General features: G+C 46.0%; 41 protein-coding genes, 1 tRNA gene and 1 pseudogene. 18 read left to right on the forward strand and 25 right to left on the reverse strand.

What is annotated here, in order from left to right; genetic code table 11:
* Positions 1-117: 117 nt before the first annotated feature.
* Genes AABW11_RS18200 through pyrF form a run of 3 tightly spaced genes read right to left on the reverse strand, consistent with a single transcriptional unit; the run spans position 118 to position 2,674 of the window.
* Positions 118-1,359, reverse strand: a complete 1,242-nt coding sequence (locus AABW11_RS18200) for a Gfo/Idh/MocA family protein (protein WP_340106735.1) — start codon at positions 1,357-1,359, stop codon at positions 118-120.
* A 29-nt stretch (positions 1,360-1,388) separates the two neighbouring features.
* Positions 1,389-1,826, reverse strand: a complete 438-nt coding sequence (gene rnhA, locus AABW11_RS18205; RefSeq protein WP_340106737.1) for a ribonuclease HI — start codon at positions 1,824-1,826, stop codon at positions 1,389-1,391.
* Positions 1,823-2,674 (reverse strand): orotidine-5'-phosphate decarboxylase, encoded by an 852-nt coding sequence (gene pyrF / locus AABW11_RS18210; RefSeq protein WP_340106739.1) that lies wholly within the window; start codon positions 2,672-2,674, stop codon positions 1,823-1,825. Before pyrF ends, rnhA begins: the two co-directional genes overlap by 4 nt.
* Positions 2,675-2,849: 175 nt before the next feature.
* On the opposite strand from pyrF, the gene AABW11_RS18215 reads away from it, so the two are divergent.
* Entirely contained in the window at positions 2,850-3,611 is a 762-nt protein-coding gene (locus AABW11_RS18215) for a class I SAM-dependent methyltransferase (protein WP_340106741.1), read from the forward strand.
* Positions 3,612-4,027: 416 nt separating this feature from the next.
* Here AABW11_RS18215 and AABW11_RS18220 read toward each other — a convergent pair whose 3' ends face one another.
* The 11 genes from AABW11_RS18220 to AABW11_RS18265 all read right to left on the reverse strand — a co-directional run bounded on the left by AABW11_RS18220 (position 4,028) and on the right by AABW11_RS18265 (position 11,458).
* Positions 4,028-4,618 carry a hypothetical protein gene (locus tag AABW11_RS18220; protein ID WP_340106743.1) on the reverse strand — a complete coding sequence of 197 codons (591 nt, stop codon included), beginning with the start codon at positions 4,616-4,618 and terminating at the stop codon, positions 4,028-4,030.
* Complete coding sequence (locus AABW11_RS18225; protein WP_340106745.1) at positions 4,611-5,102, reverse strand: RNA polymerase sigma factor; 492 nt, start codon at positions 5,100-5,102, stop codon at positions 4,611-4,613. The genes AABW11_RS18220 and AABW11_RS18225 overlap by 8 nt, the downstream gene beginning before the upstream one ends.
* Positions 5,099-5,989: an alpha/beta fold hydrolase gene (locus tag AABW11_RS18230; RefSeq protein ID WP_340106747.1), complete on the reverse strand. Its 891-nt coding sequence runs from the start codon at positions 5,987-5,989 to the stop codon at positions 5,099-5,101. The genes AABW11_RS18225 and AABW11_RS18230 overlap by 4 nt, the downstream gene beginning before the upstream one ends.
* 401 nt (positions 5,990-6,390) lie before the next feature.
* On the reverse strand, positions 6,391-6,684 hold the full coding sequence (locus AABW11_RS20220; RefSeq protein WP_445263802.1) for a CPBP family glutamic-type intramembrane protease: 294 nt from the start codon (positions 6,682-6,684) through the stop codon (positions 6,391-6,393).
* 243 nt (positions 6,685-6,927) lie between these two features.
* Complete coding sequence (locus AABW11_RS18235) at positions 6,928-7,587, reverse strand: hypothetical protein (protein ID WP_340106749.1); 660 nt, start codon at positions 7,585-7,587, stop codon at positions 6,928-6,930.
* 57 nt (positions 7,588-7,644) lie between these two features.
* On the reverse strand, positions 7,645-8,202 hold the full coding sequence (gene pth, locus AABW11_RS18240) for an aminoacyl-tRNA hydrolase (protein ID WP_340106751.1): 558 nt from the start codon (positions 8,200-8,202) through the stop codon (positions 7,645-7,647).
* A gap of 24 nt (positions 8,203-8,226) precedes the next feature.
* The gene (locus AABW11_RS18245) at positions 8,227-8,919 is read right to left on the reverse strand and encodes a 50S ribosomal protein L25 (RefSeq protein ID WP_340106753.1); all 693 of its coding nucleotides are present in this window, start codon (positions 8,917-8,919) and stop codon (positions 8,227-8,229) included.
* A gap of 18 nt (positions 8,920-8,937) precedes the next feature.
* The gene (locus AABW11_RS18250; protein ID WP_340106755.1) at positions 8,938-9,873 is read right to left on the reverse strand and encodes a ribose-phosphate diphosphokinase; all 936 of its coding nucleotides are present in this window, start codon (positions 9,871-9,873) and stop codon (positions 8,938-8,940) included.
* Between the two features lie 63 nt (positions 9,874-9,936).
* Positions 9,937-10,007 (reverse strand) — tRNA-Gln (locus tag AABW11_RS18255).
* Positions 10,008-10,056: 49 nt separating this feature from the next.
* Positions 10,057-11,238 (reverse strand): DUF2851 family protein, encoded by a 1,182-nt coding sequence (locus tag AABW11_RS18260; protein WP_340106757.1) that lies wholly within the window; start codon positions 11,236-11,238, stop codon positions 10,057-10,059.
* Positions 11,231-11,458 carry a hypothetical protein gene (locus AABW11_RS18265; protein WP_340106759.1) on the reverse strand — a complete coding sequence of 76 codons (228 nt, stop codon included), beginning with the start codon at positions 11,456-11,458 and terminating at the stop codon, positions 11,231-11,233. The genes AABW11_RS18260 and AABW11_RS18265 overlap by 8 nt, the downstream gene beginning before the upstream one ends.
* Positions 11,459-12,048: 590 nt before the next feature.
* On the opposite strand from AABW11_RS18265, the gene AABW11_RS18270 reads away from it, so the two are divergent.
* From AABW11_RS18270 to AABW11_RS18280, 3 genes are read left to right on the forward strand one after another with little or no spacing between them, the layout of a single operon-like run.
* Positions 12,049-12,528, forward strand: coding sequence for a phosphoribosyltransferase family protein (locus AABW11_RS18270; RefSeq protein WP_340106761.1), 480 nt, complete (start codon positions 12,049-12,051; stop codon positions 12,526-12,528).
* 8 nt (positions 12,529-12,536) lie between these two features.
* Positions 12,537-13,415, forward strand: coding sequence for a DUF3078 domain-containing protein (locus AABW11_RS18275; RefSeq protein ID WP_340106763.1), 879 nt, complete (start codon positions 12,537-12,539; stop codon positions 13,413-13,415).
* Positions 13,416-13,424: 9 nt separating this feature from the next.
* Entirely contained in the window at positions 13,425-14,786 is a 1,362-nt protein-coding gene (locus tag AABW11_RS18280) for a pyridoxal phosphate-dependent decarboxylase family protein (RefSeq protein WP_340106765.1), read from the forward strand.
* Here the strand turns inward: AABW11_RS18280 and AABW11_RS18285 are convergent.
* Together AABW11_RS18285 and asd are read right to left on the reverse strand one after the other, a co-directional pair.
* Complete coding sequence (locus AABW11_RS18285; protein ID WP_340106767.1) at positions 14,783-17,680, reverse strand: lamin tail domain-containing protein; 2,898 nt, start codon at positions 17,678-17,680, stop codon at positions 14,783-14,785. The two genes, AABW11_RS18280 and AABW11_RS18285, sit on opposite strands and share 4 nt — an antisense overlap.
* Before the next feature lie 510 nt (positions 17,681-18,190).
* A complete protein-coding gene (gene asd, locus AABW11_RS18290; protein WP_340106769.1) occupies positions 18,191-19,246 on the reverse strand; it encodes an aspartate-semialdehyde dehydrogenase in 1,056 nt (351 codons plus the stop codon).
* Positions 19,247-19,449: 203 nt separating this feature from the next.
* On the opposite strand from asd, the gene AABW11_RS18295 reads away from it, so the two are divergent.
* A complete protein-coding gene (locus tag AABW11_RS18295; RefSeq protein WP_340106771.1) occupies positions 19,450-20,907 on the forward strand; it encodes a glycine--tRNA ligase in 1,458 nt (485 codons plus the stop codon).
* Positions 20,908-21,307: 400 nt separating this feature from the next.
* Here the strand turns inward: AABW11_RS18295 and AABW11_RS18300 are convergent, their stop codons facing one another.
* The 3 genes from AABW11_RS18300 to AABW11_RS18310 all read right to left on the reverse strand — a co-directional run bounded on the left by AABW11_RS18300 (position 21,308) and on the right by AABW11_RS18310 (position 24,162).
* Positions 21,308-22,690 carry an alpha/beta hydrolase gene (locus AABW11_RS18300; protein ID WP_340106773.1) on the reverse strand — a complete coding sequence of 461 codons (1,383 nt, stop codon included), beginning with the start codon at positions 22,688-22,690 and terminating at the stop codon, positions 21,308-21,310.
* A 97-nt stretch (positions 22,691-22,787) separates the two neighbouring features.
* Complete coding sequence (locus tag AABW11_RS18305; protein WP_340106775.1) at positions 22,788-23,369, reverse strand: superoxide dismutase family protein; 582 nt, start codon at positions 23,367-23,369, stop codon at positions 22,788-22,790.
* A gap of 37 nt (positions 23,370-23,406) precedes the next feature.
* Positions 23,407-24,162: an alpha/beta hydrolase family protein gene (locus tag AABW11_RS18310; RefSeq protein ID WP_340106777.1), complete on the reverse strand. Its 756-nt coding sequence runs from the start codon at positions 24,160-24,162 to the stop codon at positions 23,407-23,409.
* Between the two features lie 231 nt (positions 24,163-24,393).
* Here AABW11_RS18310 and AABW11_RS18315 point away from each other — a divergent pair, with 231 nt between their 5' ends.
* A complete protein-coding gene (locus AABW11_RS18315; RefSeq protein WP_340106779.1) occupies positions 24,394-26,880 on the forward strand; it encodes a zinc-dependent metalloprotease in 2,487 nt (828 codons plus the stop codon).
* 563 nt (positions 26,881-27,443) lie between these two features.
* Here the strand turns inward: AABW11_RS18315 and AABW11_RS18320 are convergent.
* Positions 27,444-27,917 carry a fasciclin domain-containing protein gene (locus AABW11_RS18320; protein ID WP_445263803.1) on the reverse strand — a complete coding sequence of 158 codons (474 nt, stop codon included), beginning with the start codon at positions 27,915-27,917 and terminating at the stop codon, positions 27,444-27,446.
* A gap of 359 nt (positions 27,918-28,276) precedes the next feature.
* On the opposite strand from AABW11_RS18320, the gene AABW11_RS18325 reads away from it, so the two are divergent.
* The 5 genes from AABW11_RS18325 (at position 28,277) to AABW11_RS18345 (ending at position 34,065) form a co-directional block, all read left to right on the forward strand.
* Positions 28,277-28,849, forward strand: a complete 573-nt coding sequence (locus AABW11_RS18325; RefSeq protein WP_340106784.1) for an RNA polymerase sigma-70 factor — start codon at positions 28,277-28,279, stop codon at positions 28,847-28,849.
* 5 nt (positions 28,850-28,854) lie between these two features.
* Positions 28,855-29,796 (forward strand): FecR family protein, encoded by a 942-nt coding sequence (locus AABW11_RS18330; protein WP_340106786.1) that lies wholly within the window; start codon positions 28,855-28,857, stop codon positions 29,794-29,796.
* A gap of 52 nt (positions 29,797-29,848) precedes the next feature.
* Positions 29,849-32,557: a TonB-dependent receptor gene (locus tag AABW11_RS18335; RefSeq protein WP_340106788.1), complete on the forward strand. Its 2,709-nt coding sequence runs from the start codon at positions 29,849-29,851 to the stop codon at positions 32,555-32,557.
* 390 nt (positions 32,558-32,947) lie between these two features.
* Complete coding sequence (locus AABW11_RS18340) at positions 32,948-33,757, forward strand: hypothetical protein (RefSeq protein ID WP_340106790.1); 810 nt, start codon at positions 32,948-32,950, stop codon at positions 33,755-33,757.
* Between the two features lie 62 nt (positions 33,758-33,819).
* Positions 33,820-34,065 (forward strand): hypothetical protein, encoded by a 246-nt coding sequence (locus AABW11_RS18345; RefSeq protein WP_340106792.1) that lies wholly within the window; start codon positions 33,820-33,822, stop codon positions 34,063-34,065.
* 5 nt (positions 34,066-34,070) lie between these two features.
* On the opposite strand, the gene AABW11_RS18350 is transcribed toward AABW11_RS18345, so the two are convergent.
* A complete protein-coding gene (locus AABW11_RS18350) occupies positions 34,071-34,727 on the reverse strand; it encodes a protein-L-isoaspartate(D-aspartate) O-methyltransferase (protein ID WP_340106794.1) in 657 nt (218 codons plus the stop codon).
* Between the two features lie 387 nt (positions 34,728-35,114).
* Here AABW11_RS18350 and AABW11_RS18355 point away from each other — a divergent pair, with 387 nt between their 5' ends.
* The 6 genes from AABW11_RS18355 to AABW11_RS18380 all read left to right on the forward strand — a co-directional run bounded on the left by AABW11_RS18355 (position 35,115) and on the right by AABW11_RS18380 (position 41,948).
* Positions 35,115-36,854: a Na+/H+ antiporter NhaC family protein gene (locus AABW11_RS18355; protein ID WP_340106795.1), complete on the forward strand. Its 1,740-nt coding sequence runs from the start codon at positions 35,115-35,117 to the stop codon at positions 36,852-36,854.
* Between the two features lie 128 nt (positions 36,855-36,982).
* Positions 36,983-37,654, forward strand: coding sequence for a WbqC family protein (locus AABW11_RS18360; protein WP_340106796.1), 672 nt, complete (start codon positions 36,983-36,985; stop codon positions 37,652-37,654).
* Positions 37,655-38,017: 363 nt separating this feature from the next.
* Positions 38,018-39,565 carry a 7TM domain-containing protein gene (locus AABW11_RS18365; protein ID WP_340106797.1) on the forward strand — a complete coding sequence of 516 codons (1,548 nt, stop codon included), beginning with the start codon at positions 38,018-38,020 and terminating at the stop codon, positions 39,563-39,565.
* Positions 39,555-40,439 (forward strand): sugar-transfer associated ATP-grasp domain-containing protein, encoded by an 885-nt coding sequence (locus AABW11_RS18370; protein ID WP_340106798.1) that lies wholly within the window; start codon positions 39,555-39,557, stop codon positions 40,437-40,439. Before AABW11_RS18365 ends, AABW11_RS18370 begins: the two co-directional genes overlap by 11 nt.
* A gap of 161 nt (positions 40,440-40,600) precedes the next feature.
* Positions 40,601-40,819, forward strand: a complete 219-nt coding sequence (locus AABW11_RS18375) for a hypothetical protein (protein WP_340106799.1) — start codon at positions 40,601-40,603, stop codon at positions 40,817-40,819.
* 1 nt (position 40,820) lies between these two features.
* Positions 40,821-41,948 (forward strand): hypothetical protein, encoded by a 1,128-nt coding sequence (locus tag AABW11_RS18380; protein WP_340106800.1) that lies wholly within the window; start codon positions 40,821-40,823, stop codon positions 41,946-41,948.
* 36 nt (positions 41,949-41,984) lie between these two features.
* On the opposite strand, the gene AABW11_RS18385 is transcribed toward AABW11_RS18380, so the two are convergent.
* The 3 genes and pseudogenes from AABW11_RS18385 to AABW11_RS18395 all read right to left on the reverse strand — a co-directional run bounded on the left by AABW11_RS18385 (position 41,985) and on the right by AABW11_RS18395 (position 45,626).
* Complete coding sequence (locus tag AABW11_RS18385; RefSeq protein WP_340106801.1) at positions 41,985-42,374, reverse strand: hypothetical protein; 390 nt, start codon at positions 42,372-42,374, stop codon at positions 41,985-41,987.
* Positions 42,375-42,681: 307 nt separating this feature from the next.
* A pseudogene (locus AABW11_RS18390) lies at positions 42,682-43,404 on the reverse strand (serine hydrolase domain-containing protein).
* 224 nt (positions 43,405-43,628) lie between these two features.
* Entirely contained in the window at positions 43,629-45,626 is a 1,998-nt protein-coding gene (locus AABW11_RS18395; RefSeq protein WP_340106802.1) for a TonB-dependent receptor plug domain-containing protein, read from the reverse strand.
* A 314-nt stretch (positions 45,627-45,940) separates the two neighbouring features.
* Between AABW11_RS18395 and AABW11_RS18400 the strand changes: the two genes are divergently transcribed.
* Positions 45,941-47,098: a hypothetical protein gene (locus AABW11_RS18400; RefSeq protein ID WP_340106803.1), complete on the forward strand. Its 1,158-nt coding sequence runs from the start codon at positions 45,941-45,943 to the stop codon at positions 47,096-47,098.
* 327 nt (positions 47,099-47,425) lie between these two features.
* Here AABW11_RS18400 and AABW11_RS18405 read toward each other — a convergent pair whose 3' ends face one another.
* On the reverse strand, positions 47,426-47,620 hold the full coding sequence (locus tag AABW11_RS18405; protein WP_340106804.1) for a hypothetical protein: 195 nt from the start codon (positions 47,618-47,620) through the stop codon (positions 47,426-47,428).
* Between the last annotated feature and the right edge of the window lie 262 nt (positions 47,621-47,882).

Raw genomic sequence — 47,882 nt, forward strand, 5'->3', positions numbered from 1 at the left:
TCGAAGGGGGACACTCCAGAATAAACTCATTATTGGACCTAAAGTTATAGGTTCTAAGTTGATACCTCGTGGGCTCTGCCCCGAGGTAGTTTATTTCTTCTCTCAATCGTACTGAGTTTACAAAAGTATTTCAGCCCCTTCTCCCATTGAAATTTTTGATTTAAAACCGTCAAGACGCTCAATCGTTTCTGCATCGTCCAGGTATACCGTTCGCTGTTCTTCGTGCGAGAGATAAGCAGCCTGCACGAGGCTGGAAATTTCAAGCCCGTAATCCCAGGTCAACGTACCGTTTTTATTGTTGAGGAAGGCCTGAACGGCATCCCTCATCTCTCCGGCATACCCATACAAATCTGCCTCATTAGGCTGAATAGCAAGCAATCCTTTGGTTGACGTCGATTTTTCCAAGGCGGCTTCGGAGTCGGCAACTGCTTCCGCAGCTTCATCACCGATGAATATTTCAGAAGGGGAAATCAGCGTATTTACTTCCATGGCATACCCCGGGCCAAGGCCATCCATTGAGAGGCGAAGCCCCTGTTTGTCGAACATCCAGGAATCCGTGAATTGTCCTTTCAGGATCTGGCCGGTCTCGGGGTTCCTGAACGTCACAATTCCCGTTGCAAAATCTTCGGCCGGTGTTTTTGAATAGTCCACACCGTAAGTATCCAGTAACTGTTGACGGTATTTGGGCTGTCCCCATTTCAGCAGGCTCATATCGCACTGCATGGACAGTGGTTCAAGAAACGAGGGATCTTTTCCGGGGGGCGTGAGCATGTGCCGGCAAACGGCAACGCTGTGGCAGCCCATGTCGGACATGGCACCACCACCCTGCTGGGTAGGGTCCCAGAACCAGGAGCTGTGGGGCCCGGCGTGTTCCTCAGTACTGCGGGCAAGCATCAACCCGCCCATTGATACCATCTGGGGGCGAAGCTGCTCTAGGCCGTTATTAATCGCATTCATGAAGAGCATGTTTTCGAAATAGGCAGTCTTCAGTTCGGCTCTCTTGGCCAGTTCCACCATTTGTCGAGATTCTTCCATGTTTCTGCCTAAGGGCTTTTCACAGATCACGCCGGTGAGGTCTGAACCTGAGGTAACAGCATCGGCTATTTGCTCCATTGTAGTTACACGGGCAAAATTTGGCGTAAGAATGGCAATGGCGTCACTCGCATCTACTACCTCTTTGATGGATGCTGAGATGATTGGATCGCCGAGGTGATTATCTCTGGCATAAGAAGCCAGTTTCTTAGCATCAGACCGCTCATAAATAGCAGAAATTTCACAATTTCGAACCTGGATCATTGCTTTGGCGATAAATTGCGCAATGAATCCCGATCCAATAAACCCGATTTTTAATGACTTCATAAGATTTTGTTTTGGTTGTAGTTATAAACTCAAAAATGCTGTTTGGATGCTGCAACGGCAATCCGGTCGACACGGTTGTTTAGCTCGTTTGTGGAATGGCCTTTTACCTTAATCCAGTCAACTTTGTGAGGAGCCATAACCTTCAGCATCTCTTTCCACAAATCCTGGTTTTCCACCGGTTTTTTGTTCGATTTTTTCCAGCCTCTTTTCTGCCAGTTTTTAATCCAGTTCTGGTTAAACGCGTTAATGATCAGCGCACTGTCGCTATGGATTTTTACGTGGCATTTTTCTTTCAGCGCCCGGAGGCCTTCAATGATAGCTTTCATCTCCATCCGGTTATTGGTTGTATTGGGTTCTCCGCCCGAAAGCTCTCTTTCTTTCCCATTCCAGATAAGCAGAGCGCCCCATCCTCCGGGACCGGGATTGCCGCTGCATGCGCCATCAGTGTATAAAATAACTTCTTTCATTCTGTGGTAATATAATTTTGTGTGATGGGATCCAGCTGTAGCCTTGTTTCTGAGGCTTTAACGGCTACCAGTTCTTCCCAGTTTTCGTTGTCGCCCCCGGCGTAAAGAATAGCCCTTGAGGAATTGATGAGGGGCAGTCCCGTATGATTCCTTAACATTTCGTTTAACTGCACCGGGTCACCACCTTGCGCGCCAATACCGGGAATAAGCAGATGCGCATCGGAGTTTACCTTTAAAATTTGTTGTGATGCCTCGGTTTGTGTAGCGCCGATCACCATACCAATACTGGCTTTAGAATGGACTTGCTTTTTCTTGAGTTGTTCAGAAATATATTCACCAAGCGTAGCTCTGTTTTTAGCCGGAATCTGTAAAAAGTCGGCAGCGCCCCGGTTCGATGTCATCGTCAGAACATAAACGGCTTTGGAACTGTCATTCAGATACGGATCCAGTGTTTCAAGCCCCATTAGCGGGTTAAGCGTAATGGCATCAACCATCAGACTGTCAAAGAATGCGTTTTTATATTTCTCGGCTGTGGTTCCAATATCCCCGCGTTTGGCATCGGCAATTATAATTTTGCCGTGCGGTATCACCTCTAAAAGGGACTCCATCACGCGCCAGCCACCGCTGCCCAGCGCCTCAAAAAACGCAAGATTGGGCTTGTATGCGGCAGCCTCAGATTTAGTTGATTCAATAACCCTGCGACAAAATTCAAACACAAGATCGTGTGTGTCATCAAACTGTTGCCGCAAGGGCAGCGGAATTTTACCGGGGTCGGGGTCAAGCCCAACGCTTAACACGGAATTGGAATACCGTATTGAGCGGGTCAATTTTTCTGTAAAGGTCATCATCTGTTTTAGCTATCGGTTGTGCCAAATATAGAAAAACATGACCACTTATCGGAAGGGAAATAACCGGCAACCGGCTGTACAAGAGATTCTATATCAAAGATGATATTATTCACCGCTCGTGCTATCTTATTTCCGCAGTTACGATGAATGAAATGGATCAAAAAAAGCAGGTTGGATGAGTTGGTTTGAGGAGTGGTTCGATAGTCCGCTGTATGAGTTTTTGTACGCGTACAGAAATGAAAAAGAGGCAAAAAAACTGGCGGATCATATTCAGCGTGAAATTCCTGCCGACCAGTACAAAAATATCGTTGATGTTGGATGTGGCAGGGGGCGGCATTCAATTGAGCTTGCCGAACGCGGGTACAATGTCACCGGGTTTGATCTGTCTCCCCAGGCTATCGAAAGGGCAGATCGGATCGCATCTGACAGGGGTCTGCAAAACGTGACATTTCTCGTAAATGACATGCGCCAGCCACTTGCCGGCCGGTTTGACGCAGCCATCAACCTGTTTACAACCTTTGGGTATTTTCTTGAAAACAAAGAAAATGAGCGGGTTTTGAAAAGTGTCAACAGTATGCTTAAAAAGAATGGGCTGTTTTTGATCGATTATTTTAATTCAGAAAAAGTAAAAAGCGAACTCGTTCCTAAAGAAGAGGGAAGCCACAAAGGAATTAACTATACAATTAGCCGGTATATCGAAAACAGGTGCGTTTATAAGAATATCCGGTTCAGCGGTAAAGGTTTTGAAAAGCCCAAAGAGTATACCGAGAGGGTAAAACTTTATGGGAAAGAATGGTTTGAGGAGAATTTAAACCGAGCAAGTTTTTCAATTCAAAATATATGGGGTAACTACAGCGGCAATTTATTTGTGGAATCGTCGTCGCCACGACTGATTATTTTAGCCCAGAAAAGAGAAGATATATCCAAAGAATATTAACAGGGTACTATGCGTAATTCATTCACAAAAATCCGATGCTTTCAGATCAAAAATAAATTTGAAAATTCAAAATAGAAGTCTTCCGCTAGCTGGCTGAGAGAGTTCTCCAACGGTATGGTATTATGAAAAAGGACACCATGCTAAGTTATTTTCGTACTGATGCATTATTTTTATTTTTTAGGGATATTTCCGGTCATTCTAAAAAAAATCAGTCCCGTCAAGCCCACATTTTTTGATGGATCACTTTTATTACACAACTGCTGCCTGAGATAGGCAAGGCTTTTGCCGGGAAATACAACTGTGAGCCGACCGAAGTCTGCCATCGCAGCGTAATTTTCCATTGGAGTATTATCTTGGGATGGGAGCAATCTCCAAAGACAGCCGTAATAAGCTGCAGGCCTGGATATCGGGCGGGACTACTCCTTTAAATCACGTCTTATGGATTTCAGCTCATCAATGACGCCGGACATAAATTTGATATCCTTTTTCCTCTTCTTATTCATGATGATCACAACCAGCAGCGAATAGCCGATAGTGGCCAAAGTAGCCCAGATCAGAGTTTTCAAATTTTCCGGGTAATATGAATCTGCGTAAAAAACAATCAGTAGAAGGTTCAGAACAGTTAAATAGATCCACAGGTACTGACGCTGCATCTTCAGCCGTAGCGAATAGGAAGCAATCAGTTTGTTGAGGTGTTCTGTTTCCGGTTTTCCGGGATCGGGTGCGGTGGTAATCGCCTTTATCCTCAGGAAGCCGGTCAGGAGCATGAGAGCCACCATGCCTGCTACCGTTGTCCAGGATGTAAGACTGCTGAAATTGTTGCTTACTGCAACCCATAGTATAATACCGATCGCAATAATAAATGCCAGCGACATCCAGATTGTGGAAAGCCGGTCTTTCTTCTGATCCTCTTTAATCACCTCCCGGAGTTTCCTTAACCGCTCGTCTATATTTTCCACATGAACGGATTGCCAAGCTTTCTGATATTGTTTTAGCCAGTCACTCATTGTCTTGTATACACTGTTTTAAAGTCGCTTTGATTCGGTTAATCTTTACGCCAACATAGTTTACGCTGATGCCGGCAATATCGGCGATCTCTTTATAGCTCAGCTCCTCGAGATGGAGAGTGATTATGAGCCTGTCCTGATCTTCCAGTCTGCGAATGCACGATCTCAACAACTCAAGTTCCTCTTTATTTGTGATTTCGTCAGCAGGTGAATCATACACCACCGGAGAATGCTCAAGCCGGTTCTCCCAGTGATGTTTCTTTAGCTTCCTGTTGAAAGAGATGGCGGTGTTTACAGTGACCCTGTAAATAAATGTAGAAAGCCTGGCTTCTCCGCGAAATGTCGAAAGAGACTTCCAGAGTGCAATCAACACCTCCTGGAAAAGGTCCTCTACCAGGTCTGCCTCGTAGATATATCCAAGGCAGACCCTGTAGATGGTATCTTTATGCATACGAATGATATCTTCGTAGCGCCTCTGGTTCATGATGATCGATCAATAAAAGCCATAATCTCTTTCTTTACCCACTCGGGATCATCATACATAATGAAATGTTTTGCCTTTTCAGCTACTTTCAGGGTTAAATTCCGCAGTTCCCGGTATTGTTCCGAATAGGTATCCCATACGGATTCCCTGGTAATCGACGGCATCGCCGGATTCTTTCCGCCGTAAGCTGCCAGAACCAATACCGGGGCCTCAATGGATGAGATATCATCCCGAAGATCGGTTCCCATCATCTCCATAGCGGTCCATGCCTCTGTTTTAAGATCAGAGTTTATAGCCCATTTTACAATTTCTTCCCGATGCTCATCTGAATCGATCATAGACTGAAGGCTCATGAGGCGCATTTCTCTCATCGACTCTTCATCCTGACCCTTCGTGGAGTTCAAGTACATCTTTGCCCTGGCCTCATTAAATCCCTCCGGAGCATTTGGGTTCATCGTGCCGGCCAGAAAGGGCAGGGCGTCCAGCACGATAACTTCCCGGACGCCCACATTTTTTTCCGATGCAATTTTAAGGCTCAGAAATCCACCCAGCGAGTGACCCAGTAACGTAACGTCACCCAGGTTTTTTTCATCGATATATTCCTCAACCGCTTTTTGAAACTCAGGAAGATAGCGGTCTGCTGTAATCGCGGGTTTTCCCGCATACCCGGCGAACGTTACAACGTGACATTCATAATATTCTGAGAGATATGAAAGCATCCCGTCAAAGAGGTCCCCGCTGCTCATCAGTCCGGGAAGTAATATGGCAGCAGGGCCCTGGCCATATTTTTCCACGTAGATGGTTTTGTTTTCCTGTGCCTGTACGGTTACGATACCAAAAATTAATAAAATGATCCATAGGGTGATCTTTCTAATAGATGTAAGCATAGTCATTTGATTTAGTTTAGGGTTCAATCTATTAGTCGCAGCAAATCTGGTTTTCTTACAGTCATTTTTAAATTTTTTTTTCAAAAAGCATTAAAACTGAAAGAACCCTCTTTTTTTAAAGAGGTCTTTTGAGTCGTAGCTGCTTTAAAAAGCAATGCTGATGGTTTCTTGAGAATATAGCCTCCCGAATATGATGCCTTTGTTTGAGATCAAATACTCAGGAGACGGAAGGTATGACCAATAGGACAGACAGGAAAAGAAAGGCTAAACTTGCGTTTGCAACAGACTTCAAATCAGTCTGCTCAGTGCGAGCAGCGCCAGTCATCGTAAAAGAGGTTTCGGGCCGCCTAAGTACACTCCCATGCGCCAGCACCGAAGGACACAGAGGCTCTTTGTTCTTGTTATGAGCCAGGCCGGAAAAAAGAAGCCAGCACCGCTGTGGCTGGAAACAGCAGGAACGCCCCGAGAATGAGAGAATCCGGATAATTATATCCGACTGGCAGAATCAGCGGAAAATGCCAGGAACCCCACAACGGACCTAGGAGTCTAATACCAAGCGTCCGTCCATAGCTACACACAAACTTATCTTGTAGATAGCCGTGCCAGCCTAACTCCTCCCCGAATGCTGCAATGCTGTTGATAATAGAGAAAGGAATTGCAGGCAATGTTAACATCCCTTCGGGAATCTGCTCCATTAACTACAAAGGCTGCCTGACCCTTTGATTGGTAAAATGGTGTTTGTGTTTTGTGCAGTGAGAGAAATACCCCAGGGAAATAATCTAAAATCAGGCAGCATGTTTAATCCTATCAAGTGTCATAGATGACCGATGTTACCTGCTGAATGGCTAAACTGGCTTGATGAGCACTTAGGAGAAGCTATACCGGTATTATATCATATGCCAGAATACTTTCCTGTTGAGCCGTTGCAGATAAACAACCTAAAGAACAGTTTCTTCAAACACTTCTTCTGCGCCGTGCGGCGGGTTATCAAGAGTCCAGGTTTCAAAGTAAAATTTTCGTTCAGAGCGAATACGCTTTCCGTTAATACTGAAAAATCGAAACTGATCTCCCACAAGTGATTTTAGCGGGTAAAACAGATCACGGTATATATTGTCTTTAGAGAACAGATGCAGATCGAAGCCATGATGCGCTTGTTCTTTGTAGATCAGAAGGTCGTCTGTTTTTAAAAGGGCGGCAATAAATTCTTTTTTGTGGCCGGCATTACTGCTGGAATCAATCGTGAGCTGCGGAAGATCCCAGGTTATGGAATCGTACTTCGACAGTATGATTGGTTCCCCGATGTTGCTGTTATCAATGGCCGACTCCAGGTTTTTATATCCCTCTCCGGTAAACACACGATAATCAGCCAGGGTGCTGCTGAGGTGGCGGATTATATCGTCATACGCTGAAAGCGTGTTGAGGCCAAAGCGCTCTTCGTCAAGTCGTGTACCGGTAATATAAAATTTTGAATAGGTAAGGTCCGGTTTGAGGAAATCTTCGAGTGAAGATGATACATCCTGGGTGTTGCGATCCGTATGTCGCTCTTTGAGCTGATCGAGCCGAAGATCGTGTTCAAAAATCAGTTTGAAGATATCCATGAGAGATACTATTGAGTTACAGAGAGATGGCAGAAAATTGTTAGCAAAAACAACCGCTCAGTTGTGGTCGTTCATAGCCTGTTCAATGCCGGCGCGCAAAAATGTAAACAGTGCTTCTAAGGAGTCATCAAGTGCTTCATCAATAAGGGGACGCTGCTCTTTTGAGAAGGGACTCAGTACATAATCAGCCTGCCGCCCGCGGCTAAAATCGTTTCCAACCCCGATTCGTAAGCGAGGAAATATCCGTGTTTGCATCCGGTCAATAATATCCTGGATCCCGTTATGGCCGCCTGCACTACCCGATGGCCGGAGCCGTATTTTTCCAGGTGGCAAGTTAATATCGTCGTAACAGACGAGGCAGTCAGACAAGGAGCTGCCGGTGATGGCAAGGGCGCTCGAGACAGCCCTGCCACTTCGATTCATCAACGTGGTTGGTTTAATCAAGTGAACCGGCCGGCCTTTAAATGAGCCTTCCGCAATCAAAAAAGGCCCGCCTGCCGTGGAAAATTCCACTGACAATTCGCGAGCCATTTTATCTACAAGTTCAAACCCAACGTTATGGCGGGTACCGTTGTACTCCGCACCGATGTTACCTAAACCAACGATTAACGCCATGGGTATCGGGACTGTACCCGGTTATTATTTTTCAGCCTCTTCTTCGGCACCCTCTTCAGGTTCTTCGCCCTCTTCGAGCTCTTCACCTTCTTCAAGTTCAACCTCTTCCTCAGCAATCGCTTCTTCTTCAACAGGAATAGAGGATGTAAACAGAGCTTCGGATTTTGGAGGTGCGATGGTGACTATTGTTCTGGAATCGTCATCGAGTGCCACTGCATCTTCCATATCGAGATCACCGACATGAATGGAATCTCCAATTTCAAGCGACGTAATATCCACTTCGAAAGACGATGGGATACTGTCGGGTAACACTTTAATGGTAACAATTCGCATGGGCTGGAACACACGTCCGCCACCGTCACGAACACCAATAGCCGTCCCCGTAATGCGAATAGGCACTTTCAGAGTCACGGGAATATCGGATTCGAGTACATAAAAATCGGCGTGCAGCGCACGATCTGTTACCGGGTGAAAATCCACATCTTTCAGTAGTGTACGGTAATCTTTGCCGTCTACTGTAAGCGTCTGGAGTTTCGTTGCACTGCGAGATAAGATTTTTTCAAGATCACTTTCCAGAATGGAAAAATGAACATTCTCTTTCTGCTTCGGTCCGTATAAAACGGCGGGAATGCGAAGTTCGTCACGCAGCCTGTCGGACTCTTTTCTGCCTGATTCTCTTTTGGTTCCCTCTAATGGGTATATTTCTGGTTGCGTCATGGTGTGTTCAGTTATTAATTAATCATCAAAAAGTGCGCTGATCGTATCATTCGTGTGAATACGCTCAATTGCTTCAGCAAAAATATCGGCAACACTCAGTACTTTAATTTTATTTGATGGCTTTCGCAGCGGAACAGTGTCCGTCACGAGTAATTCATCAATTGGCGAATCTTCAATTCGCTGGTAGGCCGGTCCGGAAAGTATCGGGTGCGTTGATGCGGCTCTGATACTCAGAGCGCCGCGCTCTTTCAGAGCCACGGCGGCATTAGTGAGCGTGCCGGCCGTATCAATCAAATCATCAATGATCAATACATTCTTGTCCTCAACCTCGCCGATAATGTTCATCACCTCGGCGATATTCTGTTTCGGCCTTCGTTTATCAATAAATGCAAGGCTTGCCCCAATCCGTTTGGAATAAGAACGAGCCATTTTAATACTGCCTACGTCCGGTGCAACAACTACAAGGTTGTCGATCGGATCTTCTTTTTTATAATGGTCAATAAAAGCCCGGCTTGCGTACAAGTGATCAAGCGGGATATCAAAAAATCCCTGGATCTGTGATGCATGCAAGTCCATTGTCAAAATTCTGTCAGCCCCGGCTTCAACTAATAAGTTTGCCATCAGCTTTGCGGCGATAGACACGCGTGGCTGATCTTTTCGGTCCTGCCGCGCATACCCAAAATATGGGATAACAGCTGTGACCCGCTTTACTGATGCCCGCTTGGCAGCGTCGAGCAAGAGCAATAGTTCAATAATATTATCACCGGGAGGGGGTGTGGATTGAATCACAAATACATCCTCTCCCCGAATACTTTGTTCGTACTTGGCATAAAGCTCACCATCAGAAAAAGATTTGATGGTCAATTCACCAAGCTTTGTTCCGTAACTTTCAGCAATGGCCCGGGATAGTGCAATGTTGCTTCTCCCGGCAAATATAGCTAAAGGCGTATCCAACGAACATTGATTCAAGTGTGAATAAAAGAAAAAGGATGACCGATTCGGCATCCTTTTCATGTGTTGCCCGGGGAGGATTCGAACCCCCACTGACTGGACCAAAACCAGCTGTCCTGCCATTAGACGACCGGGCATTCTGCTAAAGTTAACAGACACCAAAGATAGAAAGGTAAAATTTTTCAGTCAAGGATTAATTGCTTTTTTAAACACTTTGCACCGATGACAGTTCAAAGGCCGGCAATATCGCTTCAGCTGATGGGCTAAACCCGGCTTGAGAGTCTTTTTATTGATAATGAAACCGGCCGACCGAAAAGGAGCCACAACTTCGCCGGGAACATTGCCGGGAGCGTTAACCCATTGCTGATAAGCAAATTGTTTGAGTGGTTGAGCGTGTAAAAATTCCCCCAACAGGTAAGTGGCGGGGTAAAAGACAGTGTGCCGTAAGATGGAGCGCATCTGCCCGCCCGGCTGCAAGTTGTCTGGAATTCTGCGTATGATTTGAGTCCAGGCTTCCGGATTTGTCGATAAATATGATTTGAATGGAAGGTTGTGAATTGTGAAATAGAGCGCCGCTGCCTGGGTAACGCGTTTCGACGGAAGGCTTGCCGGCCGCATGCCGCTGGTAATCCATTCAATTGGATGACCGGAATCCTTATCAAACGCAACTGACGTGGCGAAGCGGATGAAGTCGTTTAAAGATGTGGGAAGCGTTGATCTGTAAATTCTGTCATGGAATTGCTCCATCTCGCTGCGGTTACGCGGGATCCCAAGTGTATGAAAGAGGCCTCGCGAAAGCATCTTGAGCCACGCCTTTGAAAGGGGAAGGTCGCTGTCGTAACGTTCGATCAGGAAATCGGTTTTATATTCGAAATAGTGCCGGTGTGCTTTCACAACCTGTGCTTCGAACGCTTCCTGACTGATGTATCGAAGGTTTCCGCTGCATGGCAGGCTAGACTGCCGTTTTCTTTCGAAGAGATGAATGAGAGATTTTTGCAGGAAAGGTTTGAGCCGCAACAGCGGAGGTGTTGTACCATCCGGTCTGACGGCCGGCGAACTGTTTGGAGAGCATCCCCCATCATAAACCACGTGGAGTACAACCCTGTTGAAACGCTCTGACCTCTGATGATTATGCTGCGACCAGTGACCGGGATGAATGTGAATTTCTACGTCGCCAAAAAGTTTGAGCGGGCCAATTCTGAAAGACGCGCCTAAAAAATCCGGACCGGCACCGGTGTTGAGTTCACCTGGTTCAATTATTTCCACCGGTTGACCCTCGGCTGTTCGCAAGGAGGTGGTATCAAACTCTAATTCCTGCCAGACCCATTGCAGCAGCGTTTCCTGATATGGATAGGCGCTGTTACTCATTCATGGCTAAATCAAGCCCGAGATCGTCCATCGAAGTATCGGTATCGAATTTCGGGATGGTAGGAGTTATTCTAATGTCTAGTAAAGATACATCAGGCAAGTTTACGGCCATAAGATGTTTTTTAAACGGATTGGCCAGCCGTGACGCCGTGTATCCGGCAATGAGGCCGGAAGCGAATAAGCCGCAGGCTGTTGCCGTTTTTTGAATGTTAAGTTTCATAAGTCTTGTGATGAAGTGAATAATTGTTCTAAAACCACCTTGACAGTTTAGATGTCGGACTTAAGGATATGTGTAAAAGTAACGATGGCAAAAAGTTCATGTTTTATATTGTTAAATATTCCGAGATTATGCAATAAATTATCGACTCTTTTTAGGCTCTCCTGCTCATAAATACTGTTTACGAATATTGCCAGAAAGCTGTTGAAAATTCTCGGGGCATTTGCCAGTTGCAGAGGGCTTTGCAGAACCAAGGATTTTGTCATGGTTCAAGGCCAGTCTGCTGTCGTGCGAACATATGCGTATTTAGTATAAACCTGAATTAGATTGTCATCAATACTGCTTTAGCCATTTGTTCCATATTTTTGAATCATGATTAGGTTATAAGTGAGGATTCCAATGTCACGATAACGATGAAAGTTGGCAAAAATGTGGGTAAAGTCCTCTTATTTTCCAATTTAAATAGGTCGGTATCAGCGTGTGAACCAGAAACTTTAAACGGAATCGTGTTTCTTATAACATTTAAAAATGAATAACTTAAATATTCTTAGAAAGGGTGAGGTTTTTTCGAAACTCCATAAATAGACAAAGTAATGATTTTACTGGATCATCAGCGATTGGCCCGTATTATAAAACGAATGGCATTTGAGGTGGTTGAAAAATCCCGCGGTAAACCCGTGGATTTAATAGGATTGAATGACCGTGGATTTGCCGTAGCCAAGCGAATGCAGGAATTTATAACTGAAGGAGCAGGGAGCAATGCAAAGCTTCATCAACTATATATAAATATGGATGAAGGGTTGGGTGGTTACGAGAGGCATAGTGACGAACTGGTTATGGTTGATGATGTTATCTACTCGGGAAAGACCATGTTCCGGGCACTCACAGGAATTCCGGAACTATATAGTTACGAGTTTGTTACAGTTGCGTCAGTAGTAGACCGCGGGCATCGGAAGCTTCCGGTTGAAGCCGATATCGTTGGCCTTAAAGTTCCAACAAAAGAAAACGAACATGTAGATTTTCAGCTGAAAAACAATCAGCCCTACCAGGTACTTCTAACCAAAAATAACTGAACGTTACAATGAAAAAATATATAGGAATACTATTCATTCTTCTGCTATCAATAACCCAACTGCAGGCACAGGAAACCATTGTGGTACCTGATACACTTTCCGGCTGGAGTTATGGCTGGGTTGCAGGTCTGAATGGTGCCCAGGCCTCGTATTCAAACTGGTCGCAGGGTGGTGTGAATAACATGGCTGTATCCGGTAACTCTACATTTCGGACCTATTACCGGGATGGTAAATTTTCCTATGGATTTCTTCTGAATACGCGATATGGAAAAACCCGGATTGATGGAGAAGGCACGCGGAAAACAGATGACCGCCTGTCTATCAGGAATCGGTTTTTGTACGACCTTGGTACAGATAGCAGTGATTTTTCAGTGTACGGAAATTTAAATTTCAGAACCCAGTTCGACCGCGGGTTTGATTACGGCGCAGGACCTGGAGGCGGTGATCTAGTGATTTCAAATTTCTTTTCACCTGCCTATATCAGCCAAAACGTAGGTATGCTATACAGTCCCGGAGAGTACTTTTCGTTTGAAGCGGGCGCAGGGCTCCGGCAGACAATCGTGTCTGGCGAAGATGTGTTAGATAACAATAATTACGGATTGCCCGCCGGTGATAACTTCAGAAATGAAGCCGGTGTCAACCTCGGGGCAAGTTACCAGCAGAATATTGCGTCTAATCTGTTGATGAGCGTTAATGCAGAGACCTTTACAAATGTGAATAAATCTCTTTCCAGCACCGATGTGTTCTTTTCAAGTGAATTTATCGGGCAGATTAACAGCCTGATAAATACAAGCCTTCGGTTTGATGTTGTCTATGATGATGATTTTTCGAAAGAGATTCAGCTTAGGCAATCGCTTACAGTGGGTATCTCATTTATTCTGATTTAACCAGCCGATTTGAACCGATACGAAGCATACCTTCCAATTTTACAATCGTCCCTCAGGGAGCTCGATGACTGGCGAACCCAGTATGGTGAGGAGCAGCTTGTAGGATTTACCGATACTCCGCAGATCATTGACATTATCCAGGATCTGCGAGAGCGGCTTGAGGGAAACTACCCGTTTCACCATCCGCAGTATGCAGGGCAGATGCTGAAACCGCCTCATCCGATCGCCTGGATTGCATACACCATGACGATGACGGTGAATCCTAATAATCATGCGCTTGATGGCGGACCACCAACGTCTGAGATGGAAAAAGAGGCTGTCGCCAGGCTGGCCGAAATGGTCGGATACGAGAATCCATATCTTGGGCATCTTACATCCGGCGGCACAATTGCCAATCTTGAGGCTCTTTTTGTGGCCCGGGAAATTCATCCTCAAAAAGCCATTGCAGCATCGTCAAAAGCCCACTACACCCACAGACGAATGTGCCGGGTACTCAATACGGAATTCATGGAAATACCGGATACTCACGACGGAGGTACAGACTGGAATTACTTAATGGAGAACCTGGATAAAGTTGGGACTGTGGTTGTAACCATGGGAACAACCGGTCTCGGCGATGTGGAACCGCTGGCTGATTTGTTGCCGGAGCTGAATAAACACGGCGTTAGAGTTCATGTGGATGCAGCTTATGGCGGGTTTTTTAAGATAATTGGATCGCAGCTACCATCATCAAACCATTGGGCATCTTTAAATGAGGCGGACAGTATTGTTATCGATCCCCATAAACATGGATTACAACCGTATGGCTGCGGCAGTATTATGTTCAAAGATCCGTCTGTTGGTTCATTTTTTAAACACGATTCGCCCTACACCTATTTTACATCTGATGATCTTCACCTGGGAGAAATCAGCCTGGAATGTTCACGGGCAGGCGCATCGGCTGCAGCATTTTGGGCAACGCTTCAGCTTTTTCCATTATCTGAAGATGGGCTCGGTGAATATATGACATCGACTGTAACGGCGGCAAAGCTGTTTTACAGGCTGCTCGAAAGGTCGGATAAATTCGAGTGTTTTAAAGAACCGGAGCTTGATATTCTGGCTTACTTTCCAATACCCAAAGATGAAACGCTGAGCAGCATATCAAAATTGAGTACCGCACTGTTTCAGGCCGGTGCCGAAGCCGCACCCAAGGAAGGGCTCCATTTGAGCCTGTATAAGCTGAAAGCTAAAGAGTTTAATGCACGTTTTCCTGAATATAAAGCGGATGATGAAACGGTGACACTATTACGCAGCGTGCTGATGAAACCCGAGCATGAACCATTTGTGACAAAACTGGCAGGCAGGCTCCATACGCTTTTGGACAAACTCTAAAATTGCCGAGCAAGTACTGCCACTTCTTTAAACTGTTTTTTGTCTCCATTGGAACTATTGAAGGCTTCTACATGGATAATGTAAATTCCGATTCGGGCGGTTACCCTGTCGTCAGTTCTTCCATTCCACGTTAATGAACCTTCAAAACCGGCAGGGTGGGAGTGAGCCAGTTTTCGGACTAGTCGACCATGCCTGTCAAATATTCGAACCCGGAGCATATAGTTTGGATCCTCAAAGGAGTAGCTAATGAATAGATTATCTTCATGGCCGTCGTCATCCGGCGAAAATGGGTTCGGCTCCAGAAGTATGTTACTTTTATCAGGCTCAAGCTGGGGTGTTTGATAGAGGGAATTCTCAGTCAGTGGAGTACCCCCTGATGGAACCGTGCTTGATCCCCAGTTGGCGGCGTTAGTTGATTCGCCGCCTGGATCTATTCGTTCAAGGGCTATTCCTTTTGTATCAATCAGGTTGGGGTTGTGCCACTCCTGACGATAGTAAACCTGGTCTATGACTGATCCGAGACTGTCGGCCAGAAAAATCTCACGGCCGGAGAGAGGCAGGCTAAGCGTGGTTCGCTCAGCCTGAAGCATTCGGAAATTCTCAGCACTTGTAAGATTGAAAAAACGGCCCGCCCGGCTCGAATCGACCGGCATTATCTCATCCTCCGGGTACACCATGGCAAATCCATGGGCCGGAATCCACTTCGAGCGGCTTGACAGGGGTATGATCTTCCTGACATCACCATTTTCGTCAGGTTGATCATGGATGTATACTCCTTCCATTGAAATTGCATAGGGCCGTCGATTGACCAGCTCGAGGTAGTCGGATTGATTGGGAAGCTGGTCAAAATCATCAGACAGAGGATCAAACATAATTTCATTAAACACCAGGTCTCCCGGTTGAAGTGGCCGGGCAACAGGGAGTTCCAGGCGTTCGGATCGGTTACCCTGGAAATCGGCGACCTCTTCAATTTCTACAAGAATTTCACTGTTCGAGCTGAATTCACCGGCCTCGATCATAAATTCATCTCCGCTTTGGCCCGGAGTTTCAACAACCGGTGCGGGGCGCTGGTTTAGATAGAATTCTGGATATTGAGCAGTATCAATGAATTCATCAAACCGAATCAATACGTTATCACTTGCAGGTTGAAAAGCAGCAAATACCAGGTTAGGAGGCATCTTGTCCGGACGAAACTGCGAATTTTGCCTGAGCGGTGTGGAACCATTCGTGGCCATGCTCGTTGACCAGTTCACCGGGTCGATGGATATGGCAGACGGATCTTTTCGCTCTAATGAAAAACCGGATTCGTTACCACCCCAGGAGGGCTCGTAAGCCAGGCTGTCGATTACGCGAGAATCTGAATGCCGTAGGACAATGTGGTCGCCGGTTGTGCGCAGAGGTACAATATCGGGGAGTTCAACGGCCTCTTGATTTAATTCGTGAAATCCAGCTACGTCCATGAACAGAAGATATCCGGAGGGGTCAAGGGTTGTGCCGGGTGGAATATCAGCGGCTCCGCGATCAGTCTCAAGTTTCCAGCCACTGAGGTTAAAGGTCTGATCAGTTAAATTAAACATCTCCACAAACTGCGGACTGCCGGAGTTTGCCCGTCGGTATAAAAACTCATTAATGACAATATCTCCGTTGAGAGCGTCACCAAATCGGTAGGTAGAGACCGATATGCCATCAGGCAGCCGCCATCCATCAACGCTGCTTAATCCATTCATCTGGGTGGTTATTTCGCCCGATGGTAAATCACCATCAAAAAGAAGACTTACCCTTGATGAGTCGAATTGAAGCTGGTTCGGTCTCAAAATTTGGTTGATAATAAAATCGTTCTGATTAGTTGCTGCAGGATCGGGCGGCAGGCTGAAGCTAAGTTCAATCGAACGGCTGGAGGTTATCTCAGCTCCGAGTAGAGTGAAAGGGTTTTCAAATGAAAAGCTTATTTCCTCGGATGATGGCAGGTCGCTTCCATATACATTTTTCAGCCCATCAACCTTAGCGGTGTAGTCACCATCGGGAATGATTGGCGGATAGTTGAGATGAATGCTGAATTCGGAGCTGCCGGGCCCAGCACTGAGCGGTTTTCCAAGAGACGTTACAGTAAGGTTGGCTGCCTGAACTGAACCGAAATCTACAGGATAGTTAAAGGTGAGCTCAATATCGGCTGCAGAAATAACCTCTGCACCGGTCATCCGAAAGGGATCAATGTTTTGAATGTGGAAGTCATCAAAAAAGAATGAGTTTACATTTCCTGATGAATAACGCATGAGCAGTCCAAAATATGACGACTCAGTATAGGTTTGATCGGTGACGGAATTTCCCTCGGCCGTGGGATTTACCTGTCGTCCGGGAGCAACAAACAGGCGCCAGGAGCCTTCCTCTGATCTCGTAACCTGAATAGTGTATCCAATTCCCTCCTCAATGACAGTGTCGGATTCAATCAGCTCAGTTTGACTACCGCCATCAAACCGGACCAGCCGAAACTTGCGGGGTGAGTCGTTATCGCCGGTTCGAAGTGCGTAGCCGCTGACGCTGCTTCCGTCCAGGTAGTTCAGGTCTGCCCGGTCGGCCATCAAAAAGATGAAGGCGCGGTTAAAGTTTGATGGAGTGAAATCCTGCCTGACATAAAACTGCCAGCTGCCTGTAACTGTACTGCTTTCAGTAACGATTTGTGTCCGGGTGGGATCCGGTTTTGCATCAAGCCGAAGCAAGGTATTGTTTGGTTCAGATTCCGTGTCAAAGCTGAAGTCGTTAAGATCGCCGCTCCAGGCCGGATTATTTGTGAGATCCTGGTCTTCAAACGTATCTATCAAAACGGTTGTCTGCGGGTAGACGGCAGCCGGAATAAGAATGGAAAAAAGTATACATGTAATCAGGCAGGTTTTCATCTCTCTGTGATTATTCCTGATGGGTGGATGCAGGGTAAAAAATTGAAAGCCGGAGGATCAGCTCCGGCTCCCAAAGAAGGATGTTCGGAAAGTGTTGCTCTGTCACTTCCCAAACGTATCTATGTTTAGTGTTCTCTATATGTATGATCAAAAAAGAGCCAAACCCTTACACTTTTTTTGAAAAATTATTTCAGCATTTAAATGATATAAAGGCAGTTTTTAAGAAATAGATGAAATCAAGAGAAAGAAAGCGGCAGCTCGTGTGCGAGAAAAATGTGCTTAATCTTAAGTGGTTTAATTCCCCGGCCCTATGGGTCGGTAAATAAAAGATAGCAGTCCCCCTTTGAAGGGGGAAGCGAACGTAGTGAGCTGGGGGATGACTATCTGAGTCTTAAATTTGCCCATGAGTTGATTCTAAAGCACAAATGATCATCCCCCATTGCCCCCTTCGAAGGGGGACACTCAATAAAAAGCTCATACTTTTGATAAACACGCACTGTAGATTATTCGCTACAAATACTCTTTTCTAACGAGCAGTTCTGCGTTCAAAATGGCACCACCGGCGGCTCCGCGAACAGTGTTGTGTGCCATCGCAATGTAGGACAGATCGAGAACATTCGACTTTCTCATCTTACCAACGCTTGTACGCATGCCCTGTTCACTATCTGCATGCAGCCGCGGCTGTGGGTAGAATGGGCTGTTGTGGTAGTAGATCGGGAAATCTGGCGCAGAGGGAAGATCAAGTTCTTTGATCGGGCTGACCCAGTTTTTATAGCGCTCGATGACCTCATCTTCTGATGCGGGCTTGTTTTCAAGTTCAACCGTAACCGACAGCATATGACCATTGATGACAGGGACTCGCGTTGCTGTTGCCTGGACCGGAAAAGACGCATGAGTGAGTTTGCCGTTGATCAGCGTTCCGAGGAGCTTGAGTGGTTCGGCGTGAATTTTTGACTCTTCTCCGCCGATGTGTGGAATCACATTTCCGAGGATGTCGAGCGACGGTACGCCGGGATATCCTGCACCTGAAATGGCCTGCATGGATGTCAAAATCACACTTTTGATTCCGTAATGATCGTGAAGCGGTTTGAGCGAGGTGGTCAAAGGAACGGCCACGCAGTTTGGGTTCGTCACGATCCAGCCGCTTCGGTCTTTAGTAAATGTTTGTGTGTCGATGAGCTGAATGTGGTCGGGGTTGACCTCCGGAATCAGCAGCGGCACGGTTGGATCAGTGCGGAAATTTTTGGCATTGCTTATAACCGGGATCCCGGCCGTGGCAAATGCCAGCTCAATGTCGCCGGCAACGGATGCGTCGAGCCCTGAAAAGACAAAATCCACATCGCTGAAATTTTTGGCCGTACACTCTTTTACTACGATATCAGCGACACTCGACGGAAGTTCGGCTGACTCAATCCAGTTGGCTGCCTCAGCATAGGATTTCCCTGCCGAGCGGCTTGATGCGCCAAGAGCCGCGATTTTAAACCAGGGGTGATTTTGAAGGAGACGGATGAATTTCTGACCAACGGCGCCGGTAGCACCAAGAATTCCTACGTTGTATTCAGGCATTGTAATCTGTAAAAGGTTTCTGTTTCAGGGGTGATGGTTATTTTGAAAAAATCGTTTCTCTCCAAATAAAGCAGAGCGAAAATTTCTTAAAGCCTTAAAAATAAGAAATGATTCCGACAATCGATTCATGAAAGGACAGATTTTTCCTATCTTTACCGGCTGTCAACTCGATTAATCATGAAAAATCTGACAAGAACGTAAAGATGGCCGAATCCAGACTCGATAATCTCGACAAAATTGTATCACTTTCTAAAGCCCGCGGGTACATCTATCAATCCTCTGAAATTTATGGCGGGCTTGCCGCGGTATATGATTACGGGCCGCTCGGATCTGAGCTGAAGAAAAATATCCGGGATCACTGGTGGGCGGCCATGACGCGTAAACATGATAATGTGGTCGGGCTTGATGCTGCCATCTTTATGCATCCTAAAACATGGGAAGCAAGTGGCCACGTAGAAGGCTTTAATGATCCTATGATTGACGATAAGCAGTCGAAGAAACGATATAGAGCCGATATGCTGATAGAACAGCATATCTTAAAACTGCGCGACAAAGGAAAAGACGAAGAGGCCGACAGGCTTCAGGGCCAGCTGGATACAACCGGTTCGCGTAAGGGATTATGTGAGGATCTGCATGATATAATTATCAGTGAAGAGATCCGTGCTCCCGAATCCGGCGCGTTCGACTGGACTGACGTTCGGCAATTTAACCTGATGTTTAAAACTCACTACGGCGCTACATCATCCGGAGATGACGATGCCATTTATCTCCGCCCCGAAACAGCTCAGGGTATTTTTGTGAACTATAAAAATGTGATGGATACCGCGCGTGTTCAGGTCCCATTTGGCATAGCTCAAATCGGAAAAGCTTTCAGAAATGAGGTTGTTGCCCGTCAGTTTGTGTTCAGAATGCGCGAGTTTGAGCAGATGGAGATGCAATATTTTGTGAAGCCCGGCGATGACGAAGAGCAATACAGTGCGTGGCTCGACAAGCGGCTGCAGTGGCATAAAGATATTGGCATCCGGGAAGAGAATTTACGCGTGGCACCGCATCCGGATGATAAGCTGGCGCATTACGCTCTTGCTGCTGCCGATATCCAATATCATTACCCAATTGGCTGGCAGGAAGTTGAAGGCATTCATAATCGAACTGATTTCGACCTTAGCCGCCATCAGGAGTACTCCGGTAAAAAGATGGAGTATTTCGATCAACAGGAACAGGAGCGTTATATCCCCTACGTGATTGAAACGTCTGTCGGCCTCGACCGTGTGTCGCTGATGGTGCTTTGTGATGCCTACCGCGAAGAGGAAGTTGACGGCGATACCCGGACTGTTTTAAAAATGCATCCGAAGCTTGCCCCGACAAAAGTGGGCATCTTTCCACTGATGAAAAAGCCGGAACTGCAGGAACTTGCCCATAAAATCGAGGGAGATCTGAATGACCAGTTTATGGTTCGGTATGACGAATCAGGATCCATCGGAAAACGGTACCGCCGGCAGGATGAAGCCGGAACACCATTTTGCGTGACGGTAGATTTTGAAGGGCTTGAAGATAATACAGTTACAATCCGTTACCGCGATGATATGGCCCAGGAACGGGTGTCCGTCGATCAGCTGGAAAATGTGATTCGCGACCGGATGAAGAGCTGGAAACCGGAGTAAAAGCTGATAATATTATTCAATTATCGAAAAAGAAGTCTCCCCTATTAAGAGGCTGTGAGAAAATAGACTTCAAAGTAAATTGTACCTAATTAACTCAAGGTTTCTGTCATTTTCATCGCGACCAGTCTTTTTGACCCACCTCCGCCCCTCCCTGTCACGCCCTGGCGGGACTCGGCATGGAGGGGAGCTTCGAAATAAACCTTTTGGCCTTAAAAGTTTAACTGTGTCGAAATTTGTTATCGAATTTTCTCACAGCCTCTATTAAGGGAAGATTTCTCCGAAGGAGTGCCTTCGGCAAGAGGGGTGTTTAATCGATTTTCTCCAATTCTAATGGACATCCCCCTCAATTCCCCTTGGGCATCCTTTCGGGAAAGGGGGGACTTTTACAAATAGAACCATTTTATTCAACCTTCTTCAAAAATTCTACTATTTCATCAATCAGTCCGGGAGCGAACTCTTTGTCGAGAATACCATACTCGCCCGGCATGCCTGATTCCGATACCTGAAACAGGTGATTGGCGTTGGGGATGACATGAATTGTAACATTTCCGTTTATCTCTTCCAGGGCATCGCGGTTTGGTTCCAGGATCACCTGGGAATCATTTTCTCCAAAAATGGCAAGGGTGGGAACATCAAGGGATCTCAATAGCGGGGCGGGATCAGTTTCTATGAATGACTTAAACCAATCGCTCTTAGCCCCGTTAAGCTGCCGGGATACCTGCGCGTCGATAAACTGATCCATATCTCCCAGTGTTGATCGCTGTGATTCGGGCAGCTGATCGAGCTGCTCCCTCAGCCGTTCCTCAATATCGGCTTCAAGCTCGTCCCAGCCTTCTCCTGTCCGGGCTGCTTCGTAAACTTTTTGCTGGAACTCCAGATTTCTGGTCACTACCTCTTCGGGGATTTCCTGCTCTTCCGATATATTTTGTATCTGCTGTGTAATAATTTTATCGCCTGGCAGAGTAGGCGTTGCAAGGAGCACAACGCGATGAGGGGTAAACTCCTTCGCCGCCAGCAGGCTGATCAATCCGCCTTGGCTGTGCCCGAGATAGACGATGCTGTCGAAAGTATTGCCGCTTTGGCCGTTTGAAAAATGGGCTGCAATAGATTCGAGATCATCAGCAAGTTCATCTAAAGTAGCGTCACTTGATCCGGTGGACTCTCCTGTGCCGCGGTCATCATACCTGAAGGTGGAAATGCCATGAAGTGCCAGTTGATCGGCCATTTCTTCGAACAGTTCAAACCCGGCTACAGAACTGTTCCTTGTTTGAGAGCCACTGCCGCTTACAAAGATCACCAGCGATTTGGTTTGCATTGTATCGGGGACCACAAGGCTGCCGGCTATGGTAAGGGAATCTGTGGTTATTACGACCTCTTGCTCAGAGAAATAGTCTGTATCAGTTGAATCTTCATCAGTTGATCGTTCCATTTGAAAAGGAAGCTCAACCCCTGACTGTGTAAAAATACCATTGATAGTATCAGCTTCCCGGCCTGTAAGCCCGGCACTGAATGTCGCCTTACCCGTGCCGGTTTCAAATGAGAACTCAAGAGAGTCAGGCGTAAGAACCGGTACTTGCACCGGTAGGTTGAACGCGGATTGCTGAGGAATATTGATGGATCCGTCCGTTGCTCCGTCCATGGTATTGAATGTGACAGTAATCAGAAGCGGCTGGCCCTGCAAAATAATTGATCCTTCCCATGTTCCGTCAATAATTGAGTAATCCTGGGAATAAAGAAGCTGCGGTAGAAAAAGTATAGCAGCAATGAGTATGAAATTCTTCATCTAAGCAAATGATCCATGAAGTTAGAAATAATAAAAGCCTGTCACTAAAATGATACGACAGGCTTTCATTTAAGAAAAAAGTATTTAATGCTATTATTTATTGGTTAGCTACCCCAATAACGCCGCAAGCAAGACGAGCACCGGCAGCACCTGTTGGCTGACTTTCAAGATCATCTTCGCCAGCATGAATAATAATGCCGCGGCCGATGATGTTGTTGGCCCCTTCAAAAGAGATCACAGTATCAATTCTGTCATACTGGGCATATCCATTTTGATCCACCTGAATATTTCCGAGGTCGCCCACATGTCGTTCGTCTGATTCAGGTCCGCCGTGCCGAGTGCCATGCGGATTAAAGTGGCCGCCGGCGCTGGTTCCGTCAACTTCACTGCAGTCGCCATACTGATGAATATGAAAACCGTGTGTGGAATTCGCATCAAGGTCATAAACTTCAGCCAGGACGCGAATTCCTTCATCCACCTTAAAAAAGCGGACAACGCCATTCACATCGTTGCCTAGTGTTGGATGGAGAACCGAAACCAACTCAGTTATCTCCTCTCCGGTATCATTCATGTCATTTGATAAAGTCATATCAGATTCCTGTTCCATATCAGATTGACCTGCGCATGATACGAACAGTAACAGTGCAAAGAGTAGAGTGCTTGTTTTGATAGATTGCATAGGTTAAGATGGATTGAATTATTGTTGTAGTTAAATACTAAATATAGATTTCGCTCCACTGGGCAATTAACTTTCCTGCGTATTTACTGAAAACAGGATCGGTCAGCAAATGATCTGACTGGTAGAGCGATACAAAACTTTTTGGATGTTTGGCTCTTGCATAAAGTGTGGCCGCATTATCAATGTTTACCGTTGAATCAAGCGGTGCGTGCATAATTAAAAGTGCGCGGTTAAGCGTGCTGATTTTATCCTTTCGACCAGCCTCTTCGAGATCATCAAGGAACTGTTTCTTTATTCTGAATGAGCGCCCGGCGAGGGTTACGTCTGCCTCTCCCGTCTCTTCAATTTCATCCAGCTTTAGCGAAAAATTTTCTTTTACATGTGTTGGGTCTGATGGCGCACCAATTGTAGCCACTGCTTTTACGGAATCGAGATTATGGGCTGCGTGCAGAACAGCAGCACCACCCAGCGAATGGCCGACAAGCAGGGCGGGGGCTTCAAGGTTAGTTTCCATGTAGTCGGCCGCAGCAACCAGATCCTGAACATTGGAGCTAAAGTTCGTGTTGGCAAATTCGCCGTCACTTTGGCCCAGTCCCGTAAAATCGAACCTGAGGGTAGAGATACCTCTGTCAGCCAGCGATTTGGTAATATGTCCTACAGCCTTTAGGTTTTTTGAACATGTAAAACAGTGGGCAAACAGAGCAAAACCAATTTCGTCGCCCTCAGCTCTGTCCAGCCGGGCAGACAGATTATCACCAAGTGCCCCGGTAAATTCAATATTATTTGATTTCATTGAAGAATCTTTGGAATTAGATGTACCGCAACAAGGTACATAATCTTAAATACAGTATGGTGATGCCTATTATAGTAATAAAGAATATCGCGGTACCGTTCAGGTTATCTAAGTCAAACCCGGATTTATGGAATCGTTAAGATCATTTTACAATATCCTGCGTTTTTTACTTGATAGAGAAAGTGTTTAAGACGACTTTATGCCCTTAAATTTAATCCAATATGTTTATTTATGAACCCAAATAGCTTAACGATAAAAATTAGTACAGGTCTTTTGTCGCTGTTTCTTCTTGCCGGATGCGGTATATTCGGCGCCTCGCAAGATGATACACCAACAGAACGGTCAACACCATCAAGAGGAGGTTCTTCTGATGATGAAATAAAAGTATTTAGCGACGTCATCAAAGATTCCTTCCAAAAAGACGACGGTCTTTTCACCGTTTATGAGGATGATGGAACATTCTATTACGAAATACCCGACTCCCTGTTAGGCCGCGAGATGCTCATGGTGTCCAGAATTGCAAAAACTGCAGACGGCATGGGCTATGGCGGTGAGCGCCTTGGCAACCAGGTGCTTCGCTGGGAGCGCCGTGCAGATGATATTTTACTGAGGTGGGTCTCCTACGAAAACACCGCAAGTGATACGCTTCCAATTTATGAAGCCGTCCAGAATTCAAATTTCGAACCGATCATCATGGCATTTCAGATTGAAGCGCTTAATGAAGACTCAACCGGAACGGTTATTGAAGTGACGGATCTTTTTGAAACAGATGTTCCCGCTCTTGGTCTTGACCAAAATGATCGCCGTGAATACGGTGTCCGCCGGCTTGACGCGAGCAGAACGTTTATCGAACACTTAAAAAGCTTCCCTGAGAATATTGAAGCACGCAACTTACTGACGTATGAGGCCACCAGCCCGCCATCAAACACCTCAACCGGAACCATTTCCCTGGAAATTAATCACAGTATGATTCTGATGAGCAAAGAGCCGGTTCAGTCACGCGAGTATGATCAGCGTGTGGGCTATTTCAGCGTTACCAAACGCGATTATGGCAAAGATGTTCACCGCGCTGCGCTCGATCGGGATATCACGCGCTGGAACCTGGTGCCAAAAGATAAAGAAGCATATATGCGGGGTGAGCTGGTAGAACCCGAAGAGCCGATCGTGTTTTACATCGACCGGGCAACTCCAGAGCGATACCGTGAGTATTTGATTCAGGGCGTGGACGACTGGCAGGTTGCGTTTGAAGCGGCCGGTTTCAAAAATGCAATTATGGGTAAAATGGAGCCAACACCTGAGGAAGATCCGGATTTCAGCCCGGAGGACATTCGAAATTCCATGATTCGGTATTTCGCGTCTCCAACTCAAAATGCATACGGACCACACGTTCACGATCCGCGCTCGGGACAGATTATTACCTCAAGCATCGGGTGGTTTCATAACGTAGCCAACCTGCTTCGCAACTGGTATTTCGTACAAACAGCAGCTGCTAATCCGGAAGCACGGGCCATTGACATGCCTGATGAGGTGATGGGTGAACTCATCCGCTTTGTTTCTGCTCATGAAGTAGGCCACACGCTGGGACTTCCTCACAACTTCGGTTCAAGCCATGCTACGCCGGTAGATTCACTTCGTTCACCTACCTTTACCGATACGCACGGAACGGCACCTTCTATCATGGATTATGCACGTTTCAACTACATTGCCCAGCCGGGCGATGGCGTTACCAACTTCCACCCACGAGTTGGCGAATACGATAAATGGTCTGTGAAATGGGGTTATACCTGGTTTGGCGATATGTCTGTTGAGGAGCAGCAGGAAACGCTGAATGAATGGATTCTTGAACGCGCCGATGACCCTCGTTATTTCTATGGACGTCAAACATCCGCCAAGATTGATCCCCGGTCTCAGAACGAAGATCTGGGCAATGACGCTATGCGCGCAAGTGAGTACGGCCTTGCCAACCTCCAGGTAATTACCGATAACCTGATCGACTGGGTTGAAGAAGACGGCGAAAATTTTAGCGATCTGCAGGAGATCTATAACAATGTTATCGGCCAGTGGGGCCGTTACATGGGCCATGTGGCCGCAAATATTGCCGGTGTTTACGAAACCCATAAAACTTTTGAGCAGGAAGGTGCCGTGTATAGTCCTGTTCCGGTAGAAGAGCAGCGACGCGCAATGAGTTTCCTGAGCACTCACGCTTTCACACCGCCAACCTGGGCATACAATGAAGATATCCTTGGCCGTGTTAACCAGGCTGATTTTGTGGATACGTTCCGCAGCGTTCAGGCGAGAGTTCTCAATAATATTCTTGATCCGCAGCGACTTGCCCGACTGATCGAATACGATATCCGCTCTGATATTTCATACTCACCTTATGAATTTATGGATGATGTGCGGGCCTCTGTTTGGTCAGAATTGTCTGATGCATCTGCTATCAGTGTTTATCGTCGTAATCTTCAGCGCGCTTATATTGAACGTCTTGAAGAACTAATGACCGAAGAAGTGCCATCTGTTCCTGCTCGATTCCGTGAACGTATCGGGTGGACTCAGGTAAACGTAAGTCAGTCCGATATTCGGCCGATGGTTCGTGAGCAGCTTGAAAACCTGCAGGAAGATGCACAACGGGCAGCAGCTCGAACAGGCGACCGTGCAACAAGAATTCACCTGAATGATGTGGATCGTCGCATCGAAAATATTTTGGATCCCTCGTAACTAAGAAACAATTGGGATTGATTTAAAAAAGCCGTGCCTCTTTGGGGGCACGGCTTTTTTGCTTTAACCATAAGTGGTATAATTACGTGACTCTTTGGGTCGGATGAGCAGGGGATGACTATAGCTGGCCTGCATCAACCCACCATTTTCCTGAAAACTATCAAGAATTTTTTTCCAACCCTCAACTTGCTTGTTGTTATATAATCCGGCCGTGTAAATATAGCCGCGTGCGTAAGCCGACACCGGTGATCACTCAGAGATAATCAGACCTGACGATGCTCTCTCGCTGTAGTAAGTTTGATGGAGTTCTGCATACACTTCGTGTTAGTTATCAGCAGGGTTACGTGGCACAGGGCCATGCAGAGTATGTTCTTCAGCGTATGAGGACCGATACCGATCGGTCGAATGCTTTCGTGTATTTCTCATAATTAGTTTATAACAAAAAATGTCGTAGGGAACAGCAAGCTGGAAGCGTTCTGAATTTAGAGATGGGAAATTTTTGACATAAAAAAAGCTGCGCCGTAAGACGCAGCTTTATGTGTTAAGAATATTTAAAACTACTCTTAGTAGCTTGAGGATTCCTCTTCGGGTGGCATGATAACCGAATCAATGACATGAACTACGCCATTCGACGCATCAACGTCAGCTGCAATAACGGTTGCATCGTTAATCGACACTGTTCCGTTAGCAATTGAAATTGAAATGTTACTTCCTTGTACTGTTTCAGCCATCATTCCATCGCTGAGGTCGCCCGCCATCACTTCACCTGACACAACATGGTAGGTTAGAATTTTTACCAGCATGTCGCGGTTTGCAGGTTCCAGAAGGCTTTCGAGAGTGCCGTCGGGGAGCGCATCAAACGCTTCATTAGTTGGTGCAAATACCGTAAAGGGACCGTCACCTGATAACGTCTCTACAAGTCCGGCTGCCTGAACAGCTGCGACAAGTGTGGAAAGATTATCAGTGTCGGAAGCAACCTCAACAATATTGTGGTGGTTGTGATCCTGTTCACTATTTTGATTTGCAATGGGTGCCATGGCAATCAACACGACTGCGGCGAATGCCATGATGGCAATCTTAAATGTATTCATAATTCAATTAATTAAATTAGGGTTAAGGATTCTGCTATAGAGTATGTCAGAATCAGTACATCAACGTAGCTTCAAACACTAGTGTTCCCTTTTTGAGATTTAACAAACGATGAGCCGCTTCCGGGTTATCAATATAACCATCAACGGGTTACACAGAATTGCTTCAAATAAATAATCGTAAAAATTAGTATCTGTTGAATTTCCCAATCAAATAAAGAGCGTTTGAAAATAATAATATTCAATAAATTCGGACCGCGGTATAGGTAGTCTCTTCTGAACACGTGTATAACATGCAGAACCACTTCATGAAGAAACATACAGAACAACAGCTTACGGAATGGGCGGAAAAGATCAGCAGGTCCGATCAACGGGCATTTGATGAACTGTTCCGTGCGTTTTACCCGATCTTAGTGAGATTTGCGATGCGATATGTGTCAAACAGTACAACATCCAAAGACATTGTGCAGGAGTGTTTTATAACACTTTGGAAAACAAGAACCCGTATCGACGCTTCCCGATCGTTGAAAAGTTATCTGTATATGATGGTTCGGAATAAAGCCCTGAACACGATCAGAGATAATTCAGGAGTGGATATAGATCATGAACTCGCAAGTGATCAGCAAATGAACCAGCAGCCGGATGAAATAGAGCAAGAATATGAAAGTTCAAAACTTGAAAGAAAGCTGCAGTTATGGATTGGATTGCTTCCTGATCGGCAAAAAGAAGCATTCCGACTCAGCCGGTTTGATGGATTAGACCACGATGAAATCGCCGAGGTCATGAGCGTATCACCTAAGACTGTAAACAACCATATTGTAGCGGCTTTGAGCACCTTGAGAAATCGCTATGAGCAGTATAAGAATGAGATCAAAGGTTAAATTTTATGTCTGATAAAACATCTGAATCGTCACAAAACAACATCTCACGCGACGTTCTATTATCATTTGAAGAACAGGAACGCGACCAAATTAATGAGCTGTGGATTGCCGGTGAAGTCGCTGGCAGAACCGAGGAATTGATATCGCAGGCTGAAACAGAACAAGCCCTTGAGGATCTGCATATTCGCCTGGATTTCAGGGACCGGCCAGCCCGCATATTAGGATATATTCAAAACTACGGGCGTTATGTTGCCGCTGCTGTGGCGATAATCGTCATTGGCACCGCATTTCTATTGATCCCCCAATCGGTAGAAGCACCACTTGGAGAGATGGCAGTCGTTACGTTGTCTGATGGATCAACTGTTGAGTTGAACAGCGGGGCTTCAATACAGTTTAACAGGCTGTTTGGCATTACAAACCGGAACATTTCTTTAAATGGTGAAGCTTATTTCGATGTGGAATCGAGCGATACACCATTTCGGATTACGGCTAATGGAACGGTAACCGAAGTGCTTGGAACCAAATTTAATATCAGATCCTGGCCCAATCATCCACAGAATGAAACACACGTTGCGGTTGAAGAGGGAACGGTGAAATTCTATCCCAAACAACAAGACAGAAACGCAGTCATCCTTCAGGAAGAGATGGAAAGCCGCTGGCAAGCCGGGCTGGAAGTGCCGGAAAATCCATCTGCGGCTGAGCTTGATCGCGTTACGGGTTGGCGGGAGCGTAAGTTTATTTTTTATGATGAATCCCTTCAGCAGATATTCAATGAAGTTGAGCGCAGGTTTAATCTGCACATTGAGCTCGAAAACAGGGATGTAGCTGATGAAACGCTAACCGGATATTATGGAAAGGTGAGCGGCCCGCAATCTCTGCTGGATGATATCTGTACGGTTGCCGGACTGAATTACTCAAAAACAGCAAACGGTTACAGAGTGTATTAACGTGAGAATATCGGCTCGTTTTCTTTATTTATCATTAATTATTCTCATCGGTTTGATAGCCTTACCGGCAGGGGCTCAGACTGTACAGGAACAAACAGTCAGCTACGATTTTCGGGGAGAGTCCCTGGAGCAGGTGCTAGATGCCATTGCCCGGGATTCGGGTATCGATCTGGTGTACGATCCTGAGCTGGTGAGGGGACAGCAAGTCTTTAAACGTATAGAAAGCAGTGAGGTCACCGAGGCGTTGCGGTTGATTTTATTCGATCTTAACCTCGATTATATTATCCTGTCTTCGGGCACGGTGGTTATTATCCGTCGGGTGGAAAGTGCTCCTGCCTTCGGTACCCTATCAGGAATCATAGTAGACAGCCAAACGGGAGAGCCGCTTCCCGGCGCAACCGTTATGTTTGCTGATGCCGCCGGCGGAACAAGCACGGGACAGATGGGGCAGTTTTCAATCAACCGCTTGATGAGTGGAAGTCATACCCTGATCTTCAGTTATGTTGGATACAGTGCAGTCACCAAACAAATCACTATTTCGCCGGGACGTCACGTACAGGAAACGATCGAGATGAGGCCGCAACCGGTGGACGTTGCTCCTGTTATTGTAGAAGCGCACCGGCCGCAATTGTACAATTTTGGGGATCGCGGAGAGTCAGGAAGTTTTGGTTTTGATTCATATGAATGGACAAGGGGCCCGGTTCAGGATCTGGCCATGATTCCCGGCGTGAAAAGCGGAGTGCCGATGAGCGATATTTCACTGCAGGGCGGACAGGAGAGCGAACATCGCGTAATGCTTGATGGTGTTCCAATGTACAGTCCATATACAATTGGCCGGCTTTTCAGTTCATTCAGCCCGTACGCCATTGGTTCTGTTGAGGTTCAGCGTGCGGGATATGATGCCAGCCAGGGAAGCCAGATCGCGGGGCTTATTGATATGTCGCACCACCTGCCGCCAAAAGGACAAAAAGGAGTGATGTTCCAGGCTGATCCGGTGAGTATCAATCTCAGGGGTGATTTGTCGTACTCGCTTAAAAATCAGTCATCTGTTTCTGTTATGAGCGCATTTCGAACCAACATCTGGAGTGTGTATCGTGACCCTGTGCTGGAAGAAACGCTGCGCGAGTGGGATGTGATCGATCCGCTGATTACAAACAGCATGGCAGATATTGAAGACAACGCGGCGTACTTTGAACCGTACAATCACCAGTCGGACCTCTCATTCCATGACTTTCATACGGCTGTTCGCTATAAACCCAATACATATAATACGGTTCAGTTATCAGTATATGATTCGGATAACAGTTTGGGAACAGCGGTTTTAAATCGTTCACTGCCCGGTCAGGATATTGAACCCTATCTCTACGCAGCGGAAACGTATTCCTGGAACAACCGGATGGCACAGCTAAGCTGGAACAGCCTGCCGACTCCCCGCCTGGGCATCGACTCTCAAATCAGCTACACCCGCTCATTATTTAGTCATAGCAGCGAACTTGGGTTTGGGATACCGTTGCAGTTTAGAGCCAACAGTGAGACTTCTTTTTCTTCAGATGCAGGCGGTATTCAGTTCGATCGTGTTGAGCTCCCATCAGACGTGAAAGGAAATGAAATTGAACACTTTATTGTGAAATCTGACGCCAGCTTCAGTTTCAGTCCTTCGGTTGAGTTGCTGGGTGGCATTCAGTTTGATCGTGTGAGCAATGCGCTCGACAGTGGAGAGGAGGGAAGTCTGCCGCCAATATCTGATGTGACCTCCTCCATGCTCAGCGGATATTTATCAGGCAGTTTCCGGTTTGGCCGGTATTGGCATCTCAATGCAGGCAGCCGGTTTACCCACCTTGACAAGACAAGTCGCGTCTATGCAGAACCCCGGATGTCTCTGCAGGTCGACCGTCCCGAAGCCGGTATCGGGTATTGGTCAGGTAAAATATCGGGAGGGCTTTACCGGCAGTTCATCAATGAATACAGAGTCTCTAACAGTGGAGCTACTTCGGTTGTGCCATCATTTTCAATCTGGTCTCACGCCGGCACCCTGCCCATACCTAAGGCGTATCACCTGACAGGATCATGGTATTTGGAACCATCAGAAAAAAGTACACTGCGGATTGAGGGTTATTTAAAATTGCAGCCCGTGACCTCCATCACATCGTACCGTGGCTTTAATGAAGGCGAAGGAGAGACAGATGTAGATGTTTTTGCAGAAACAACTAAGATGAGAGCATACGGTGCTGGTATTCGCTACGAGCGTACCTTTTTTGAGTCGAAACTGAAACTCCTTTCCGGTTACGATTACAGCTATGCGACAATAGATATGGACACACAGTTTTCTCGTTCTGTGAGCACACCATGGAACGACCCGCATCGCGGTCAGTTTCGCGCAGTCTGGAATATTTTTAATGATCTAACCCTGATTGGAAAATGGCAGGGGGTTTGGGGACGCACGTGGGCTTTCCGGGATTCATATTACAGCTATTTACAGGTGTTTGAGCAAGAATCAATGAATGAGTTTGATTTCGGCTCACCTGATGATGATAACCTTTCTCACTTTAGCCAGGCAGATCTGTCTGTACTTTATCGCCCGGAACTGGAAGCTGCGAAGTTGCTGTTGCGGCTTGATTTTATCAATATTTTGAATCGGAGAAATGTGATTGACCACCGCCTGTCGCCCGTTTTTAAAGAATCAGATGTGAGTGGGTATGACATCACCCGAAGAACCCTACCCGGATTTTACCCGAAATTTAGCTTGAAAGTCAGTTTATAGGATCTACCTGAAAATTTGTGGATTGATGGCTAAAAATGTGATAATCGCGCAGAACATATTCAATAATTTCCAAAATTTGATTCAATGCTTTTGCAGGTCTTTCGCTTCGCCTTCAACGACAAAGGCTCGATCGAGAGGGATGCCCGGGGCAAAGAATCTGAAATAGCAACGTGTTTTATTCAGTCAATTAGCTGGTATTACCTTCTGAATAGCGTAACTGGCTTAATATGACTGTTGTAATGGATTATTACATGCTGTCATAAACTGACCTGCAGGAAAGTTTATGGCAGATTCCCGGAATCCTTCACAAGAAAAATAGGTATCCGGGTATTCTGACGTGTATTACAAGTAGGAAAAAATTCAACATAAACCAGTTTCAGAATTTTTGGAATGAACAAATCATCAACGTACGTGTTTGCTGCTTTAACGGTGCTATCGATCTTTTTAATGGGCGTATCCTGCGAAAGTATTACCAGTCCGGCATCTGGCTTGCCGTCTCAAGGTTGGCAGGATATTCCGGAAGTAAGCGATGCCGATGACGGATCACTTCCCGACAGTGTTAAGGCAGAATACATGAGAAGTGCGGAAAACCTGGCCCTTCAGCTTGTTATAGAGTCGGATTCCAATCAAATCGAAATACCGGAAAATCTTGTCCGGAATTTATATAACGGGCTGATTCATATCGTAAATTCCGGGCTTGAAGAAGCGCAGGACGTAACAACAGAGTATCAAATCCAAGCCAGGTCCCAATTTGCAAGGGGCGAAATTATAATCAGCGTTGATACCACAGAAGCTGACTGGCTTGATAACTGGAGAAACGGCCTTTTGGAGACCGGCGTGGAGCAGATCGACCAGCTCATCACTACTTATGAAATGGATTTGAAAAGTTTCAGTGAGCTACACTCTATGCCCTGGGCGATGGCGGTATTGAAGACAAATCAGCAGATCAATCCTCTGCCGTTTGCGGAACAATTCACTGACATTCCATCGATATCAGGCGCAGAACTGAATTTCATGGTGGGGGACGGCAATACTATTAAAGTAAATGTGGAGTCAGGAGCCATTTTTTACCGTTTTGAATATGCGTGGGGTGACTGCCCATCCGGCTGTATCAATCGTCATTTTTGGGAATTCAGTGTAGATGAAAACGGGGACGTTCAATTTATCGATGAAGGCGGAAGTGCGCTCCAGGCAAACTAAACAGCAAGTGCGGTTGAATCCAATAAAATGCTTGAGGACTTGTGAAATTCGTTTTAATCAATATGGGTAAGGGAATTGTCTTCTTATTGTTACTGGCCATGAGTCTGCTGGCATCAGGTAAAGGTGATGAAAGTTTTGAAATAGTAAGCTTAAGCTACAGTTTAGAGCTTCAAAAGATTAATCCATTCTATGTTACGGCCGGAATGCTGTTGGCATGGTTAGGTGTGCTCGGATTGATGTGCCTGTATCTTGAAAAGATTCCGGGAACAGCTTTGTATCGAAAGAGAAAACAAACCTGTGGTGAATGAGAAGGTCAATCCCAGCCTTTTTCACCAATAAGTGGAACGAACTTGAACTGTTTCAGCTGCTCCTGCTCAAAAGAATCTTCCCCGGTACGAGTTATTTTAGTCATTGTTTGCACATCCTGACCACCCACCGGCACAATTAAAATTCCGCCCACGGTAAGCTGGGAGATAAGATCTTCGGGAACGACCGGTGCTCCCGCTGTAACCACAATTTTATTGTAGGGCGCATAAGCCGACCATCCCACGGTGCCGTCGCCGCATTTTAATTGCGGCCGGTATCCCAACTCTTTAAGTATATCCCTGGCTTTAAGATAGAGAGGTTCGTGGCGCTCCACGCTATAAACATCTGCTCCCAGGAAACAGAGAATGGCCGTCTGATAACCCGATCCCGTCCCGATCTCGAGAACTTTATCACCCTTTTGAACATTCAGATGTTCGGTTTGTGCGGCTACCGTATATGGCTGCGAAATAGTTTGCCCGCACCCAATTGGGAGGGCGCTATCTTCGTATGCCCGGTTTTCAAGCGCTGAATCCACAAAGATGTGGCGCGGAACAGTCTCAATGGCCTGCAGCACACGATCATCTTGTATGCCTTTATTCTTAACCTCCTCAGCCAGTTTTTTCCGGCGGCTTGAAAACTTCCGATTATTTCTTCCTTTTACCATTTGTGCCTCGATATCCTATAATTATTTGTATCCAGAAACATATCAAAATGTAGAATTGCAATCGAATCTGACCTCATAAAAGTATCGAATTGTTGGGAGAAACATTAACCCGGATATACAACCAATCCATTTTATATCCAACGACGCAGAGGGATACATTTCGCTGCAAAACACGTGATTGCTTTTTTAGAACCTGAAATATTGATATAAGTTAATGTATTCCAATGGTTTGGGAAAATATCAATAAATATGCTGCGAGGTTTTCGGGTTAAATTGAAATTGTATTTAATGTCAATGCTTGTATTTTCAAGGCTGAACGAAACGCCGGCTTAATCGCAGAGTGCATGATTACGTTTTTTACTGGATGTTAACCAATTTTGAATATTGATGATGAATGCAAAGAAGTGGTTTGTTTTTGCCGGGCTGATGACGGCTACACTTTTAATTTTAGGCTGGAGTGAACTGTTTGCCCAGGCGGCTGCCGATGGAGAGACAACAGGTGTTTATGGTACGTGGATTAGTCTCCTGCCGCCGCTGGTAGCTATCGGGCTCGCGCTTACTACCCGTGAGGTCATTCTATCGCTTTTTGCTGGTATTTGGATCGGCGCACTGTTCCTCGTTGGTTTTAACCCGGTGGATGGAACCACACAATCACTTTCACTTTTAATTGATGCGCTCGTTAATGCAGACCACATCGCAATTATCGTGTTTAGCCTGCTGCTTGGCGGAATGGTAGGCGTTATGTCGCGCAGCGGCGGAACCCAGGGGGTGGTTGACGTGCTCGGGAAGTTCGCGACAGACCGTAAAAAAGGGCAGATTTTTGCCTGGGCATCGGCGCTCGCTATCTTTTTTGATGATTATGCAAATACGCTTATCCGCGGTAATGCACTGCGTCCCATGACGGACCGCCTTAACATATCCAGGGAAAAACTCTCCTATATTGTGGATTCAACCGCGGCTCCGCTTGCGGTCAGCGCAGTGATAACTACGTGGATAGGATTCGAAATTACCCAGATCCAAAACGCGCTTTCAGGCCTTGCATTAACAACAGAAGACGCAGAGCTTGCAACGCAGCTGATGGCTGGTGCCGATAATGCCTTTATTATTTTCCTGAACTCCCTGCCGTACCTGTTTTACCCTATTTTGGCGCTCGCATTTGTTTTGATGACGATTTTGATGAAACGGGAGTTTGGCCCCATGCTGGTTGCGGAGCGCAGGGCTGCGTCTGGCAACGGCGTCATCCGCGAGGGATCTATGCCCGCAACAGATACAACTCTCGACACGCTTCAACCTATAAAAGGTAAACCAAAACGATGGTATAACGCAGCAATTCCCGTTCTGTCGGTGATTTTTGTGGCCCTGTATAGCCTTTATACAACCGGGGCGGCGGCACTGGGGCCCGGTGAAGGCGGACTTACATCAATTATTGGGAATGCAAATCCGTTTGACGCACTCTTATGGGCATCGTTTACAGGCTGTGCGGTTGCCATTGCCCTGGCCGTTTTTCAGAAAATTCTGACGCTCAACCAAGCGCTGGAATCTTGGGTGGGGGGCATGCAGTCGATGCTGATTGCTGTTATAATTTTAATTCTTGCCTGGGGGCTTGGCGGCGTCACGCAAGAAATTGGAACAGGCACCTATCTTGCATCGCTTTTACAAGATTCGCTGCCGCTTTCACTTCTGCCCGGACTCGTATTCTTTATTGCGGCAGTCACGGCATTTTCTACGGGTACATCATGGGGAACCATGGCAATTCTGTTCCCGGTTGTGGTGCCTCTGTCCATTGCGATGGGTGCCGGTATTGGCTTTGCCGGCGGTGAAAACTACGGGATATTGCTGGGCGCCATTAGTTCAGTTATGGCCGGAGCTGTCTTTGGTGATCATTGTTCGCCTATATCAGACACGACGGTCCTTAGCTCAATGTCCTCAGCCTGTGACCTGATCGATCACGTGCGTACTCAGTTGCCCTATGCACTGGTGGTGGCTGCCGTAGCCATGATTGTTGGTGAGATTCCCGCAGCACTCGAATTTATTCACCCTGCGTGGGGTCTGCTTGCCGGACTCGTGATCCTTTACCTGATTCTTAAGTTCTATGGTGAAGATCCGGAAGCCGGTGTGAGTTCTTAATTCTTAGTGTTTAGTTGTGAGTTAACCTGACAGCGTATCTTAAAGCTATCCGAAGATTACTGTCAGCGTTTATATAATCTCAAGACTCTCTTAAAACTTATCACTCAAAACTAATAACTCACTAAACCATGCCCTTCGCCATTCTCCAGCCCGTACTGATTCCCGACCTGCACGACATTGCAACAATGAAGGCTGCGGATAAGGTGATCATTCAGAACACCGAAACCTGGTCGCGTAAAGGGCGAACCCATCGGGCGTTGATCCGAACGCCGGAAGGAACAGACTACCTGAATGTACCAGTGGTAAGCGCAGACAAAAAAAAGGAAATCCGTTATGTTCGGATTAATCACGATGAGGACTGGATAGAGCCGATTCTCCGATCGCTGAAATTTAATTACAGTAACAGCGTCTATTACGATTTCTATGAGCCCGAAATCGCATCTCTGTTTTGGGGCGGGAGAGACTTTGATTGTCTAATCAATTTCAGCGCCCATATCAAAAACAGGCTGTTTGAGTTCCTGGAGATCAGAGATGAGATTAAGGCAGAGTTTATTCTAAGCAGTGAGATGCCTTCATACGACCCTGATCCAGATCAGTTAAGCGACGTTTTGAGCGACGACATTTACTTCCAGGAGCACGATGCCCGCCACTACCAGCGCCAGGGAGAAAACAAAAGCACCCTGCCATTTACGCATCCCCAATACCGCCAGCATTTTGATGGATTTGAACCGTATTGCTGCCTGCTCGACCTTCTTTTCCAGTACGGCCCGGAAAGTTTCCGTGTGATTGACCAGGTGTAATCCATCATTCGAAAAAAGCTGCTCTCAAATAATCTTCCAGTAGAATTTTATGACCTTAGAAGAATGAGAGAATATTTGACCTCATCTTAATAGAGACATTTGGAAAACTGACGGGATAATTCCGAGGCCGGTAGATTTTAAAACACTTAAGTATGAGCTGAATCTGGCGATAATTTATGATCTTGATTTGCTTAGACGATGTTAATGGCAAGATAAATTCCAGGTAGACCCAAACAAGACTTGAGAGCATGTCACTTGGATGTCAGTTTTATTGTTGAAAAAACTCATTTTATTCTCCGGTTAGGGGACACCCCCGGCTTTGGCTGTATTAAAACATAAATACAGCAGTAAAGAAAACAGAAGATGAAAAAAATAGCCTACATCTTAATTTTAATACCGGCGTTTCTTGTCATACTCCGATACTATGCAAATGATGAACCGGACCCCGGGGTCATTTCCGAGCTTACATACGATGTAACCTATCGGTACGACATAAGGGGAGATGATAATTACTATAATATTGAGTCTTTTCTTCCACTGACCGACTTCCGTCAGGATATTGACGTAGCCCCAAGTGCTCTTCTTAGTTCTGATTTGATGCAATCGGACCGGGACGCAAACAGACTAATGATCTGGAGAGGGGCTGTGGCGAGAGATACCATAATCAGCTTTCAGTATTCAGTTAAAACAAAGCATGTGAATTTCGATATTGATCAAATGCTCACAACGGGTGAATCAGCCCCGGCGGATCAGCAGCAGTATCTGAAATCTTCAAACACAATCCAGGCTGGTCATGAAGAAATCAGGGAATCTTCCGATCGTTTTTTACTCGATAGCTCAGATAGCGTAAAAGATCTGGCTGATAACTTATTTGGATACGTGGAGCAGATTCCAACCGTCAGAAATGGGACGGCAACAGACGCTTTAGCCTGTCACAGGATAAAAGCATGCTCTGAAGAAGGTAAGAGCCGGTTACTTACGGCACTTTTTCGCTCGGCGGGCATTCCAGCGAGAGAGGCAGGGGGCCTTGTGCTGACCGAAGAGAAAAAGGGAACCATAGACTATTGGATGCAGGCCTACATTGGGGACAAATGGGTATCTTTTGATCCTGAGCGTAATCATTTCGCGGAGCTACCTGCTACGCACCTTGAGCTATTCAGAGGAGATCGCGATATCGTTACTTATGCTGACAAAGGTAATATTAATTCCTTCTATGATATTAAAAGAGAGCGCCAGAATGACTATACCGCATTTTCACTATTCGATATATGGAAACTTATTGATGACGAGAAATTACCTTTCCGTCCGGTGATGGTACTTTTGCTTTTGCCTTTGGGGGCCTATATAGTCGCTATCTCTACCAATGTTGTTGGATTTAAAACCTACGGAGTATTTTTGCCGGTCCTGATCGCCTTTTCTTTTCTGGATATGGGTCTGATTCAGGGGCTTATCTTTTTCACAGTTATTATTGGCCTGATTAGCTTCATGAGTTTTCCGCTCGAGAGATGGGGAATACTGCATACTCCCAAAATTGTTTGCCTGCTTACGGTGGTAAGTCTCTACTGCCTCAGCGCCGTAGAGATATTTTATATTACAGGGTGGGTTGCCCCATCGGCTACCTTGACATTTCCTATCATCATTCTCACTCTGATTTCAGAGCGTTTTGCTCAAAAAGTTGAAGAAGAATCGCTGAAAGATGCGCTTTTAGTTTATGGCCAGACAATCATCGTAACGTTGAGCTGCTTTTGGATACTTTCGGCAAGCGTTATACAGCACTTTTTCATCACTTTCCCAGAAACTCTGATGGCTATAGCCGGCTTTAGTTTACTGCTCGGTGAGTGGATTGGCTTACAGCTGTTCGAGTATACGCGATTCTCTAAAATTGATGGGGAGGTAAGCTATGTTAAATAGTCTCGTAAATCGATTTACAAATCGTTACAAGGGCGTAATGGGTATAAATGAGCGTAACCGGAAGCTTATTTACAATTTCAATGGCAGGTCAGACTATATCCTTGCGGATGATAAACTGGAGACTAAAAAAATTCTCGAACAAAAAGGCCTGAACTGTCCGGAAACATATGCTGCTATAGGCCGGGTAGGTGATATTAAGCGAATATGGGAGCAGAAACGGGATGTCGAAAATCTCGTAATCAAACCGGCAAGCGGACGAGGCGGTAATGGGATTTTACTTATACGGCGTAGGAATGGAGAGTGGTTCCAGGGTAAAAAACCTGTGAGTGATACACAGATATTCACCCACATAGCGAACATCATTTTCGGTATGTATTCTGGCGGAGATGACGATAGAGCTATTCTGGAGGAGCTGATCGTACCCCATCCGGAACTGACGGCTTTTTATGGAGGAGGGATTCCGGATATTCGTCTTATAACCCTATCTGAGAAACCTGTAATGGGCATGCTTCGGCTGCCTACACGGGAGTCAAACGGAAAAGCAAACCTCCATCAAGGCGGGGTGGGCGTGGGGATCGACATAGACACAGGCCTGTTAACATACGCTTATAATGGCAAAGCGTATATTGAAAAACACCCCGACAGCGACATAAAAATTCCGGGACAAATAATTCCTCACTGGAAAGAAGTTATGGATTTGGCGGTAGAGGTGTCAAAAGCGTTTCCCCTCAAATATCTTGGTATCGACATCGTGATCGACAAGAACAAAGGGCCGCTTGTGCTCGAGATTAACGTGAGACCTGGTCTTAGTATCCAAATGGCAAATAAAGCAGGATTGATGTCTAAGATACATGCAATGGGTGGCTTATTATGAACAGAATCGGTCTTGAATGGATAATTTCAAGGATTTAAAACCTTTTTTGGAAACCAAGTAATCAGCTATATGAGGACGTATGAAATTAAATGAAATAAGAATTAGGGGTCATGTAGCTCTGAATTGTAAAACATACAGAACAGTCATTTAACAGTACACTTATGAAAGCGCTCAAATCTAAAACACCCTATATGATTTTTCTGGCGATACTTTTCTGTATTGCAGCAACCGATTCATTTTTATGGAGCCAAAAAGTAAAGCCGCTAACAGTTATTGTTGATGCGAAAGTTAAAACTGACGATAGCACAGAGGTGGAGGAGATAGCCGAGCCCGCGATAATATCGTTGATAAAATTTTCTTTTACTGACGGAAAGGATTGATATGAAGAAATTAATAGTATGTTTGATCCTCTTATTCGCGCTTCCGGCTATGCTGTCGGCACAGTGGCGCATCAAAACAGGGATTAACCAGGGGTACGAGTGGAATATTTTTAAAAATCCGGAGCGGATCGTTGAAAATAGTGATACGCTGCGAAGAAACAGGTTGTGGAGAAACTCATCTTTTAATGAGCTGACTGCGGACGTTGATTATGCGAAAGAGATGGAAAACAGCATGGTCAGGATTAAATCCGACCTTAGCACGCATTTATACCACCAGGCAACAGAGGCACACGAGTTTTCTTATAGCTTAGAAGGATCGTATCGGAGCAATTTCAGTAGCAGCAAATATATCGAACTAAGCCCGGAATATTCAGTTAAACGACAAGATGGTGTTGAACCCGTTGATCAGGTCTTCAGCTCACGGCTATCCTACAGGGATATGCGTATTCCATTGGAGCTGGACTTTTACCTCGGCAATCTCGCATGGCTGAGGTTCGAAACAATGTATCGCAACAAGATGTATGACCGGCGCAATGATAAGCAGACCGGCTATAACGCCTATTTTTTAGAAACACTATATAAGAAGTCTTTTGATGACAGCGGGCGCTTTGATCACGAAATTGAGGTCTTTAACCAAACGCAGTACAGAGATCAGGTGACAACAGATTTTGAAGAGCCGAATGTACAAGAGAAAAACTTCAGGCAGTTTACTAAAATTGAAACGTCGATTATATACAGGCTGCAAAGCAGGCAGGATTTATTTGAAATCGAACTCCCTGTTTCAGGAACACTGTTTTATGATCATCCATCGGGTAATCTCGATTACCATGAAGTTGAATTTGGTACACAGTTAGATGTCAATATTGGCCGCGCCGAAATTTCAGCGGGTGTAGACCGAACACTCAGGAATTTCAAAAATTTTAATGTTGGAAGCTCCGGAAATACCTTGTTTTATGGATATTGGACAGGTGATGCAGAGATCGAGTTGGCTTTGGGCCGGCAAGTATATCTGAAGGTAAAAGCGCGCTATATTACCCGGTCATCTACTCGCAAAAAACTTACTTCAGCGTTTTACCGGGAGTATACAACGTCCTACGTTCAATCGGGCATTCGCATCAATATCCAGTAAACATACGTCCATTTCAGGAATATACATTCCGGTTATTTACGGTTGCTCTGATTTCTGCAGCTCAAAATCAAAATACTGTCCGGCCTGAGTAAACCGAAATGCCCGGTATTTTCCATCTGAAAAATCACTGAATACCATCTCAATTCCGGCCTGCTCAAATGCCATCGTTGTTTCGCTGTAAATCGTGAGCGGAAATGTTCCCTGACCGGTGGCTTGTACCATTAAATTATTTCCATCAACAAACAGCTCAATGTCGAGCGGAAAAGTGGGTGAACTGTAGATACCCGAGTATTTTTCGAGTGCGCTTTGTTCAAGAAAAATAGCCTGGCGCTCTTCAAATGATGGAATCTCATAATCGTTGCCAAATGTAATGCTCAGCATTCCGATCAGGATATCATTGAACGTGTAGTTGATGCCGTTTCCCAAAACAGTAAAGGTGAGACATCGCCGGGAAAGTGAGCGGCATTTGACTGGTAGCCCTTGATGCCGCCATTATGACCGATCAGTGTTTTGTCACCAAATGGAAACCGGATCAGGCCAAGCCCGAACGGCCCTTCAAAATTTGTTATCTTTTCGAGGGATTTATCAGGTAAAAGCTCTCCGCTGAAGAGGTCGGAAAAAAATGCAATACCTCTTCGGCTGTGGATAAAATAGCGCCGGCGCCGTGAGGAATCTGCATATTGGTACGCGATCCAGGGTGCCAGTCGCCTTGCCGATACACAAATGAGTCGGCTTAGTTTTCAACAGGGTGAATGCCGTCGGCAAAGTAAGTTGATGTGAGTCCAAGCGGTTCAGAAATTATATCCTGAAGCGCGTCGCCATATGATTTTCCTGTTTCTTCTTCGATAATGTATCCAAGAACTACGTAGCCGGTGTTGCTGTATTCTGTGCTTTCACCCGGCTCAAACGAAGTGCCGGCTGATTGAAAACGGTCAAGCATTTAATTCCGTGACTGAGCCTCTGAATAATATTGTACGTAGTCGGGATGGCTGGTGAAATTCACCAGGCCTGATTTGTGACGAAGCAGATGCTCAATCGTTATTTGACTGGCATTCGGCATTTCCGGGAAGTAGGTGTCCAGCTTGGTGTCCAGGAATAGTTCACCCTGCTCAATAAGCTGCAGAACCATAGCTGCTGTAAAGCTTTTGGTGATCGATCCAACCCTGTAGACAGTTTCGGGTGTTGCCGGAACTCCGTCACTTGAAATCATCCCGTATGCCTCACTGAAAACGACCTCCTTACCAGATAATACCGCTACAGAACCCATAATTTTGTCATTTTCTGTAAGCTGAGTGAAATAGCGATCAATTTTGTCCGTATTGATATCATTTTGAGCCAAAACTGTGTGGCTGGCAATAAACAGTGAGATCATAGACAGGGTGATAGCAGCAAGGAAATCTTTCATATGAGTGAACATGTGATGGTTTTCATAAAACACCAACACATACGTAAACATGTGAGGTGTATTTCCGTTTCCGGGGGATTAAAAATAGCTACCGGTAAATTTATATTATTGGTTAGCTGAAAGGTTTAATTGGACGCATATTACGCAACAACACGCATATTACGCAACAAATAGTGTCCGAAAAAGAGCAACAGTGTATTGAGAAGTAATAAAACCCTCCGGTGTTTTGAAATCACGGAGGGTTAATTTAAAATCGCTATTGATTATGTGTTTACTTAAAACCGGAGCTTCAATCCACCCATCACCCAGCGGCCCGGCATGGGGGCGCCAAGAATCTCCTGGTACTGGGTGTCGGTCAGGTTCATCACCTGAATGTATAGCATTGCAGGGCTCCATCCCGGCGTCACCTGCAGGTTCAGATTGGAGATGAAATAGCCGGACGGCACGTCGCCATCAACCAGTTCGGCTGATTCCTCAGAACGAATTCGGTAGCTGTTTTCGGTGTGAACTGATCCCCAGCGTGTGGAAAACCGCAGCCCGAGATTGACCTGATGCTTCGGGTGGTTGGCTATATATTTTGAGGGTTCATCTCCGTCACTCGTGGTACGGATGTAGGTGTAGCCAGCCTGCATTCCCACAGATCGATTATTGCCCAGGTTCTCTGTGGCATCCGTCAAAAACTCCACGCCGGCAGCGCTGCTCTGCTCAATATTCATGGCGTAGAAATACTCCTCATTCGGCTGCAGGTTATCTGCATTGGTGATGTTATTGGAGTTGGTAAGGGCATAATCAATCAGGTTGCTGCTCGAGCGGTAAAACACGGTTGGCGATACCTTAATGCGGCTGGCCGGGCGCCAGTCAAACCCGGCATCCACCGTCCAGGAGCGCTCAGGCTGCAGGTCCGGATTCCCGATATTCCGCCCGGGAGCGAGGTCGGGAATCTGCGAGGAGATATAGCGCTCTGTAAAATCACCGACGCGTATAGCCCGCCCAGCTGATCCTCTCAGCGTGACGTCGCCAACATTATAGGATGCGCTTAGTTGAGGCAGAAACTCCGTAGAGGCAATGCTATCGTACTGCAGGCGCGCGCTGGCTGTCACGTTCAGTCCGTTCACCCAGCTAAAATGACCGATGGTGTAAATACCGCCCATATCTGTTTGATGACTACCCCGGTCGGTGCTTTCAATTTGTTTGTCGAGATATTGTCCCCCCGCCATCAGCCGGATGTAGTTCATACGGTTTGATATGGCCTCTCCGCTGAACTCGTATTGGTGCGACAGGTTCAGGAAGAGCTGATCGGTCGTGTGTTCGTTGGGTGGCAGGGTGCCCGGCCAGAAATCAAAGGTGTCGTCCACATTTCTGTACGATATGTTAAACTCTGAGCGATGCGCATCTTTTTCGAACGTGACGGCCCCGAGTCCCCACCGGTTTGTGATCTGCTCTTCAGAATGATCAAATTGGCTGCGGGTATAGAAATACCGTGCGCTGAAATCTCTGTCATCAAACCCGCCGCGCGTGTAAACCGTGAAGTAATCGCTCAGGCGATATGAGAGAGAGGCGCTGTAGTTGGTCATCTCAAAATAGTTGTCGTAGGTCGGCTCATCTGAATCGCCCGGTTCAAACACGGGATTCGAAAGCTCTTCTCCATCAGAAGATATATGGCGCATGGAAGCCGAAAATCGCCACCGGTTTTTATTCAGGTCGATCCCGATATCACCTTTCAGTAGATTGTGCTGACCGCCGCCGAGATCGGCGAATACACTGGTCTGGAGTTCATCACCTGCATTGATCTGACGCCGAAGATAACTTCTTGTTTTGATGTGAACCACACCACCGACCGCATCGGCTCCATATGATGCACTTGCGGGGCCGCGAACAAGCTCAATCTGTCCTATTTCAGACAGAGCCACCGGAATATTCGTGTTAAAATGAGCGGTCAGCGGATCGTTCAGCGGAACATTATCAAGCATAAACAGCACTTGTGAAAACGTACTTCCGCGCACGCCCACATCAGCCTGCACGCCAAATCCCTGACGAGAATTAATATTTACGCCGGGCAGTGTTCGCAGTAGTTCGTCCACAGAGGTGACCGGCATCTGCTGAATATCCCGCTGAGTAATAACCGATACATTCTTTCCGCTTTCAGATATGGATGTTGAAATTCTGGATGCCGTGACAGAAATAGAATCGAGCTCCACCTCAACTTGGGCAACTGCTGTTTGAGCAGATAAAAAGATGAGAAAACTTATGAGCAGAGATAGCTTTTTAAACATTGGGGGTTGTTTAGTTGTTGTACTTCAAATATATATCCGAAAAGATACAGGCATCGCTTTTTAATAGAAACCTGAATCCTCGTAATTTTTACAAATCCCTGGCTGCCGCGGCCGTCTGTCGTTCAGGTTAAGGTCTGTCGTTTTGACGAATGTGATCTCCTGAACTGGGTTCAAACTACATTCACTATCAAAGATTAGGTTTTAGCTAACTTTTGCCGATAAATAACCTTTTGCAAAACCCCTGAACTCTGCTATACTTTTTTAGATATAAGCACCCAATGCTAATCAATGCTTTATATTCAAAATCTGACGCTATGAAACATTACTCATTTCTGTTTTTTATAGTTTTATTCCTTGTCTCGTGCACGTCATCACAAAAAATGCTGGAGCGCGGTCAGTACGAGCGTGCGATTGACAAAGCAGCAGAAAAGCTTCAGAAAAAACCCGGTGATACGGAAGAGCTGGCGGTTCTGAAGGAGGCCTATGAGCTTGCCAACATGTTCGATCTCGAAAGGATTGAGTATCTCGAGCTGGAAGAAAATGACCAGAACTGGATTGAGATTTCTGAACTTTACGAGCAGCTCAATCGCCGTCAAAATAAGATACGTCGCCTGCCCACCCGGGTCAGAAATCAGTTTACATTTGTAAGCTATGACCAGGCTATTGTCAATTCGAAGTCTGCCGCGGCTGATGTGTCCTACCGCCGTGGGATGGAGTATATGGATCGGGGAAATAAGGAGAGCTATCGTCTGGCATGGACTGAGTTTGTGAGAGCAGCAGAACTCTACCCGGGATACAGGGATGTGAATCTGAAAATTGAAGAAGCACGAATGCTCGGGATTAATCACACCCTGTTTGTTGTCGAAAATCAGTCAGGGGTGATAGTACCGGAATATTTTGAAACCGAACTGTCGAAAATTGCGCTGCGCGACCTCAATAGCCGATGGCTGAGTTTCGATACATTTGAAAATGAAAATATTGCATACGACCATTTGATAGTCCTCAATATCTCGGATATCTCATTCTCGCCTGAATCAGTTGAGCGGCAGATAATTCGTGAAACAAAAGAGATACAGGACGGGATGAAATATGCTTATGATGATGACGGCAACGTCAGGAAAGATTCGCTGGGTAACGATATCCGCGTTCCAAATATGATCAATGTCAGCGCTGAAGTAACCGACGTCGTGCAGCAAAAATCTGCATATATCGGCGGCTCTCTCGATATCTTCGAGCTTGAGGCAGACCAGCTTCTACGAACAGAAAATCTGTCGGTAGAATGGGTTTTTGAAAATCGGTATGGCACTGTAAGTGGCGATGAACGCGCTTTATCGGAAGAGAGCAAAGACATTGTGGGAGGACGAGAAATGCCGTTTCCATCAAACGAACAGATGGTGATGGATTCAGCAGATCTGCTGAAAGATCGGGCAAAAGCTATCATTAGCAATTCTCGCGATTTGCTTGAGAGTTGAAGAGCCCCGGCTGACGTCTGCCGTTGCCGTCTGTCGGGTAGGTTAAGGTCTGGTGGTTTGATGAAGGAGATTCTCTGGACTAGGTTCGGACACGGGTAGGTTAAGGTCTGTTGGTTTGATGAAGGAGTTTCTCTGGACTGAGCTCGAGCAATATCCACTCGTCAGCCCGCAACTGCAGCGTGCAGACGAGTCCCCGGTTGACGGCTGTTTTTACCGTCTGTCGGGTAGATTAAGGTCTGTTGGTTTGATGAAGAAGATTGTCTGAACTAGGTTCGGGGCAGACTCACTCGTCAGCCCGCGGAAGCAGCGTGCAGACGAGTGTTATCACTAAAATATATTCCCAAGATCTTTTTCATTCAGAACTTGATAGGAAATTTTTTTGAATTCATCATCATTAGCAGGCAAATCAAGTAACTCTCGTGCTAAACTTATGCTACATAAGTTTTCAGCATCATTTCCTAAATAATCTTCGAAAGACGAATATGGCCACCCTTCAAGAGAGTCGGACAAACCGGCTTTCATTGGATTCTGATGAATATATTGAAAGCACACAAGCGGATAATAATCATCTCGCACATTTGGTAGATTAAGACACTTAGCTTTCGTTCGTTTTCTGAAAAGTGACCCGCTTCTCCCGTATGATTTATTAATAGCATTTGTGTAAGAGCTTAGCAAAGTTGATATATCTTTATTGATAGGTAATAGATTTGAATTATTCTCTTTAATCTAAAGTGGTTTAATTCCCCGACCCTCTGGGTCGGAAAGGATAAAAGTCCCCCTTTGA

It is taken from the genome of Rhodohalobacter sp. 8-1, from assembly GCF_038150125.1.
Lineage (GTDB): Bacteria > Bacteroidota > Rhodothermia > Balneolales > Balneolaceae > SW132.

Excerpts from the sequence above, each read along its gene's own strand:
- AABW11_RS18200 (WP_340106735.1), bottom strand. The coding sequence starts at position 1,359 with ATGAAGTCATTAAAAATCGGGTTTATTGGATCGGGATTCATTGCGCAA.
- rnhA (WP_340106737.1), bottom strand. The coding sequence starts at position 1,826 with ATGAAAGAAGTTATTTTATACACTGATGGCGCATGCAGCGGCAATCCC.
- pyrF (WP_340106739.1), bottom strand. The coding sequence starts at position 2,674 with ATGATGACCTTTACAGAAAAATTGACCCGCTCAATACGGTATTCCAAT.
- AABW11_RS18215 (WP_340106741.1), top strand. The coding sequence starts at position 2,850 with ATGAGTTGGTTTGAGGAGTGGTTCGATAGTCCGCTGTATGAGTTTTTG.
- AABW11_RS18220 (WP_340106743.1), bottom strand. The coding sequence starts at position 4,618 with ATGAGTGACTGGCTAAAACAATATCAGAAAGCTTGGCAATCCGTTCAT.
- AABW11_RS18225 (WP_340106745.1), bottom strand. The coding sequence starts at position 5,102 with ATGAACCAGAGGCGCTACGAAGATATCATTCGTATGCATAAAGATACC.
- AABW11_RS18230 (WP_340106747.1), bottom strand. The coding sequence starts at position 5,989 with ATGCTTACATCTATTAGAAAGATCACCCTATGGATCATTTTATTAATT.
- AABW11_RS20220 (WP_445263802.1), bottom strand. The coding sequence starts at position 6,684 with ATGGAGCAGATTCCCGAAGGGATGTTAACATTGCCTGCAATTCCTTTC.
- AABW11_RS18235 (WP_340106749.1), bottom strand. The coding sequence starts at position 7,587 with ATGGATATCTTCAAACTGATTTTTGAACACGATCTTCGGCTCGATCAG.
- pth (WP_340106751.1), bottom strand. The coding sequence starts at position 8,202 with ATGGCGTTAATCGTTGGTTTAGGTAACATCGGTGCGGAGTACAACGGT.
- AABW11_RS18245 (WP_340106753.1), bottom strand. The coding sequence starts at position 8,919 with ATGACGCAACCAGAAATATACCCATTAGAGGGAACCAAAAGAGAATCA.
- AABW11_RS18260 (WP_340106757.1), bottom strand. The coding sequence starts at position 11,238 with ATGAGTAACAGCGCCTATCCATATCAGGAAACGCTGCTGCAATGGGTC.
- AABW11_RS18265 (WP_340106759.1), bottom strand. The coding sequence starts at position 11,458 with ATGAAACTTAACATTCAAAAAACGGCAACAGCCTGCGGCTTATTCGCT.
- AABW11_RS18270 (WP_340106761.1), top strand. The coding sequence starts at position 12,049 with ATGATTTTACTGGATCATCAGCGATTGGCCCGTATTATAAAACGAATG.
- AABW11_RS18275 (WP_340106763.1), top strand. The coding sequence starts at position 12,537 with ATGAAAAAATATATAGGAATACTATTCATTCTTCTGCTATCAATAACC.
- AABW11_RS18285 (WP_340106767.1), bottom strand. The coding sequence starts at position 17,680 with ATGAAAACCTGCCTGATTACATGTATACTTTTTTCCATTCTTATTCCG.
- asd (WP_340106769.1), bottom strand. The coding sequence starts at position 19,246 with ATGCCTGAATACAACGTAGGAATTCTTGGTGCTACCGGCGCCGTTGGT.
- AABW11_RS18295 (WP_340106771.1), top strand. The coding sequence starts at position 19,450 with ATGGCCGAATCCAGACTCGATAATCTCGACAAAATTGTATCACTTTCT.
- AABW11_RS18300 (WP_340106773.1), bottom strand. The coding sequence starts at position 22,690 with ATGAAGAATTTCATACTCATTGCTGCTATACTTTTTCTACCGCAGCTT.
- AABW11_RS18305 (WP_340106775.1), bottom strand. The coding sequence starts at position 23,369 with ATGCAATCTATCAAAACAAGCACTCTACTCTTTGCACTGTTACTGTTC.
- AABW11_RS18310 (WP_340106777.1), bottom strand. The coding sequence starts at position 24,162 with ATGAAATCAAATAATATTGAATTTACCGGGGCACTTGGTGATAATCTG.
- AABW11_RS18315 (WP_340106779.1), top strand. The coding sequence starts at position 24,394 with ATGAACCCAAATAGCTTAACGATAAAAATTAGTACAGGTCTTTTGTCG.
- AABW11_RS18320 (WP_445263803.1), bottom strand. The coding sequence starts at position 27,917 with ATGGCACCCATTGCAAATCAAAATAGTGAACAGGATCACAACCACCAC.
- AABW11_RS18325 (WP_340106784.1), top strand. The coding sequence starts at position 28,277 with ATGAAGAAACATACAGAACAACAGCTTACGGAATGGGCGGAAAAGATC.
- AABW11_RS18330 (WP_340106786.1), top strand. The coding sequence starts at position 28,855 with ATGTCTGATAAAACATCTGAATCGTCACAAAACAACATCTCACGCGAC.
- AABW11_RS18340 (WP_340106790.1), top strand. The coding sequence starts at position 32,948 with ATGAACAAATCATCAACGTACGTGTTTGCTGCTTTAACGGTGCTATCG.
- AABW11_RS18345 (WP_340106792.1), top strand. The coding sequence starts at position 33,820 with ATGGGTAAGGGAATTGTCTTCTTATTGTTACTGGCCATGAGTCTGCTG.
- AABW11_RS18350 (WP_340106794.1), bottom strand. The coding sequence starts at position 34,727 with ATGGTAAAAGGAAGAAATAATCGGAAGTTTTCAAGCCGCCGGAAAAAA.
- AABW11_RS18355 (WP_340106795.1), top strand. The coding sequence starts at position 35,115 with ATGATGAATGCAAAGAAGTGGTTTGTTTTTGCCGGGCTGATGACGGCT.
- AABW11_RS18360 (WP_340106796.1), top strand. The coding sequence starts at position 36,983 with ATGCCCTTCGCCATTCTCCAGCCCGTACTGATTCCCGACCTGCACGAC.
- AABW11_RS18365 (WP_340106797.1), top strand. The coding sequence starts at position 38,018 with ATGAAAAAAATAGCCTACATCTTAATTTTAATACCGGCGTTTCTTGTC.
- AABW11_RS18370 (WP_340106798.1), top strand. The coding sequence starts at position 39,555 with ATGTTAAATAGTCTCGTAAATCGATTTACAAATCGTTACAAGGGCGTA.
- AABW11_RS18375 (WP_340106799.1), top strand. The coding sequence starts at position 40,601 with ATGAAAGCGCTCAAATCTAAAACACCCTATATGATTTTTCTGGCGATA.
- AABW11_RS18380 (WP_340106800.1), top strand. The coding sequence starts at position 40,821 with ATGAAGAAATTAATAGTATGTTTGATCCTCTTATTCGCGCTTCCGGCT.
- AABW11_RS18395 (WP_340106802.1), bottom strand. The coding sequence starts at position 45,626 with ATGTTTAAAAAGCTATCTCTGCTCATAAGTTTTCTCATCTTTTTATCT.
- AABW11_RS18400 (WP_340106803.1), top strand. The coding sequence starts at position 45,941 with ATGAAACATTACTCATTTCTGTTTTTTATAGTTTTATTCCTTGTCTCG.
- AABW11_RS18405 (WP_340106804.1), bottom strand. The coding sequence starts at position 47,620 with ATGAAAGCCGGTTTGTCCGACTCTCTTGAAGGGTGGCCATATTCGTCT.